The following is a 56,049-nucleotide window of genomic DNA, read 5'->3' as shown; positions in this document are numbered from 1 at the left end:
GATTATTCCTTCCGTACTGACGATCGCGCTTCTGCACTATCTGGAAAAATATAATATTCGCTATAACAAAATATCCAATATTGAGATTCGGAAAAATACTTTGCGGGATGTGATTTTCGGAGGAGCCAGCGGTCTGGTGCTTCTGGCGGTACTCTCTGTCTTCCTGGTCATCTTTGCGGTGCCGTTGGTGGAAAACTGGCCGTACCAGATGAACTTTACCTGGGAACATGTTCAGGCAGTCTTCGCAGACAGAAGCTTGATCAGTGTTTATGAAAACTCCCTTCTGGTAGCCGTTCTCACGGCGCTCCTCGGCTCCCTGCTCACTTATGGAGCAGCACTTACGACTGCGAGAAGTAAACTGCCGGGCAAAGTAAAACAGGTTATTGAAAATATTTCATTAATTACAAATACAATACCGGGTATGGTAATTGGTATCGCCTACATGCTTATTTTCTCCGGCACACCGCTGCAGAATACCCTGGCTATCATTATCATCTGTAACGTCATCCATTTCTTCTCGACGCCTTATCTGATGATAAAGAATTCCCTGGCAAAGATGAACGCTTCCTGGGAGACAACAGCCATGCTCATGGGTGATACCTGGCTTAAAACTATCGTGCGGGTGGTAACTCCGAACGCTATGGGAACCATACTTGAAGTGTTCAGCTATTATTTTGTAAATGCGATGGTAACTGTAAGTGCGGTTATTTTTATCGCAGGAGCAAGAACCATGGTTATTACCACAAAAATTAAAGAACTTCAATATTATACAAAGTTCAATGAGATTTTTGTTCTGTCCCTTCTGATCTTATTTACGAATCTGGCAGCTAAATTGATTTTTGGATACTTTGCGACAGACAGAAGTAAGGTAAAGGAAGAGAAGAGAAAGAAATTTTTAGCAGCAGCAGTAGCAATGACAATGGCTATTTCCGCCGTTCTGACCGGATGCGGCGGCTCCGCCAGCGATGAAGTGGTGCTTTACACCAACGCAGATGACGAGGCCATCGAGGCCATGAAGAGCACTTTAGATGAAAACGGATATTCCGGACAGTACATCATTCAGTCCTTCGGTACTTCCGAGCTGGGCGGAAAGCTTCTGGTGGAAGGAACCAACATCGAAGCTGACTTGGTGACCATGAGTTCCTTCTATCTGGACAGCGCCCAGGAACAGCAGAACATGTTTAAGGATCTGACTTTTGAGACAGGCGCTATGGATGAATATCCTTCCTTCTATACGCCGATCACTGCCCAGGAAGGCGCTATTTTACTCAATACGGAGATGATGCAGGAAAATAATCTTCCAACCCCAACCAGCATTAAAGATCTGGCTGACCCTGTATACAGTGGATTTATTTCCGTTACTGATATCGCAAGTTCTTCCACCGCATGGCTTCTGCTTCAGGCTCTGGTAGATAACTACGGTGAAGATGAGGCAACTCAGATTCTCGCGGATATTTACAAAAATGCCGGACCTCATGTGGAAAGTTCTGGATCCGCGCCGCTTAAAAAAGTTCGTGCCGGTGAAGTAGCTATTGGATTCGGCCTTCGTCATCAGGCAGTGGCAGATAAAGCAGACGGACTTCCGGTAGATTATGTTGACCCGACAGAAGGCAACTATTCTCTGACAGAATCCATCGCTGTTGTGGATAAAGGTGATGAAAGCAAGGATCTGGCCATGGAAATGGCTGAATGTATTATTACAAAAGGAAGAGCAAAATTACAGGAGTACTATCCTCTGCCAATCTATGAGGGAGAAACAGCAGACTCTGCGTATATGTCCGCAAATCCAAAGGTATTCCCGGAAAAACTGACAGTTGATTTATTGGAACAGCATCAGCAGATTTCTGAGAATGCCAAAGCGATGGCTGAAGAGTAAGAAAATAAATAAGAAAGAAGAGATACAATTATGAAAAATTATAAACTTTTAACACCAGGCCCGCTGACAACCACCGACACTGTAAAAGAGCAGATGTTATTTGATCACTGCACCTGGGATGACGATTATAAAAAAATTACGCTGGAGATCAGAGACAAGCTTCTGGAGCTGGCTCATGTCAGTGAGCCGGAATATACAGTTGTTCTCATGCAAGGCAGCGGTACTTTCGGTGTGGAATCTGTGATTACGAGCACGGTAGGCAGTGATGAAAAACTTCTCATCGCCGCCAACGGTTCTTACGGCCGCCGTATGGCAGATATCGCAGAACATGCCGGCATCAATTACAGATTATATGAGGTTAATTATAATGAGATTCCTGATGCAAAAAGAATCGCTGAAATACTGGAGGAAGATCCGGAAGTAACCCATGTTTCCATGGTTCACAGCGAGACTACATCCGGCATCTTAAATGATATCGCTTCTGTGAGCAAAGTTGTAAAGGCTGCCGGAAGAACTATGATCGTGGACGCTATGTCCAGTTTCGGCGGCGTAGACATTCCTGTGGGTGAACTGGGAATTGACTTTATCATCAGCAGCGCCAACAAATGTATTCAGGGAGTGCCGGGCTTTTCCTTCATCATTTGCAAAAAAGACTCTCTTATGGCCAGCAAGGGCAAAGCAAGAAGTCTTTCTCTGGATCTTTATGATCAGTGGGAGACCATGCAGGCTGACGGCAAATGGAGATTTACTTCCCCGACCCATGTCGTTCTGGCTTTTGCCCAGGCATTAAAAGAAATGGAAGAAGAAGGAGGAATTCCGGCAAGAAATAAACGCTATACAGAAAATAATAAGCTTCTTACCAGCAGACTTCGTGCTCTTGGTTTTGAAACTTACGTGGGAGATGAATATCAGGGACCGATTATCACCACATTTTTCTATCCGGCCAATAAGAATTACACCTTCCAGGAAATGTACCAGTACATCAAAGAGCGCGGCTACGCCATCTATCCGGGCAAGGTGACAGACGCGGAGACCTTCCGCATCGGCAACATCGGTGAAATCTATCCGGAAGATATCAACAGAGTCTGCGACATCATCGAAGAGTTCATTAAAGCAAAAAGAGCCGCAGCGTAAATGGACGGAGAACAATATCAGGAGAAAGAGAGACAATAACAATGAAATATGAAGCAGTGATATTCGACTGGGCAGGAACGACAGTAGATTACGGATGCTTTGCGCCGGTGCAGGCATTTATGGAAATATTCAAAGAATACGGTATCACACCGAGCATGGAAGAGACAAGAAAACCTATGGGAATGTTAAAATGGGACCACATCAAGACCATGCTGTCCATGGAGCGGATTCGTGAAGAATTTAAACGTATCCATGGCAGGGACTTTACTGACAAAGATGTGGATGAAATGCACGAAAAATTTGCCGCCAATCTCATGAAGATTCTCGATCAGTTCTCTGACCCGAAAGACTACGTGGTAGAAACTGTGGCAAAGCTCCGCGACGCCGGTCTGAAGATCGGTTCCACTACCGGCTACACCGACGCCATGATGGACATTGTCACAAAAGAAGCGGCAAAAGCCGGTTATGAACCTGACTGCTGGTTCAGCCCGGACTCCACCGGACACGCCGGCCGTCCGTATCCATACATGATCTTTAAAAACATGGAAGCGCTGCACATCACCAGCGTAGATAAAGTCATGAAGGTGGGAGATACCATCTCCGATATCCGTGAAGGTAAAAACGCAGGTGTCTTCACCGCAGGCATTATTGAAGGAAGTTCTGAGATGGGGCTTACCAAAGCAGAGTATGAAGCGCTCACTCCGGAAGAGAAGGAAGCGAAAGTGCAGGAGGTGACAAAACGTTACATGGACGCCGGCGCCGATGCTGTTGTGCAGGATATCCGGGGCGTGCTGGAGTTGATCTAGTGTATTTTGTCACTATACTGAAAAGAGATGAGGCAGTACACTAATATCAATGCAGCGCAGACATAATTAATCTATTTGAATATTGTATAATTTCGCGGGAAATACTATAAGATCAGGGACAGAGCCGGCATGGGCAGGCTTTGTCCCTGATTTATAGTGAGGAATAATTATAACGAATTTTTTCGTTTCTGCACATTCCATTCTACATATTCCATACCGGAAGATGATTGACCGGAATCAAAGAAAGGAGTAAGATAGAGCAGGTGCAAAAGAAATAAGAGGGGATGAGAATACATTGCAAAAGAGTAAATATGAAATTGACATGACAAATGGTTCTATAATGGATAAGCTGGTCTCTTTTTCGCTGCCTTTGATGGTCACCAGTATTCTGCAGCTGATGTTCAACGCGGTGGATATCATCGTGGTGGGACGGTTCAGCGGCAGCGATGCGCTGGCGGCGGTGGGGGCCACCACGGCGCTTATCAATATTTTTACCAACCTGTTTATCGGAATCTCCATGGGAGCAAATGTACTGTGCGCCAGGTATTATGCTGCGGGGCAGGATAAGGAAATGTCAGAATCGGTACATACGGCCATCGCGCTCGCTTTGATCAGCGGCGTCCTCATGGCAGTGGTGGGATTTGCGGCTGCCGGATGGGCGCTGGGGCTTATGGACACGCCGCCGGACGTCATCGGGCAGTCCACCCTCTACATGAAAATATATTTCCTTGGAATGCCGTTTTTTATGCTCTATAACTACGGGGCGGCAGTCCTTCGCGCGGTGGGAGATACCAAGCGGCCGCTGTTTTTTCTGCTCTTTGCGGGCATGGCAAATGTGGCGCTTGATCTGCTGTTAGTCATCGTTATCCCTCTGGGCGTGGCCGGCGTAGCCATCGGGACCGTGGCTTCCCAGATGGTATCGAGCATCCTTGTGCTTCACTGCCTTTATAAATCCGAAGGCAGCTATCAGGTGAGATTCTCCAGGCTTTCTGTCAAAGGATTCTATGTGAAGCGCATCTTTCAGGTGGGCATCCCGGCCGGCATTCAGAGTACGGTCATAAACTTCTCCAACGCGCTGCTGCAGTCATCGGTGAACTCCTTCGGCTCCATCGCCATGGCCGGCTACACGGCAGCCAACAACATCCTCGGCTTTCTGTATGTGTCTGTCAATGCGGTCACTCAGGCGTGCATGAGCTTCACCAGTCAGAACTACAGCGTGAAGAAACCGAAGCGGATGGACCGGGTGCTTTTAGACTGTATCCTTTTATCCGCAGGAATTTCATTGATTCTGGGCGTTGGTGCCTGGGCCTTTGGGTCCCAGGTTCTGAGAATCTACACAACTGAAGCGGACGTGATCCAGTGCGGACTGGAGATACTCTCCATCACCACCGTCCCATACTTCCTCTGCGGCATCATGGATTTGTTTCCTGGCGCCATGAGGGGGATGGGATATTCGGCAGTTCCCATGGTGCTGTCCATCATCGGCACAGTGGGCACAAGAATTCTCTGGATATATGGTTTCTTTCCTTATCATCGGTCTTTACATTTTCTGTTCATTTCCTATCCGGGTTCCTGGATCGCCACCATCGTCATGCAGGCGGTGTGCTTTTTCTTCGTCCGGAAGCGGTGCCGGAAGGTACTGGGGGAGACGGTGTGAGAAAAAGCTTCTTCCATATAATAATCATTTTCAATTGTTTCTTTATAATTAGAAAATCGGATTGGAAGCGGCATCCGATTCTGAAGTAAAAACTGTCTGAAAAATCAACGAAACAGAATTGTATTATATCCGCATCATCTCAGACATGATGCATCCGCCGGCAGCTCCGCAGGAAAGCACTTCTGTGAGCTGCCCGGTGCCCAGATGGATGCCGCCGATGGCATAAACTGGCACCGGGGACATCCGGCAGATTTTTTCTAAAAAGGAAAGTCCCCGGGGCGGCACGCCTTTTTTGCAGTCGGTGCTGTATATGTGCCCCGCCGTCAGATAGGTGGCGCCCAGCCGCAGCGCCTCCTCGGCTTCTGCCATGGAATGGACGGAAGTGCCGACGGCAGTGAAAAAGGAGAGGGGTGTTCCCGCCCCGCCGGGAACGTCTGGCCGGCGGGGATCCGCCGGTTGCAAATCCGCCTCGCCGGCATACTGCCGCAAAACCGGGAGAGGCAGATGAATTTCTTTGACACCGGCGGCCCGGGAGGCTTCCGGATAGGTGTGGTAAATGCAGCGCACGCTGTATTGACGGCAGATGGCCAGCACTTTTTCAGCCAGGCGGGCGTATTCTTCTTCTGGCAGATCTTTTTCCCGTACGATCACCGCCGCCGGGTGAAAACGGCAGATGCGGGCAATTTGTTCTTCATAGGGACGGACGGAGAGGGAGCGGTTAGTGACGGCGATGACGGAGAGGTTTTCCGGCTGCCGGGTATGAGGGGCGCTCATACGTAAATGTACTCCGCCATGACCGGCTGCAGATGTTCGGCCACCAGGGCATCATAGACTTCCCGGACGGATCGGCCGTCGGAGATTTCAAATTGTTCGTCGCCTTTATCCTGCACTTCCTCGCCGTGTTCACCGATGCCGGTGCTGACGCCGGCAGAGATTTTGGTGGCGGCAATGTTCACCAGATTGTCCCGCACCCTGGCACATTCCCGGCTGGAGATGGTGATGCTGGCGAAAGGCATAAACAGCCGGTAGGCGCAGACAATCTGTAAAAGCTGCGCTTCGTGCACATCCATAGGGTTGATCTTGTCGTTGTTGATGATGGGCCGCAGCCGTGGGCAGGAAAAGGCAATCTCTGCATGGGGATACTTTTTTTGGAGAAGCCAGGCGTGCATGCCGGTGGCGAAAGCATCTTTCCGGAAATCATCAAGACCCAGGAGAGCGGCGAAGCCCACACCTCGCATGCCGCCCATCAAAGCCCGCTCCTGGGCGTTAAACCGGTACGGAAAGATTCGTTTGTGGCCGGCTAAGTGGAGGGTTTCGTATTTGTCAGAGTTGTATGTTTCCTGAAAAACAGTGACGTAGTCTGCCCCGCACTGATGTAGATGGGCGTACTCGTCGGAGTTCATCGGATAAACTTCCAGACCGACCACCCGGAAATATTTCCGGGCGATTTCACAGGCCCGGCCGATATATTCCACAGTGGAACGTTTCCGGCTTTCACCGGTCAGAATGAGGATTTCCTGCAGACCAGTTTTGGCGATGGCGGCAAACTCCTTCTCGATTTCCTCTTCGTTGAGCTGGGCCCGTTTGATGTGATTGTGGCAGTTAAACCCGCAGTAAATGCAGTAATTTTCGCAATAATTGGCGATGTAGGCCGGAGTGAACATGCAGACAGAATTGCCGAAATGTTTCCGGGTCTCCGCCTGGGCCGCCTGGGCGATGTCTTCCAGCAAAGGCAGCGCCGCCGGGGACAGCAGCGCCTTGAAATCCTCCAGGGAACGGTTGTCGTGGGAGAGGGCGCGGCGCACGTCGTTTTCGGTGTAAATGTCATAATTGTAGGCGTTCATGGCGGAAATCACCTGATCCATCACATCGGAACCGATGTCTTCCATATCCGGCAGATAGGTCATGTGATCGATGCGGTTTTCTTTCTGATGTTCGCGGATTTCGTCGCTTAAAATACTTTCGTTGATATGAGTTTCTGTGTTCATTCTTATCCTCCTCGCTGTTAATCTCTCAGATAGCCGGTGAGGGGGGAGGAAGCGCTGGCTCCTTTGGCCCGTACATTTCCCATACCGGCAAGGTAAGCGGCTCTGCCGGCCTCCACGGCTTTTTTCATGGCACCGGCCATCTGTTTCACATCACCGGCGGTGGCGATGGCAGTGTTTGCCATGACCGCCGCGGCACCCATTTCCATGGCCTCGCAGGCCTGGGACGGACGGCCGATACCTGCGTCCACGATAATCGGCAGATCAATTTCATCAATGAGGATCTGGATGAATTCCTTTGTGCACAGCCCTTTGTTGGAACCGATTGGCGCGCCCAGCGGCATGATGCAGGCGGCACCGGCCTCGGTCATATCCCTGGCCATATTTAAGTCCGGGTACATATAAGGCATGACGATGAAACCCTCTTTTGCGAGAATTTCCGTTGCCTTAACTGTCTCGTAATTATCCGGCAGGAGATATTTGGTATCCCGCATGATCTCGATTTTGATGAAATCACTGCCGCAGACCTCTCTGGCAAGCCGGGCGATGCGGACGGCCTCATCGGCATTTCTGGCGCCGGAGGTGTTTGGAAGAAGAGTGACATCTTCCGGAATGTAGTCAAGAATGTTGGCGAGGCCGCCCTCGTTGGCCCGGCGCAGAGCCATGGTCACAATCTGCGCCCCAGCCTCCTCCACAGCCGCTTTGATGAGCTCCAGGGAATATTTGCCGGAGCCCAGAATAAATCTGGATGTAAATTCGTGGTTCCCTAATTTCCATGTATCCTTTGTCATTGTTTCGTCCTTTCTTTTAGTGTTTTTTATGGTTTTCCGGCGGAGTGGAGATGGTGTCATGATCCCTGTCCCCGGGTTCCTGCCTGTTTCAGGATCAGTTCCACCACCAGGTTTGCCTGGTGGGCCGCACAGAGCGCCACCCGGGGTGCCATCAGACTGTGGCCCTCGGAGACTTCCGCCGTTTCATCTCCGCAAAGATAGAAATGCGAGGAGATTTTTCTTGTGCGGATTGAGTTGCTGTCTCCGTAGCCCGCCATACCGCTGGCGGCGATGAGATATTTTTCCGGGAAATGCTCCAGCACCGCTTCAGCCAGCATTGCCTTATTCTCCGGCACGTCAAAGGCCTCGCAAATATAGGTGTCATCCCGGAACAACTCCGGCACATTTTCCCTTGTGACCCGGACACAATCCTTCCGGATGGTCAGGTAAGGATTGATGGCCAGAAGGATGTCCGTCAGAGCCTCGGTCTTTGCCATGCCTATCTGATGAATAAAATATTGCTGCCGGTTCAGGTTTGTGATATCCACCCGGTCAAAGTCAATGAGATGCAGATGCCCCACGCCGATGCGGGCAAGGAAGATGGCAATATTGGAGCCAAGGCCGCCCAGTCCCGCCATGGCAACCCACGCCTTTGAAAGATGGCGCTGCACCGCCCCGGTATGGCGGCAGACCAGAGCCTGATGAAGCTCTTCCCGGGTGGGAATCGGCGCCGGACTGCCCGGATGCCGCCCTGAAATCGTCATTTCTCGTTCATATTTGTCAAAATACTCAGCCATTTGCTATCATCCTCCTCCCACAAAACTTACGACTTCAATCTGGTCGCCGTCTGCGATCACGGTATCCGCGTATTCCCGTTTTGGCACGATGTTCCCGTTCTTTTCCACGGCAATACGGTTTGTTCGGTAGCCGTGGCGGGAAATGTAGTCCTGAATGGTCAGGTTTTCTTCCCAGACTTCTTCCTGTCCGTTGACCCGTATCATAAAGAATCCTCCTTTCTGAGGTAGTGCGATTGGATCCGAAGGGGTTGGTTCAAACAAAAAATCAGTAGAATAACGTATGCACCTGCGCCGTAGCTTTCTTTAGGAATTGTAGTAAAAATCCTATAAAAAAAGGTTCACGAAAGAATACACCCGCGGTGGTGCACCCCTTCATGAACCAGAAATTGTCTCCGTTCAATCACATGTTCTACCTTATGTTATTGTGTAAATATCCTGATAATAAGCAAAAATCGGGAGGTGGCATCTGCCATCTCCCGCAATTGTCATCTTATTCCTACGTTGGCATTATCCAAATCAGGTTTCCGGGTCGAAATTCACAACTTCCTCTCAGCCTGTTTACAAGCTCCCCGTATTTATTTACGTTTTCTAATATAAAAGTATTTTAAAGAAATGTCAAGAAAAAAATGTGCGTTTCATCAAAAGACTGCCTTTTGTCAGGAGAAAGAGAGGATTGTAGCGTGGGTCTTGTATTTTCCCCCAAAACACGATATGATAGGCGCAAACACTGCGATTTTTGGGCGGCCGGAAGGTCCGGTGCGGCGAAAAGAGAGCAGTGTGATCACGATACATTTATTTCAGGGAGGATACTATGATTCAGGCAGTTGTTTTTGACATGGACGGCGTCATTTTTGACTCCGAGACTCTGTTAACACAGTGCTGGGTGGATGTCACAAAGAAAGACGGGATTCCGGATGTGGAACATACCAATTACCTTTGTCTGGGCGTCAATGATGCGGAGACCAAAGAGATATTTCTTGATGTGTACGGACAGGATTTCCCGTACGATGCTTATGAAAAAGAAGTGATTCGCCTGTTCCGTGAGCGGGCCAGCGGCGGCAAGCTTCCGAAGAAAGCAGGCGTGGAGGAGCTTCTGTCGTTCCTGAAGGAGCAGGGGATTAAGATTGCCCTCGCCACCTCTTCCAGGGAGGCCATCGTCCATGACGAGATCAGGGAGGCAGGGCTGCTGCCGTATTTTGATGTGATGGTCTGCGGCGATACCATCACAAAAAGCAAGCCGGACCCGGAGATCTATCTGAAAGCCTGCGGGCGTCTGGGCGTGGAGCCGGAAAACGCTTACGCCGTGGAAGATTCCTTTAACGGCGTCCGTTCTGCCACGAGGGCCGGGCTTTCCTGCATCATGGTGCCGGATATCAAACAGCCGGATGAGGAGATGCGTGAGCTTGCCTGCTGTATTCTGCCGTCTTTGATCGAAGTAAAAGAATATCTGCGGGAGCGGCTGAGAGAAGGGCAGGTATAACAGAAGCCGGTCTGTCGAATAAAGATGAATAGTTAAGAAATAGCCGGGAAACCCTAAAGCTTAACTGCAAAGTTCATTTATAAAAAAGAGTGAATGTCTATATGCATTCAAAGAAGCAGAGAACTCCTTTGGGAGTCAATTTTCTTTGATGCACGGAAACATTCACTCTTTTTATTATGCTCTTGATTATGTCTTTTTATTGCCCATTATTTTGTAATGAGGGCTGCCTGTCAGTCTTCATTTATCTGCCAGGCTTAATACATCCGGTAGGATTAGATACACCCGGCAGGATTAGTCCTCCACCGGAATCTTTGAATTAAAGGCGTCCAGTGCCAGCGCAGCCACGATGCCGACCACAATGCAGATGATATTTGTGACGGCGGAGCCGACGGAAACGGTAAAGCTGTCAACCGGAATGATCATGATGGTAGCGGCGATGACGATACCGATGATGGCGTGGAACGCATATGGATAATAATGATCAAACAGCGCGTCCACAGCTCTTGCCAGGCAGATGACCGTTACCACAGCGCCGATGCCGGCCGGAACGATAATTCCCATCTCCAGATTGCCGAGGCCGTCAACGAACGGCGTGTACAGGCCAAGGGGCATCAGCAGTGTGGAGAAGCTCATACCCGGAGCGATCACGCTCAGCGCCAGGCAGAATCCGCAGAAAATGTACCATCCGAAGTTTGGTGTGATCGTCACGGAAAACAGGTTCAGGGAAATCAGCAACGCCAGAATGATGGCGAAAGCAACGACCAGTGCGATCCAGCAGCCTTTTGGCCGTCCCTGCTCGCCTGCCTCCCGGAATAAGGATGGCAGCATACCGGTAATAAGTCCGATAAACAGGCAGACGGACGGTTCCGGATATTTTTCCAGGAAAAATGCCAGAATCTTTGCCACGCCGAGAAAGCCGATGGCGCCGCCCACGATGACCGGAAGCAGCTTTGGAACGTGGGTTTTGAACCGTTTGAACGGGCTTCCCAGAAGCTCCATGACCGGCTTATAAATACCAAAAACAACACAGAGAACGCCGCCGGAGATACCGGGCAGCACAGCGCCCACACCGATCAGCATTCCCTGAAGGAGACGAAGAATCAGATGCAGCACACCGTTATTCTTGTTTTTCATAAAATCTGTCCTTTCTCATAGCATAATTTTACACAGTGAAGCAGGAAGCACACTGTGATTTGGAGAGCAAATGCGGCGCAGTGCCGTACATTTACTACTATATTACAATACGATACAATATATCACACCCCCGGCGACAAGGCAAGCGCGATTATTCGATTCGCGGGAAACATTTTTTGCATTTTTTGCAGAAAATGCAGAGGATGTGTTATAGTAGACGGGAGATATGCAGGCAGAACAGGAGGAGACAACATGCGGATTCAGATTGTGGAGGATGACAGAGCGCTGAGCGATGGTATCCGTCTGGCCCTTCGGGAAGATGGCATTACATTTATCCAGAGCAGCAGTATCCGGCAGGCGAAGGAAGACTTCGGAGCAAATGTGCCGGATATCGTGATTCTTGATATTAATCTGCCTGACGGCAGTGGCTACGACTATCTGCAGTGGGTGAAGGAGCGCTCGGACGTCCTTGTTCTTATTCTGACGGCCAACGATATGGAGACGGATGAGGTGATGGGACTGACGCTGGGAGCCGACGACTATATGACAAAGCCCTTCAGTCTGGCTGTCCTCAGGGCAAGGATTCAGCTTTTTATGAAACGTATCGCGGCCCGTAATGGCGCGCAGCAGGACGGAGGACATGAGCAGGGAATCCGGCAGAGACAGGCGGCGGATAGCGCCGTGTATGAGGAAGACACTTTTCGGTTTGACTTTGACCGGCTGGAATTTTTCCGGGACGAACGCGCTGTTTCCCTCAGTGTCAATGAACAGAAGCTTCTGAGACTTCTGGTGGAGAATTCCGGAAGGATTCTGACCCGCAATGTGCTGGTGGACCGCCTGTGGAGCGACGGCGGGGAGTATGTGGATGAGAATGCCCTGTCGGTGACGATTAATCGTCTGCGCAGGAAACTGGAGAATAAAAAGGATGGTGCATCCTATATCCAGACCGTTTACGGACAGGGCTATATATGGAAGAAAAAGAAGAAAGAGTCGGAAAATGACGGTAAGGCCGGAACGCGGGAAGAATAGGAACCGCCGGACTGATTCCGATGACAGGAGGATTACGCATGTTTGAAAACAGAACGATCAACCGGCTGGACCGGATGCTTGACGCGGCGCTGACCGGCGATTTTCGCGAAAGCGATTATGACGAGACAAAGCTTTCCCGGCTGGAAACGAAATGGAAGCGTTTCCTCACCGCATCGTCTCTGTCCAGAGATGCTCTGACCCGGGAAAAAGAAAATGTAAAAAGTCTTGTTTCAGACATTTCCCATCAGACCAAGACGCCCATGACCAACATCCGGCTATATGTGTCGCTGCTGGAAGAACTGCTCCTGACGGAGACGGGAATGACACGGCAGGAGGAAGCGCTTGGGATGTTAAAAGAACTCACGCGACAGACTGAGAAACTGGAATTTCTCATCCAGTCTCTCACAAAAATGTCCCGGCTGGAGAGTAATATCGTGGAGGTTCGCCCTGAAAAACAGCCGATTCTCCCTCTGCTGTCAGAAGTGATCGACGAGGCTGTCGCCAAAGCGGAGCAAAAACGTATCACCATTCATAATACCTACGAGGGAGAAGCCTGCGCCTCTTTTGATTTTAAATGGACCAAAGAGGCCGTAGGAAATGTACTGGACAACGCGGTGAAATATTCCCCGGCGGGAAGCACGGTCACCATTTCTGTCACTGAGTATGAGATGTATCTGGCGGTGAGCATCAAAGATGAGGGCATCGGAATCCGGGAGGAAGAAATCCCGAAGATTTTCGGCCGGTTCTACCGGGCGGAGGAAGTCAGACAGGAAGAAGGCGTGGGAATCGGCCTGTATCTCACCCGGGAGATCCTCAAAAAAGAGGACGGCTACGTCAAGGTGAAGTCGAAGCCGGGGGAAGGCGCAGAGTTTATGATTTATCTCCATAAAGGGAGATAGCATTGGAAGCGCCGGCAGCCTGTGAAATAGCATGTTTTATCGCAGAAAGAACAGCGAAAACAGTCTGTAAAAGGTTCTGTTTTATCATATATATGGTTTATCATATATATGGAGAGAATATATAAGGAGAAGCGAGACAATGCAGGAAATAGAAGAACAGAAAATAATTCTTGTAGAGGACGACCAGGGAATCTGCGGAATGGTACGCGATTATCTGAAAGGAGAATCTTTTCAGGTAGACGTATATCATAAAGGGGAAACTGCCCTCCGGGCCTTTGCCGACGGAGATTACGTTCTCGCTCTGGTTGATCTGATGCTGCCGGATATGAGCGGCATGGAAGTCATTCGTGCCATCCGGGAAAGCAGCAGTCTTCCCATTATCATCATTACGGCAAAAGACACGGATACAGATAAAGTGATGGGACTGAATGTGGGAGCGGACGATTATGTGGTAAAGCCCTTTTCTCTGATTGAGCTTACGGCGAGAATCCGAGCAAATATCCGCCGCAGGATGCAGTATGACAACACCGTCAGAAAAGACAGGATTCTCACATATAAGGATCTGGAGATAAATATCTCGAAACGCACAGTGACCCAGAGCGGGCGGCCATTGCAGCTGACCCGGACAGAATTTGATATTCTCTCACTTCTCGCCGCAAATCCGGGCCGGGCGTTTTCAAAAGAAGCTCTTTATGAGCTGGTTTGGAAGGAGCCGTATTATGGGGAAGAAAATGTACTGAATTCCCATATGAATCGGCTGCGGGCAAAGCTTAAGAATCCGGCAAATCCCGAGATTGTATATATTAAAACTCTGTGGGGTACCGGCTATAAAATGGAGGAAGAATAAATGAATATCTGGATGATGGCAGGATGGGCGTTTATATCCTTCTGCCTTTTTTCTTTGTATGTCTGGGAGAGAAATAAATATAAAGAATTGCACCGGGAAATCCTTTATCTGGATGAACGGCTGCGGGATCTTGCTGCAGGAGAGAAAGGCGGGTATATCCTGGTGCCGTCCGCACATCCGGGTATAAGGAACATGACGGCTGACCTGAATCGGATGCTGGATGTTTTTTACCGGCAGCAAATGGAGTACCAGCGCACCCGGCGCTCCATGGAACAGGTTCTCACAAACATTTCCCATGATTTAAGGACGCCATTGACCGTTCTCAAAGGATACAGTGAGATGCTGGAAAGGGAGATGGCAGAACATATTTCGGGAACACATGTTTCAAAAGGAGATACCGAGGACAAACCTGCTGTCAGAAGCAGTAGTTCAGAAGAAAGGCTCCGGGAGATGACAGGAAAGATTTCTGAGAAAGCGGACGAGCTTGCAGTGCTCATGCAGGACTTTTTCACTTTGTCCAAGCTGGAGTCCGGAGATATGGTTTTACATTTACAGCGAATCAATCTTTCCCGCATTTGCCACGAAGTACTCCTTGATTATTATAATCTGCTGGAGAAAAAACATTTTGAAGCGGATATTCGGATGACAGAGGAGCCCTGCCCTGTGCTGACGGATGCAGGAGCTGTGGAGCGGATTTTGAAAAACCTGCTGGATAATGCCATAAAATACGGAGAAGAAGGACAGTACCTCGCCTTCCGCCTCTGCCGGCAGGACGGAAAAGTTTATGTGGAAGTGGAGGATCATGGAGAAGGAATCGCTCCGGAAGAACAGGAAAAGATCTTTGCCAGAGCTTACACAAAGGGAAGAGGGAGCGGTCTCGGTTTTGCCATTGCCGGCAATCTTGCCGCTCAGATGCGGGCAGACCTGACAGTTCGCAGCGAGAAGGGAGAAGGAACCGTTTTCCGGCTGACATTCGCATCGGGAGGAGAAGGGAAATCAGTTCCGGCGCAGGAGACAGAAAAACAGTAAAAATTCGTTGCAATAAAATGAATAGAGTCATTTGACAAAATCCTATAAGAATAAAACCGTGGTGGACGGCGTCAGCCTCCATGTAAAACGCGGGGAGATATATGGATGTGTGGGGCCCAATGGAGCCGGAAAGAGCACGATAATGAAGATGCTCCTCAATCTGATTCCGGCGGACAGCGGCGAGATTTATCTTTTTGGAGAAAAGCTCACAGATCGCAGTTATGAGTGTCTGAAACGGATGGGATCGATCATCGAGAATCCATATTTTTACGACAGGATGACGGCACGGCAGAATCTGGAAATGTACTGTGATTATATGGGGTATCATAACCGGGAACGTATCGGGGAGGTTCTTGAGGAAGTGAGTCTTCATCATGCGGAAAATAAGCCGGTTTCCCAGTTTTCTCTGGGTATGAAGCAGCGTCTCGCCATTGCGCGGGCGATTCTGACAAAACCGGAACTGCTCATTCTGGATGAGCCCATCAATACGCTGGATCCGGAAGGAATCCGTGAGATGCGCCGGTTGTTTCAGCGGCTCAGCCGGGAACAGGGCGTTACCATTTTCATATCCAGTCATATTTTGTCGGAAGTTGAGCAGATAGCGGATAGCATCGGGCAAATTGCTGCGGCGGCACTCATCACGGCCATTGCCATGTATGTCGTCTTTCAGAAGAAAGTTACATCCATCGACTGATTGCATAAACTGAAAAATGCGCTGCCCTGATCTGAAAGAACTTCTTCATTCAGGGACAGCGCATTCCTGCTGTTAATTAAGTACCTGTTCTCTGCCTACTGTGGCAGCATCTCCCTTTCACGCAAGACTTCAATCACGGTATCCATTTTGTCGTTCAGTGAATGGAACTCTCTTTTTACACTGGCTTTAAAAATATCAAAATCCAGCCTCAAGTCGTCTATTTTCTGATTGGTCAGCGTGATTTTATAATTGAGCCTTCGCATCTCTTCTCTGGCCTCTCTGGAGAAAGTGTTTAGATCAGAGACATCGTGTGTTAAAACATCGGACGTATCCTTGAGTTCTGAAACATCAGTTTGAAGAACAGCGACATTGGTTTTCAGCTCAGCAACGTCAGTTTTCAGAATTTCGGTAGTATCCTTGAGCTCAGCAACATCAGTTTTCAGAATTTCGGTAGTATCCTTGAGTTCAGCGACATCAGTTTTGAGAACCATGACGTCGGTTTTCAATTCCGCCACGTCAGCTTTTAGAATCTCGGTAGTTTCCTTAAGTTCCTCCACATCAGCTTTTAGAACCGCGACATCAGTCTTAAGTTCTGCAACATCAGATTTCAGAACCGCGACATCAGTCTTAAGTTCTGCAACATCAGATTTCAGAACTGCGACGTCAGTCTTGAGTTCCGCGACATCGGATTTCAGAACCGCAACGTCAGTCTTGAGCTCCGTGACGTCGGTTTTCAGAACGGCGACATCAGTTTTGAGCTCTGCGACGTCGGTTTTAAGCTCTGTCACGTCCTCTTTCAGCGACCGGATGTCTTCTTTCATTGGTGTCAGTTCCCGATGGAGCAGTGTTTCCATCATTGTCTGGAGTGTGTTTAAGTCATCATTCGTCAGTGACATAGTATTCACCTCCTTTTATTTGTGATATTATTTACAACATATTATAAGTATAAAGTCTATATCTATTTATATTATAATTTGATTTAATTGGAAAAGAAAGGGATTTCTGTGGGAAGGTTCCGATAAAGAATGTCTCATTCTTTCACATCTGTTAGATTCCGGAAAGATTGTGGTAAGAATGAAATGTTAGAATTAGTACAGAGTAAAGAAAGCAAGGAAGGGAAGGCGAAGGTTATGAAAGTTTTGCGTACAGAGAATCTGAAAAAGTATTACGGCAGCGGGGAGAGTCTGGTGAAGGCGCTGGACGGTGTGAATCTGACTGTTGACAGGGGAGAGTTTGTGGCTATCGTGGGTACCAGCGGCAGCGGAAAGTCCACGCTGCTCCATATGCTGGGAGGCCTCGATTATCCTACGGAGGGCAGTGTGTTTGTGGATGGGAAGGATATTTCCGGGCTGAAGGAGGACGCGCTGTGCATTTTCCGGCGCAGGAAGATCGGGTTTGTGTTCCAGAGTTATAATCTGGTGCCGGTGCTGAATGTCTATGAAAATATCGTGCTGCCCATTGAGCTTGACGGAAATGAGGTGGACACGGAGTATGTGGAGCAGGTGGCGGAAGTGCTGGGGCTGAAAGAGAGGCTGCACAGTATGCCGAACCAGCTCTCCGGCGGACAGCAGCAGAGAGTAGCCATCGCCCGGGCGCTGGCTACAAAGCCTGCGATACTCTTATGTGATGAGCCGACTGGGAATTTGGACACGAAAACGAGTCAGGATGTGCTGAGTCTTTTGAAGGTTACGGGAGAGAAATTCAGCCAGACCATCGTGATGATCACTCATAATGAGGAGATCGCGCAGCTTGCCGACCGGATCGTGCGTATTGAGGACGGAAAGATTAAAGGTGGTGAGCAGGATGCGTAAAGTGAAAAACAAGAAAGTTATCCGGCGGCTGTCGGACAGAAGCTTCCGGGAGGCCAGGACGAGAAATATTATCGCGGTCATAGCCATTGCCCTCACAGCCATGCTGTTTACCACGTTGTTTACACTGGGAATCGGTACGGTGGAGAACTTTCAGAGGGAAACCATGCGACAGTCCGGCGGCGATAATCACGGAGTAATCAAAAATATCACGAGAGAGCAGTATGAGAAACTGAGCCAGGATCCTTCCATCGTGGAGGCGGCAGACTGTATACTGGTGGCCGACGGTGTGGAGAACGAAGAATTTCTGAAGCGGCACATGGAGGCCTGGTATTATCCGGAGTATCATTATGAACACTGTTTTGTCGATATCATAGACGGACGGGCGCCGGAGGCGGCCGATGAGATTTTGATGGATGACATGTCCATGGAGCTTCTGGGGATGGAGCCGAAGGCAGGGCAGCAGGTGACGCTGAAGCTCCGGGTCAAAACGACGGACCAGGAGGTGACCGAGCGTACATTTACGATTGCCGGTGTGACAAAAGCGGACCCGGCCCTGGATGTCGGTTTTGCCATCGTGTCCGAAGCGTATCTTGACGCCCACGCCGATGAACTGGTCTACACGTACGATCAGGATTATTCCCTCACAGGAACCATCCGCATGGACATTACATTTGCCAACTCATTTTCCATTCAGGAGAAGCTTGACAAAGTCATCGAGAATGCCGGCTATTCCACGGACGAATCCAGTCCCGATTATGTGGCGAGCAATGCAAACTGGGCGTACGTATCGGGAAGCGCCGAGTCGGACCCGATGACCATCGGAGCTGTCGTGGGAGGACTTCTGCTCATTATTCTGACTGGCTACCTGATCATTTATAACATTTTTCAGATTTCCGTCATCCGGGATATTCACTATTACGGTCTGCTGAAGACCATCGGCGCCACGGGACGGCAGATCAAGAAGATCATCCGCCGTCAGGCGCTGCGGCTTGGCATCATGGGGATTCCGTTCGGACTGATTTTCGGTTATCTGATCGGAAAGGGAATCCTGCCGCAGATGATGGCCATGACCTCTTTTACGGGAAATGATGTGTCGGTATCCATTCATCCGCTGATTTTCATCGGCTCGGCGGTATTTACGCTCTTTACGGTCTGGATATCCACCGGAAAGCCGGCTCGCATTGCGGCGAAGGTTTCTCCGGTGGAGGCGGTCCGATATACCGACAGTGCCGGAGGCAGGAAGAAGAGCAAGAATTCCACCAACGGCGGGAAGCTTCCGAAGATGGCGCTGTCCAACCTGGGCCGGAACAAGAAGCGGACGGTGCTGGTGGTCTGCTCTCTGTCGCTGGCGATCATTCTGCTGAACAGCGTGTTCACGCTCACCCATTCCTTTGATCTGGACACGTATCTTAAGAGATTTGTCTCGACGGACTTTCAGGTGGCCAATGCGGCGTATTTCAATGTGATGAGCGGATACTCAGGGGCGGATGAGGAGACGATCAGTGAAGAAAATGTAACAGAAACGTTTGTGGATTACTGCAAGTCCCTGGATGGCTACCAGACCGGAGGCCGGCTGTATATGACGCAGATGATCGGGCTCCGCAAGGATTCCTGGACGCCGCCGGACTATTTCCCGAGAACGGCAGATGGACAGCCAGGCCAGAATTTTGGCGGAGAAATCGTGGAGCTCAATCATTTAGATGAGGAGAACTGGCTGACGTCTTTTTATGGCATGGAAGATTTCTTCTATTCTATTATAGAGGTGTACAAAGGAGAGTCCGATCTGGAGACCCTGAAAGAAAAGATGGCGACCGGAAAGTATATGCTGGTCAGTGTGGGGACTGACGATTATGGAAATGTAGAGGAAGAAACCATCGTCCATCAGCCGGGCGACAAAGTGACGCTCACCTATGGCGACGGAAAGACCAGGGAGTTTGAGGTGCTGGCGCTCATCAAAGACAATAGTTATGCGCTGAGCAACCGCAGCTTTATGACGCCGTTTTGTTATTACGTTCCTGCCGATGTGTTTAAGGAGATGGCGTCTGACCAGTTCCTCATGTGTTTTTCTTTTAATGCCGATGATGATAAAGAAGCTGCGATCGCATCTGCTCTGGAAGACTACACCTCTCAGGCAGAGCCGACCATGGACTTTGAGTCCAAAGGCTACTGGCTGGATCAGTTTGATGGCGTGATCGGTCTGTTCACTCTGATCGGCGGCGCATTGTCCTTTGTCATAGGAATCATCGGCGCGCTGAACTTTGTGAATTCCATCCTCACTGGAATCGTCACCAGACAGGGTGAGTTTGCCATGCTGGAAGCCATCGGCATGACGAAACGGCAGCTGCGGCGGATGCTCATACTGGAAGGTCTGTACTACGCCATTGCCACCATTGCATTTTCTCTGGTGTTTGGATGCCTGTTTTCGTTTACTGCGCTGCGGGTACTGTCCGGAGGTCTGTGGTTTATGAAATACCATTTCACCATCGTGCCGATGCTTTGTGTATTCCCGATTCTGCTGATCCTCGGCGCTTTCGTGCCGGCGATTTCCTTCCGGTTCTTTAAGAAGGAGAGCGTGGTGGAACGGCTGCGGAGGTTTAATGGATAAGCGGCGGTTTAACGTATTTTTCTATCCGGCGCAGTAGGAGCAGCTCTCCCGGACGATGAGCCGGCAGGGAAGTTCCAGCCGCACAGCGTCTTTGTGGCCGCCTCCGATATGGTCAAGGAGCAGCAGGACGGCGTGATGCGCCATCTCTTTTTTGGGAATATCGATGGTGGTGAGCATAGGCTTCGTCTCCTCAGATTCCTGAATGTTGTCGATGGAGATCACCGAAGGAATGTATCCCCGTTTGCGGTGCTTTTTCAGGCAGTCAAAGACGCCCAGGGCAGTGCTGTCATTGGCGCAGAAGATGGCGGAGGGCAGTTCCTTTTTCTGTAAGATCACCTGCATCATCTGCATCCCCTCCTGTCTGGTCTGGCTGGTGGGATAAATGTTCGAATAATCCAGCGGCAGATTGTGATTGATCAATGATTGATAATAACCGATATATCTCGCCTCATAGGAGCAGTCTCCTATGTAGGCGATTTTTTTATGTCCCAGGGAGATCAGGTAATTCATGGCGGTCACGGCGGCTGCGGTACCGCTGCACACCACCTCGTCGTAGTCAAAGTCCGTCGGATTCCGGTCGATGCCCACCAGATGATGATAGTAATTTTTCAGTGGAGAGATCAGCTCCGAAGGACATTTTCCAAGAAGAATCAGTCCGTCCGCGTGAGGAGTGTTGCCGGCGAAGGGCGTGGAAGCGTTCATCATGGTGGTGATGTCCGGCACGGTCAGAAGCCTGCCCAGCAGACAGCGCTGCTTCAAGAGCTCCTTCTTCAGCGCGTCATAAAGCTCGCGGAAGAACAGATCCTGGTCAAGAGAAGGAAAACGGGTGAGAAAAATATCAAAACAATAGGTATGTTCTTTGGACGCGGCCTGCTGATCGCCGCCCTTTTGCAGCGCCCTTGCCGCCGCGTTGGGAAGATATCGAAGCTCCTGCGCCGCCTGCCAGATGCGTTTCTCCAGCTCGGCGTCGGAACATTTATAATTTTCATTATTTAATACGCGGGAGACCGTGGAGACGGATGTTCCCGCACGTTTTGCGATTTCTTTTAATGACATAGAAACCTCCTGTTGGATGTGAAAACGTTATCACAAAAATGCGATATAAAAGATGGAATACATTTTATTTTGTTTAAGTATACAGGAAAAACCTTATAAAATCAACAAAAATGAATAGAAAACGTTTTCAAAAATGCCAGTTGTGAGAAAAACTGTTTTTGCATAAGATATAGGTAAGTTAAAAACATTGCAAAAAAAGTGGAGGTTATCATGAGAATAAAAGGATTAAAAAAGATAGTAGCAGCAGCGGCAATCATCGCAGCCATGGCCGGACTGGCAGGATGCGGCGGCGGAGGAAACAGTGATGGAAGCACGGATGTGAACATCGGATATTTCAATAACGTAACCCATGCGCAGGCATTATATATGAAGGCCAACGGAACATTGGAAGAGAATCTGGGCGATGACGTTAACGTGAGCTGGACCGCTTTTAATGCGGGACCTGCCGAGGTGGAAGCATTGTTTTCCGGTGATATTGACATCGGATACATTGGTCCGGTGCCGGCCATTAGCGCCAATGTAAATTCAAAGGGCGATGTGTCGGTTATCTCGGGTGCGACGCAGGCCGGTGCGGTTCTTGTGAAAGCAGCCGGTTCGGATATCCACTCTGTGGCTGATCTGGACGGAAAGACGGTTGCCATTCCGCAGATTGGAAACACGCAGCATCTTTGCTTATTAAAACTTCTGTCTGACAATGGCCTGTCCACCGTGGAAGAAGGCGGCACTGTCACAGTCACCGCCGTGGAAAACGCCGATGTGCAGAATATGATGGACCAGGGCAACATTGACGCGGCCGTTGTGCCGGAGCCGTGGGGCTCAGAGCTTGTAAAGGGCGGCGCGGAAATCGTGCTCGATTATAATGAGCTTTACATGAACGGCGACTATCCGGTGGCAGTTGTGGTAGTAAGAAATGAATTTATGGAAGAGCATCCGGACATTGTCAATGAGTTTCTCGCGCAGCACGAAGCGGCAACAGAAGCTATCAACGCCGATATGACAACGGCAGCCCAGACCATCAACGATGAGATCAACGCGGCCACGGGCAAATCCCTGGAGCTTGATGTGCTGACCAGCGCCTTCCAGAAAATCATCGTCTCCACAGACATTAATCAGGACGCCATGAATGATTTCGCGCAGATTTCTCTTGATGAAGAATTTATCGACGAACTGCCGGGAGATAATCTGATCGTCACCGTGGAGCAGTCGGCGGAATAACAGACAGTGATATTCTCAGGATTGCATAATGCGGTCCTGAGATTTTAATGAAAAAAGATAGAAAGGACGATCCCATGTCATTAGTTTTAAAAAATGTGAGCAAAACCTTTGACGACACCAATCAGGCGACGTTAAAAAATGTGGATTTGGAGATAAAACAGGGCGAATTTCTCTGCGTGGTCGGACGAAGCGGATGCGGCAAGAGTACTTTGCTGAATCTTATCGCCGGCCTGGAAAAACCTACCTCCGGTGAGATTCTTCTCAATGGAAAGCCGGTCACCGGACCGGGAGCGGACCGCACGGTCATGTTTCAGGAACATGCGCTGTTCCCTTGGCTCAACGTCATCCAGAATGTGAAGTTCGGTATGGAGATGACCGGCGTTCCGAAAGAAGAGCAGGAGAGAAGAGCAGACAAGTATCTGGAGATGATGCAGCTGAATGATTATCGCGAATACGCTATTCATCAGCTTTCCGGTGGTATGCGCCAGCGGGTGGCTCTGGCAAGAGCGTTTACTATGGATTCGGAGATCCTTCTGATGGATGAACCGTTTTCCGCCCTTGACAAGCAGACCTCCAACCGTCTGCGCAAGGAGCTGCAGGAGATTTGGATGCAGACCCAGAAGACCATTTTCTTTATTACCCACAGTGTGGAGGAGGCCGTTTTCCTGGGCGACCGCATCGCGGTGATGTCCGCCACGAAAGGCTGCATCCGCAACATTGTAAATGTGGAGCTGGAACGGCCAAGACATGTCTATGACGAGAAGTTCATTGAGTATCGTCATAAGATCTTAGATGAGATACAGGGGGAGGATGAGAACGCATGAAAAAAAGAAGTCTGAAAGCAACAGTCATACAGGAACTTTTATTTCTGGCGGCCATCGTCGTCCTCTGGCAGCTGATATATATGGTCGGCGTGGACGGTCTGTCCATCTGGAAAGCCTACGCCATGCCGTCGCCGGCCGGCGTCTGGGAAAGCTTCGTTGATCTGATGAGCGACGGCAGCCTGCTGTCCGCCATCGGTTACAGCCTCCTGAGAGGCGCCATCGGTTACGCAATCTCGCTGGTACTTGGCGGAATCCTCGGTATCTTAATGAACCATTTTGGATTCCTTCACCGGAATCTCCGTCCGCTGGTCATGGGTGTACAGACGCTGCCGAGCGTCTGCTGGGTGCCGTTTTCTATTCTCTGGTTCGGCCTGACCCAGACAGCCATCGTCTTCGTTGTTGTGATGGGATCTGCCTTCAGCATCTCCATCGCCGTGGACAATGCCATCAACAACGTGCCTCCGATCTATAAGAAAGCGGCGCTGACCATGGGAGCCAACCAGAAACAGATCTACCGTAAGGTTGTATTCCCGGCCTGTCTGCCGGAGCTCATCGCCGGTATGAAGCAGGGATGGTCCTTTGCATGGAGAGCACTGATGAGCGGCGAGGTCATGACCACTTCCATCGGACTGGGCCAGACACTGATCACCGGACGAAACCTTGCGGACATCAACCAGGTTATGCTTGTTATGGTAGTGATCGTTCTGGTGGGTATCTTCATCGACCAGGCAATCTTCCGCACGGTAGAAAAGAGAGTGCTCCGTAAGAGAGGGCTGGAAAACTGACGGCTATCTTCATTTAGCAAGTAAAGCTAATATATGTGGGTGGACGCCTTTCCCGGGCTACGGCCTGCAAACAGATTTGTCAATATAGGAATTCCACCGGAACTTCATATGAAATCAAGAACTCCTGCCAGAGACTGCAAATGGTCTTTGGCAGGAGTTTTTGTCGTTAGTCTGTTATTTTAAATTCATCTATAAAAGTATTTTCATAATCTTGCAGCTGGTGATATATTGCATCCACATAAACGGTAGAAACTTCTATACGATACAGCATCACATAATTATGTTTTGTGAAATTAATAGCGCGATATCCATACTGTTTTAACTGTGGATGTCTGCAATATTTCAGACTTGCTGCTACAAGAGAAAGCCGTTTTCTTGTTTCCAGGGCATCCTGCCAGACGTTGCTGGCAGCAGATACATTCAATAGAGTATATTGAATATAATCAATGTAACGATTTAATTGGGACAAAGCGTTTGGAGAGATGATTACATCAAAGGAATCCATGTTCCTGTCCCAGTTTCATCAGCGCTTCTTCCATATTCAGACCTTCTCCGCGAGATATCTGCTCCCGGGATATTTCAAGGTCCGAAAGTACCTGCCTCGAATCAACAGGTAAAAAAGGATTCGCTGATTTGTTGGAAACAAAAAGCTGTTGTGTATATTTAAAAACTTTTAATCTTTCGTCTTCTGGCATCGCTTCCAGCATGGATACCGTGGCATCTAAAGTATTCATAAGAAACCCTCCTTTTATTGTAACACTGGAATACTATGCTTCGACTAATATTATACATGAATCAAATACACAATTCAATGGCAGGCCATTTTATTTCTCCTGCTCCCGGCAGTAAGCAAGAAATTCTTCGCGGGTTACCCGGACAGCGCCCTCTTTCTGGATATCGGTGCGGATATCAATAGGAACGCCGTATTCCCGTTCCATGATGGCTTTGATCCGCGGGCGGCAGAAATCGCCCTGGCAGTAGCCCATGGAGGCGCGGGTCCGTCTCTTGACGCCGTCCACTGAGAGAACAGGGATGCCCCGGTGGAGACAGTCCACGATGGTCTTTTCTTCCACCTGCTCGCAGCGGCAGATGATTTTTTCCGGGCAGGACGGGATGTCGAGGAGCGGCGCAATCTCGGAATATGGACGCATTTCCTCCTTGCGCTCGATGATCGGCGCCCGGTAAGGATCGTAGGACGGATCTTCTTCCAAAGTAAGTCCCTGAGCGGCCAGCTCCTCCGTAATCATGTCGGCGATGGCCGGAGATGAGGTGAGACCCGGCGACTGGATGCCGGCGGCATTGAGGAATCCCGGCGTCGCGGTGGCGCCCACGATGAAATCATCGGTGCTTGCCACGGCACGGAGACCGGTAAAGCTGCGGATAAATGTCTCGATGTCCATTTTGTCGGTGGTGAGAAGCCCTTCTTTATAAATCTTATAAAGCCGTTCCACATGGGTGCTTCTGTCTACACCGCCGTCCTCGTCGATGGCGTCCGGGCCCAGCAGAAGATTGCCGTGATAGGTGCTGGTGACCAGAATACCTTTGCCCATCTTGGACGGCATCTGGAATACGACAGTATTCAATGCCTTGCCGGTTCCCGGCGCAAATAAAATGTACTCGCCGGAGCGCGGGCGGATCTCAAAAGTTTTTTCATTGACCATCTGATCAATCTTGTCAGAATAAAGTCCGGCCGCGTTGATGACGTAACGGGTTTTGAAATCCCGGTTTGTCATATGAACCACAAAATGATCTTCTTCTTTATCAATTCCCACAACCTCGGAGAACAGGAACAGCTCTACGCCGTTATGAACAGCATTTTCCGCCATGGCGATAGCCATCTCATACGGGGAACAGACTCCGGCGCCCTCGCAGTACAGGGCGTAACGCACGTCCGGATTAATGTTCGGTTCCATGGCCATGATCTCATCGTGACTGAGGATCTTCAGATCGGTAAGGCCGTTTTTCTGACCGTTTTCCAGCATGGCCTCAAGCTTCAGCAGATCATTTTCATCGGTGGTGATGACAAGGCTGCCGGTCTTGCGGAATCCGAAATTCAGCTCCTTGTTGAGCTGCTCATACTGTACCCGCCCCTTGTAGCAGAGCCGGCCTTTCAGCTTGGCGTTGGCTTCGGCGTAGCCGCCGTGCACGATGGCGCTGTTGGCTTTGGTGGAACCCATGGCCACGTCGTTGGACTTCTCCACGAGACAGACAGAAAGCTTATAGCGGGACAGTCTTCTGGCGATGGTCGTGCCGACGATACCGCCGCCGATGATCAATACGTCATACATAATAGTCTCCTCCTTTTTTCGTTTCTTATGGGAAACGCACATTTTTGATAACAGTAATCGTTATTAATTTTGATTATACTACGGAAATCTCCATGTCACAAGGGAAAAAATTGCGAATCATATCTCCCGGGTTGTCTCATATATATAAAGCATAAGAAATCCGCGTGCCGGCAGAAGACAGATTATGAGGCGCAGTACGGGCAGAAAACCGACGGTTGCCAGATATAAAAAAGACGGCATGCCAGGCAGGAAGGAGGAGAACCAGTGGAGAAAACAGAGCTTTCCAGAGAAATCCTGCACATTTTTTCTGACAGTATCCGGAAACGCATAGAGGGAATCCTGTGCCGGCCGGACCTGACGGAGATCCGCCTGCGGGTGAATCTCCCCCTGATGATCCGGACGCTCCGGCGGGAATATTATCTGACGGAAGAGGGGGAGCTGTCCTGCGGGACGGGAAATGCATACATAGTCACCCCGGAGGATATCCGTATCATTTTTCAGAAAATCAGCCAGTATTCTCTTTTTGCTTATAAAGAAGAGGTGCGGGAGGGGTTCATCACTTTGAAGGGCGGCCACCGGATCGGCCTTTGCGGCAAAGTATATTATGACGGGGAGGGGAAGCGGCAGCTGCAGCAGATCTCTTCCATGAATATACGAATCGCCAGACAGATCACCGGATGCTGCCGGACCTTTTTCCCTTATCTCACGGAGGACGGCTGCTTTTTTAACACCCTGCTGATTTCGCCGCCGGGTGGAGGAAAAACCACTTTTTTGCGGGACATTATCCGCATGCTGTCCGACGGAACCGACTATTTTGCGGGGCAAAATGTATCGGTGGTGGATGAAAGAAGCGAGATCGGAAACCGGACAAGGCTCTCGGAGGGATTTTATCTGGGGCGACGTACCGACCTTCTGGATCACTGTCCAAAAGCCGACGGCATGCTCATGATGCTTCGTACCATGGCACCCCAGATTATCGCCGCCGATGAGATTGGAGACGCGGGCGATATTGAAGCGCTCCGGTACATACGAAACTGCGGCTGCCGTCTGCTGATGACGGTGCACGGCAAAGATGTGGGAGACATTCTGGAGCGCCCCTTTCTGGGGGAATACCTCAGAAAATACCCTTTTGAGCGTTATGTGCAGATTCAGGCGGAGAAAACCGGCCGCCGCCGCGTTGACATTTTTGACGCCAGGCAGAACCGGGTGTGGAGGGGGATAACATGAAGTGGTTCGGCGCATTTCTTCTTCTTGTTTCAGGGTATCTGTTAAGCCGCCGCCTGGCGGAGCCCGGCATAAGGCATGTGGAGCTTCTGGAAGAGGGGGAATATTTGTTTCGCCTGCTGGAATCGGAGATCAGAAACGCAAAGATTCCCCTGCCGGAGCTGTTTGCTGACATCAGCCGCCGCACCGGATCTCTCTGGAAAGGATTCTTTGCCGACCTGTCGGAGGAGATGAAAGAAGAAAGGGATTTTGCTTTCGGGGACGAATTTGAATGCCTGCTCACATTTCATTTATCAGGAATCCTCACGGAAGAGGAGCTGCTCCTTTTTCTGCGGGCGGGGCGAAACCTCCTGTCCGACGATTTGACATTTCACAAAAATACATCGGAGCAGCTTTCCCGGGAAATCCGCGAACACGTCTCCGGCATGAAAAAACGGCTGGACAGCCAGAAAAAGGTATACCAGGCTCTGTGTCTGTCCATGAGCGCACTGATTGTTATTATTCTGATATAGGAGAGACGTATGACCATTCAGCTTATTTTTAAAATTGCAGCCGTGGGCATTCTCGTGACCATTTTAAATCAGGTGCTAAAGCACGCCGGACGGGAGGAGCAGGCTTTCCTTATCAGTCTTTCCGGGCTGTTTATCGTGCTGTCATGGATCATTCCGTGCATCAACGATCTGTTTTCTCAGATATACAGCCTGTTTCAACTGTAAATGTACGGGCAGCGCGCCTGTTCCTGCAAAGCTTACGTTACGGGGGAATCCATATGGTCATTTTAAAAATCGCGCTGATTGGCATCGGAGGAGCCGTCCTCGCCCTGGTGGTCCGGCAGTTTCAGAAAGAATACAGTGTATTTGTCCTTCTGGCCGTCTGCCTGTTCCTTATCGCCTACCTCACCTCAAATGTATCGGTCATCGTGGACTTTGCGGAAAATCTGGGGGAAAAGATTCACATCAGCGACACCTATATCAAAATACTGTTCAAGCTGCTGGCCATCGCCTTCATTTGCCAGGTGGCCTCCAACATCTGCCAGGATCTGGGCTACCAGTCCATCTCCTTTCAGGTGGAGATCATCGGGAAAATATCTATTTTTATCCTGAGCATACCAATCATCAACTCATTGCTGGAGACCATCGAATCGGTCATGTGACGGAACTGTTCCGGCCGCCGGGAGAAAGGAGGACCGCCGTGAAAATAAAAAGAACTTTGCTGCCGGTCGCCCTTCTTCTTTCGATTTTTTTGTTTATGACCTGCGGCTGCCTGCCGGTGCGGGCGGCTGTGTTGCCGGTGAGCGGGAAAATCGGACAGGATGTACGAGAAAACGTTGCCTTACTGGAATCTGGTCGGGAGGCAGAAGCAGAGACGGACAGCCCGGTGAGCCAGGGAAATGGAGCGGCGACGGACAACCTGCCCAATCAAGAAGATGGAGAGGCGACGAGCAACTCGTCTGGTCAGGAATCCGAAGAGACCGCTGAGAGCCAGCTGGACATCGATGCTCTGGAAAGAGAGCTGGAAAGTCTTGAGGAGGAGTATGAATATCCGGATTTTTCCGCTATTTTTGACGCGTTGCTGGACTTTCGGTTTGTGGACGCGCTGGAGGAAGCCGGTGTGTGGCTGGTGGAAACGCTGACCTATGAGATTTCGACTTCCTGGGTGCTGATGGGGGAGCTGATCGGCGTCATATTATTTGCCGCCGCCTTTAACAACATTTCCTCCTCGTTCCGGCAGTTTGCCATCGGGGACAGCGGGTTCCTCATCTCGTACTTTATAACCTTTACGATTATCTTCGCCAACTTCACCATCATGGCAAATCTCTTTGAACATACGGTGGAGACTCTCTCAAAACTCCTGAAGATGGTGATTCCCGTGTATACCCTGGCGGTCACCCTGAGCGGCAACCTGTCAGTGGGCGTGGTGTTTTACGAATACTTTATGATCGTGGTGTTGGTGGTGAACTGGATCTGCCTGACGGTGATCCTCCCCATGATTCAGTATTATCTGCTCTTGGAGCTACTCAACAATTTCTCCGCCAGACAAAACATTTCCAGATTGTGTGAGAGCCTCTACCTGCTGTTATCCAAGAGCATGAAATTCCTTTTCGTGCTGTTTTTCGGCTTTCATCTGCTGGAAACCATGGTGGTTCCCTCCTTTGACGCCACAAAAAATGCGGTGTTCAACCGGATTGTGGGGATGATTCCCGGCGCAGGCTCTGTGGTGCAATCTGTGGCAGGAACGGTGGTGGGTTCTTCCATCATGATAAAAAATACCATGGGAGCCACGGCGATTATTTTTATCCTTCTGTTGCTGGCAATCCCCATCATCAAGCTGCTGCTGTACTGCCTGTTCTACCTGCTCCTGTCCATCCTGCTGGAGCCGGTGGCGGACGAGCGTTTCATCCGCTGCATCAGCGCGGCACAAAAAAGCGGCATCCTTCTCGTATATACCTTAGGGATTACCGCGGCGCTGTTTATTCTCACCATCGCGGTCACGTCTCTGGCGACCAACAAAGTGTGAGCCGGCGGCCGACAAGAATGGCGGCGCAAAGCTGGCGCAGGAGAACGCCGGCTGTGCTTGATCACCAAAAAGGAGGTGCATCCCACGGAATACTTTAAAGAATGGCTGAAAACCATTCTCTACATGAATGTGCTCCTGCTCGTTTGCGACAGTTTTATTCAGAAAACAAAATATGAAAGCTACCTCCGGTTCTTCTCCGGCTTTCTCATGATGCTCTGTCTGATGAAGCCCCTCATCGACCTGGCGGGAGCCGGACAGTATATGGACGCCTCCTACATTATCAACCAGCTGAAAAACGAATGGCAGGTCATCGAGCAGTCGGAGGATCTGCGGGGCATGAAAAAGGACATTCAGGAGGAATATGACGACACGATACAGAAGCAGGTGACAGAGCTCGCCGCTTCTTTTTTCATTGAGGTGACCGAAGTCCGTGTCCGCTGGGAAACCGACGGAAGCGCCATAAAGGAACTTGACGTCGAAGGGAAGGAGACGGGAGAGGAGGGGGAGACGCCGCAGATTCATGACCTTCGGGAAGCGCTGATGGAATCCTATAATCTGGAATCCTCGAATATAGATATAACGATACGTGACTGAAACAAAGAGGGGCTGGTATTCACACGCCTGCGGGCGCATGCACAGGAAAGACGGGAGTCGGTATGGAAAAGAAAAAACGCAGAAAAATAACGCTGAAGGATTTTGGTGTGGAAAAGATTCTCCTCATTGCCATTGCCGGAGTCATCCTCCTGGTGACCAATGTTTCGGAATGGCGGGCGAGAGCTGCGCCGGATGAGACCACAGAGACACAAAATACTGCGGCAGTCAGCGAAAATGAAGCATATATTGAGAGTCTCGAAAATAAATTAGTACATATCCTGGAAAATGTTGACGGGGTGGGACAGGTGGAGGTGATGATCACTTTACAAGCTTCCAGAGAATCAGTTCTGAATAAAGATGACACGGAGGAACTGGAAACGGAGACAGAAACCTCCGATGGGACACAAAACGAGCGGCAGAGCAGCAGAAGTGAAAATGAAACGGTTCTCTCCGATGAGAACGGGGAGTCAGCGCCGTACGTGATCAAGGAGCTTGAACCGGAGATCGCCGGCGTAGTCATCGCCTGCGAGGGGGCAGACAACAACACGGTGGCCGCGTCGGTTACCGAGGCCGCACAGGTTCTATTTGGAATATCTGTTAATCGCATCAAGGTTTTAAAAATGGAGGTCCATCAATGAAAAAAATATTTAAGAGCAATCAGATCGCGATCACATCCCTGGCCATTATGATTGCCGTAGCCGGGTATCTGAACTTCACAAAATCAGAGGCGCCGTCCACCGCCAGTTACGAAAATGCGGAGGAATCCCTGGATACCATCGACACCATGGACATATCCGACGGCGATTCCCTCATCAGTGAAAAAGTGGACGATGAGATTCCCACAGAAGAAACCGAGACCATCGGCGACGCTGTGCTGACCCAGGCGCAGGTGGGAGAATACGTGGCCGGAGCCAAGATGGAACGGGAGCAGACCCGCTCCAAGACCCGGGACTCTCTGAACGAGATCATAGAAAATGAATCTTTAAGCGACAGCGAAAAAGAAGACGCCGTGGCAAAACTCACCAAGCTGGCCGAAGTTATCGAGAAAGAAGCGGCAGCCGAACAGCTTCTGGACACCAAAGGGTACGGAGACTCCGTAGTCTCCATCGGCGAAGACAGCGTGGACGTGGTGTTAAACTACAACGAACTCAGCCAGGCAGACCGGGCGCAGATTGAAGACATCGTCACCCGGAAAACAGGCTGCACTGTCAGCCAGATTGTCATCAGCCGGATGAACGTGTCAGGAAGTTGATGCGATAGTCTCTGACATAAAACGGGAAGCTGACGCGACGCGATAGTCTCTGACATAAAACGGGAAGCACATACAATAACGGAGCCCCTGTTCCACAGAATTCAATCTGTGAAGCGGGGGCTCTGCTTTTGCCAGCTCCTTTTACCGTGCTCTTTTCACAGGACAAAATGCAATGGGATTATCTTGTATTATCCATGATATCTTGCTATATTTAATTCACTAAAGAAAGATAAGGAGGCCGCCTATGCCTTTTGAGATAGTACGAAATGACATTGTAAATATGCAGGTGGACGCAATAGTAAATACTGCGAATCCGGACCCGGTCATCGGCTCCGGCGTTGACAGCGGGATACATAAGGCAGCCGGAGCGAAGCTGCTGGCAGCCCGGCAGAAAATCGGGTGTATTGCTCCCGGCGATGCCGTTGTCACACCGGGATATGGGCTGGATGCCAAATATGTGATCCACACCGTCGGCCCTGTCTGGAAGGGCGGCAATTGCCATGAGGAACAGATTCTGTCCTCATGCTATCGGAAGTCTTTGGAGCTGGCTAAGAAGTACCAGTGTGAGTCCATTGCATTTCCTATGATATCCACCGGCAACTATGAATTTCCAAAACCGCTTGCTCTGCAGATCGCCGTCCGGGAAATCAGTACATTTCTTATGGAAAATGAGATGCAGATCTATCTGGTTGTGTTTGGCAGAGAAGCATTTGCGCTGTCGGAAAAGCTGTTCAAATCTGTCAGCAGCTACATTGATGAAAACTATATCCGCAGTAAAACTCTCGATGAGTACGGCGGGGAAGGGGAGAATGGCTCTCTTTTCAGCACAAGAGGGATAAGAGGCCGGCAAAGATGGAGCGACCGGCTCCGTGAATCTATCCGCACTTCACAGACATTGGCGGGACGTCTCGACGGGGCCGTCGGCCCGGGGACTTCGATGGATGCCGATGATTGGGGAAAGTTGCTGGAAGATCTGGACGCAGGCTTTTCCGAAACTCTCCTGAAGCTGATCGACCGCACAGGTAAAAAAGATTCTGAGATATACAAGAAGGCCAATGTGGACAGGAAGCTGTTTTCAAAAATCCGGAATAATATGGATTATAAGCCATCGAAGACAACGGCGCTGGCATTTGCATTTGCGCTGGAACTGGATATTGATGAGACAAAAGATTTTATCGGCCGGGCAGGACTTGCCCTCTCCCACAGCAATAAATTTGACGTAATCGTGGAATATTTCCTTGTGAACAGAAATTACAACGTGTTTGAATTGAATGAAGTTCTGTTTGCCTTTGACCAGCCGTTGATCGGCGCATAAAAATGTCGCCTGCCATGCGACCGATTTTTTGCTTGTTTTATGTATAATGAAGCCAACAATAAAGAAACAGCAAAAAATGGGAGGAGTATAAAATGACAGAACTTGTATTTATCTTAGACCGAAGCGGTTCCATGTCGGGACTGGAAAAAGACACCATCGGAGGATTCAACTCCATGCTGGAAAAACAGCGTAGAGAACCGGGAGATGCCCTGGTATCCACCGTGCTGTTTAACAGCAGAACACAGATTGTCCACAACCGCACAGCCATTAGAAATGTACCGAATCTTACGGAAGAAGAATATGTTGTTTGCGGCAGCACTGCACTTCTCGATGCGGTGGGAAGCGCTATCCATCGCATTGGCAACATCCACAAATATAACCGCAGGAAATATGTTCCGGAGAAAACACTTTTCATCATCATTACTGATGGTATGGAGAATGCCAGCCGCCGTTACACCTACGATATGGTTCGGCATATGATCGAACGACAAAAACGACGCTATGGATGGGAATTTCTTTTCCTCGGCGCCAACATTGACGCGGCGGCGGAAGCAGGCAGATTCGGCATTGACGAATCAATGGCCGCAAATTATCACTGTGACAAGGCTGGAACTGCCCTCAACTATGAAGTGATCAGCGAAGCAATCACCAATGTAAGGACACATGGCGCGCCACTGTCGGCTGATTGGAAAAAAAGGATTGATAGGGATTACAGAGAACGAGGAGGAAAGAGATGACCGGAGCGATTTTGTTCCATGGTTTTCCAGACACTCACAAAAGGGGTCTGCTGCTTCATAGACGATATCTGTGAAGCAGGGGCTTCTTTTTATTTGGGCTTATTTACTGTGCCTTCCTCTAGACAGAAAATGTAATGAAAATTACTTGCATTATTCATTACATATTGGTATATTATAGTAAAAAAAGAAAAAGTTCAGAAGGAGAGTCAGAAAGAAAGGAGCATGGAAGATGGCACAGACAGTAAATGTAAATTTTCGTTTAGATGAAGATGTTAAAAAGAAAATGGAAGAGGCCTGCGCAGATATGGGACTTTCTATGACAGCGGCTTTCACTATCTTTGCAAAAAAAGTCGGCAGAGAAAGACGCATCCCGTTTGAGGTGTCTGCTGATCCATTTTATTCTGAAAGCAACATGAGGCGTCTGGAAAAAATAGCTGCTGAAATCAATGCGGGAACCGCAAAACTTATCGAACATGATCTGATAGAGGAGGAATAATGCGGCTTTTATGGGAAGAAAGTGCATGGGAGGATTATCTTTATTGACGTATCAACGAAACAAACCGGATTGTATATAAAGAACAGGAAGGAGCAATTATTATAGTCGCCTGCAGGGGGCATTATGAATGATTTGCTGAATATTATCGGGGCTTCTGCTTCACAGATTGAATCTGCGGCGCAGAAGCCCTGTTTTTTCTATGAGAGCATGTAATTATCTCGCGACTATTATTCAGAAAGATATAAATGGAATTATCATTTTTCATTATACTCAGAAATAAGTTCTTCTGTCAGATATTCATCACTCATACAGTGAAGGTCAGATACTCCTTCACAGATTAAGCGGTAAATCTTTGAGTGATAAAAAAAGCTCAGGGCATCGTTCAAAGAAAGTTTTTCTTTCTTCGCAAAACACTCGATAATCCGAGTATATTTTTTTGCAGCAAAACAGGATTAGCCGTCAAATTTGTTCACTCCCTTCATAATGCAAATAAGTTTCCAGCGCTTTCTGTGTCCGGAAACAAAGCTGTAAGTTAGGATGAAATCTGACTCGCACTACTTGAATTTTTTGCGCCATTTTGTCATACTTCAATACCTCTTTCCCGCATTAAGCTGATAATGTCATCAATAATGTAGTCTTTGCTTTGCGTATGCAGCATTTCATATTCAGGTATGATGTAGCCGGACAATATATTGCTTTCTTCTGTTAGCATTTTATAGATCTCTTCAGCATTTTTTTCAAGCCTGATTGCAATGTTTTCGATACAAAAAACAGCAAATTCCAGCTGGTTGGTGTTCTCAATTTTAGCATCTTCTAACATGGCGCTGATTCCTCCGCTATTCATACTCATAATAGGAATTATCATAATTGTATATCAGAAGTTACAGGAAGTCAAAAAGTTCTGATAAAAACTTCGGATTATACACTCTGCATCATAAACAGCGTAGGTGATAAAAGGTTATTTTATATTTATTAAAGGATATAAAATAGAGTGTTGCTATCAAAAAAATTTATTGAAAAAAATTCAATTTTTTTGTCACAAAATCCCTTCCTCATCCGTTTATATTATAGAGGGGAAAATATATCAGGGAGCTCTTATGATACATTATTTACAATTATTAAATACACAACAGGACAAAGATAAATTTGTCATACTTTATCAAAGGTACTTCCAGCCACTTTACAGTACAGCCTTTGAGATACTGAAAGACCATGCCGCATCCGAGGACGTTGTGCATGAAACATTTTTGATATTGATCGACCATATAGACAACGTAGATGAACAGGCATCCATGAAGACATGGAATTATCTTGCGACCATTGTTCGCCGCCTTTGTATTGATTCACTGCGAAAGCAAAAGAAAACGATACTTCGCGATATGGAGTCGGAAAATGTCTGGGTTGCTTCCGACGACGATATCGAATCAGATTTCATCGGAAAGGAAATGACCGAACAGGTCAAGAATCTGATCCAGCAGATGGACTACCCTTACAAGCAGGTTCTCTTGCTACAATACTATAACAAAATGAAAGGCGGGGACATTGCAGAAACCCTGGATCTGAAACCGGAAAATGTACGGCAGATCGCAAAGCGTGGCAGGGAACAGCTGAAAAAGCAATTAAAGGAAAGGGGGTATATCTGAACATGAGGAAAGCAAGATTGACGGACGCCATTCTGGAAGAAGCAGCCCGAATGGTGGTCGAAGAAGACTTTCAGGAACAAAACGAAAAAGCAACGAAAGCCCCTCACATTTTCAGCCCGGAATTCCACGAGAAAATGAACCGGGTGTTTGCATCGGCCGATGCATTTACTATACATAATCAATCGGACGCCGAAAGTGAAGACGAACCTTTTCTGCAACAGCTGGATCATAAACGGAAAAATCACTCCCCCTGGTCATACCGCAGATATATCGCGATCGTGGCTCTGCTCATGCTGGGAGTATCCGGGGCTGCACTTGCCAGCGATGATATCCGGGAGGGCCTGCGCCAGTTAAGCCTTCAGTTTTTCTCTGACAATGTCACCATTGAATCCGCTCCGGAAAGTACTACAGAACAGGAAGGCGCAGACACTGCCAGTGAAGAATTTCATGCTTACAAATGGAAAGAGGTGCCGGAAGGGTATCAGGTAGTGTATGAGGAGGAGAATGCAGAATTTGGTTATTATATCATGGATTTTGAAAATGATGATGGTAACTTTATTAATTATATGCAAAATGATGCATCCTTATATACAACTTCCATTACTTACGATGAAGTAGACGGTTACAAACGAACTATTAACTTATATGATGAAGTGGAGGCATATTCCATATCAGATGGCAAAAACAATACTATTTTTTATGAAAAAGATGGATATTTATTTAGATTCATGTCCGACCAACCGGAGGAGGTGATCTTAGATTACATAGATATATCTGGAATATTAGACTATTAGACTATGAATACTGAATTGCCGAGCTTTTCCTGCCTGACTTACGAAGAAAAGTCTGATTATTACAAAAACATGGTCTGATTTTTACAACAAGCGGCACAGGAGATTTATTATGGTATAATGAAGACAACAGAATAACGGTTCGAGTTGTATGTAGAATTATATCATGGGAAGGAGGAACATGAAAAAACATCTGAAACTATTTATTTTCACCGCTCTGGCCTGTACATTTCTGCTGGGAGCGGGCGTGTCCGCGCAGGCAGCATCAAAAGTAGCCATCAATGACACCAATTTTTCCTCAGCAGTAAAAACATATGCAGAGGAGGCTGATACCAATAGAGACGGATATCTTTCCAGGAAAGAAGCTTCAAATGTAAAGGAAATCCATTTTGACAGTTCCGATTATGTTGATTCTATCAAAGGAATAGAGAATTTCACCAACCTGGAAAATTTTGACTATGATGAAATGTTCTTTGATGAGAGTGAGGGTATTTATCAGAAGGCTACTGCATCGGTGATTGATCTCAGTAATTTTAAGAAGTTAAAAAGAGTGCAGATTTACACCATCACCGACTATCTGAGAACAATCAATCTTCAGGATTGTACTAATCTGAGAGAAGTATATATCACAGGCGGGTGTGATAGTTGTATTGACGCTCTGAATCTGAAGGGGTGTACCAATCTGCGTGCCATCGAACTTAGCGGCCTTAATATAACGAAATTAAATCTTGCCGGTTTTCAACATTTGAAAGAAATTTCTATATCGGATAGCACCCGCAGCTTACAGACTCTTAATTTGAAAAAATGTTCCAGCCTGAAAACAGTTTCTGTGTGGAGCGACAGTCTGACAAAATTAAAATTAAAGAAAGCAAAAAATCTGGACAGTCTGAGTGTGACTGGCAGAGATCTCATTTCTGTAGACCTCAGTACTAATGTGCAGTTAAAGACACTGCACATTGGGTGGGGAGGAAGGACTGGAATCACTTCGATGGATTTAAGCAAAAATAAGAAACTGGAGACCTTGAGCTGCTACTGGACTGAACTGGTTTCTTTAGATTTAAGTAATAATCCAAATCTCATAAAAGTAGACTGTCACAAAAATCCGAATCTGACGAAAGTAAATGTGAAAGGATGCAGAAAGTTAAGGACTCTTCGTCTCGATAATACCAATTTAGAAAAGTTAAATGTAAAGACAAACACCAATTTGCAGGTACTGCGCTGCAAAAATACGAATCTTGAGAAATTAAATTTAAAGAGAAATGTAAATTTGCGGAAATTACTTTGTGAAAATACCCGTTTAACGGAGCTGGATCTTTCCAATACCCGCATCCGCGAATCGTCAGCACTGGAATGCGACCCGGATGTCACAGTCACCTACGCAAAATAACCATCCGCCAAGGACACGGATGACCGGGCGCGGCAGCGTGCCAGGTGTCTCATTCTGTCCGGCCGGCACCCTGCTTTTTCCCGTCGGAAAAAGAAGTTGCAAAACATGGGATGTCTGTTATAATATAGGAAATAAATCTATGTCATTTGTTTATACTATAAGAAGAAATATATAGAAAACAGATGGGTATGGCAGGTATCACAAGAAGGAGGTTTCCATGGATAAAGAGAATAAAGTGAATCATTCCGGTTATGAAATAGAGGATGTGGGACAGGTGCAGATTGCAGACGAAGTCATCGCGGTGATCGCGGGTCTGGCGGCCACCGAGGTGGACGGCGTGCAGCAGATGTCCGGCAATATTACCAATGAGATCGTCAGCAAGCTTGGCATGAAGAACCTTTCCAAGGGCGTGAAGGTGAGCATCGACGGCGAGCAGGTGGATGTGGATCTGAATCTGATCCTCCAGTATGGCGTCAGCATTCCGAAGACTTCCAAGGAAGTACAGGAGAAGGTGAAGGGTGCCATTGAGACCATGACCGGACTTACGGTAAATGAAGTAAATATCCGCATCGCGGGTATCCAGACAGAAAGCGAATAACAAAAGGTCCGCCGTCCCGGCAAAACGGGGCAGGCGGACTGTATATTGACCCGCGGTAACAGCGGGCGGCATAAAATAGACACGAAGGAAGATAGATGGAGGTTCCTACATGAAAATGAGCAGAAGAGAGCTGAGGGAGAGTATCTTCCTCTTGCTTTTCCGCATAGAATTTAATACCAGAGAAGAACTGCAGGAACAGACGGAGATGTTTTTGGAAGAGAAGCCGGATATCAGCGAGGCAGACAGCGCGTACATCCGGAACAAGGTAGATGCGATTCTGGATATCCAGGACGAGATTGACCGCACGATCATGAAGATATGTACCGGCTGGCGTCTGGAGAGACTTGGAAAGACGGAGCTTGCGATTCTCCGGCTGGCAGTGTATGAGATGGAAAAGGATGAGGACATTCCGAAGGGAGTGGCCATCAATGAGGCTCTGGAGCTGGCGAAGATATATTGCAGCGAGGATGCGCCGCGTTTTATCAACGGGGTTCTTGCCAAGCTGGCGTAGATCTGCGCATATGCTTTGCAGTGACCGGTCAGGGAGCGGAGTCTGTCAGATCTTGAACGACGGACTGTTCGCCCGGGTGATGCGGTCACGGTAAATGGTACTTTGAATTTAGTAAGATAGAATCTTTCAGGCGGCGTGAAAACGGAATATGGAGTTTGCGCCGCCTGTTTTTGTACAGGACAGAACATGAAGCAGATATTTACCGTCTCACAGATAAATTCATACATTCGCCGGATTTTTGACAGCGATTACGCATTACGAAAGATATTTTTAAAAGGAGAGGTGTCCAACTGCAAATACCATTCCTCAGGACACATTTATTTTACTTTAAAGGACGCGCACAGCACCATCCGCTGTGTGATGTTTGCCAACGACCGGGCGAAGGGACTTCATTTTCGCCTGGAAAATGGACAGATGGTCATCGTGCAGGGCAATATTTCCGTGTTTGAGAGGGACGGCTCTTATCAGCTTTACGCAAAGGAGCTGGAGCTGTCGGGCGCCGGAGAGCTCCACGTCCGCTATGAACAGCTGAAACGGGAGCTTTCAGAGCTTGGATACTTTGATTTTGAACGGAAGAAGCCGCTGCCTTCGTATCCGGAGCGTATCGGCATCGTCACGGCGCTCACGGGAGCGGCCATCGAGGATATCAAGAGCATCGCTGCCAGGAGAAATCCGTTCGTGCAGCTCTATCTCTTCCCGGCAAAGGTGCAGGGAGAGGGCGCGGCCGAGAGCATCGCCCGCGGCATCCGGTATTTTGACGACAGCGGCGTAGACATTATTATTATCGGGCGGGGCGGCGGCTCCATTGAGGATTTGTGGGCGTTCAATGAAAGGATCGTGGCGGACAGCATCTATGAGGCCAGGACGCCGATCATATCAGGCACGGGCCATGAAATTGATATGACCATCGCGGACTACTGCGCCGATGTGCGGGCGGCCACACCGTCGGCGGCCTGCGAGCTGGCGATCCCCGATGTGTATTCCATCATCCAGCAGTTTGACCGGTACAGGGACGAACTGGCCGGCCGGATGCTGTACCGGGTGCAGGAATACCGGCAGCGATTGCTGGGAGCGCAGCGCCTGCTGGAGGCCCGCCATCCCGGCACGAAGCTTCTAAGACAGAAGATGCTCTGTCAGACACTAAGCGAGCGTCTGCATCAGACCATGGACGCGCGGCTCAGGGAGGCAAGGCATGAGCTGATGCTCCGGACGGAGCGGCTTCACGGACTGTCGCCGACGGCCAGGCTGACCGGAGGGTATGTGTTTGCACAGGATAAGGCCGGGAGACCGGTGGCGTCGGTGGAACAGCTTACGCTGCACGAGCCGTTTTCGCTGATTTTTTCCGACGGTGAGGCGGAGGTAACGCCGGTATCCGTCACGAAAAGAAGGGGAATCTCTTCCGGGGCGAAGACGAGGCAGCGCAGAGAAGACATTTCCACAGAGCAGAAAGAGGAATAAACGATGGCAAAGACAAAGTTTTCCATAGAGAAGGCATTTGAGGAACTGGATGAGATCCTGAACCGGCTGGAAGACCCGGAGCTGAGTCTCTCCGATTCCATGGATTATTATAAAAAGGGTGTGAAGCTTTTGGATAAATGCGGTCAGACCCTGGATAAAACGGAGAAAGAGATTATTGTATTACAGGAGGGAAAAGATGGAAGCATCCCTGAAGGAGAAGATTGAAAAAAGAACAAAAGAGGTGGAAGAGATTCTGTATTCTTATCTGCCAGAGGAAGAGGGATATCAGAAGACGGTGATAAGCGCCATGAATTATACCATGCGGGCGGGCGGCAAACGGCTCCGTCCCATGCTGATGGACGAGACGTACCGGATGTTCGGCGGCACCGACCGTGCACTGATCGAGCCGTTTATGGCGGCCATCGAGATGATTCATACGTATTCGCTGATTCACGATGATCTGCCGGCTCTCGACAACGACGATTACCGGAGAGGAAGAAAGACCGCCCATGTGGTGTATGGGGAGGCCATGGCGATCCTTGCGGGAGACGCCCTTTTAAACTATGCCTTTGAGACGGCGTCGAAGGCGTTTCGCGGCACGGAGGAGGACATCCGCACGGCCAGAGCATTTGCCATCCTCACAAGAAAACCGGGCATATACGGCATGATCGGCGGACAGACGGCCGATGTGGAGTCCGAGCAGCGGGAGATTCCGTTTAAGGAGCTTTTGTTTATTCACGAGAATAAAACGGCGGCGCTCATCGAGTGCGCCATGATGATCGGGGCAGTGCTCGCGGGAGCGTCGCAGGAAGAGGTGGCGACTGTGGAGCAGATTGCCAGAAAAACGGGCGTCGCTTTCCAGATTCAGGATGATATCCTTGATCTGACCAGCACCCAGGAAGAGCTGGGTAAACCGGTGGGAAGCGACGAGAAAAATGAAAAAAACACCTACGTGTCCATGAAAGGACTGGAGCAGTCCGGCAAAGATGTGATACAATACACCAAAGAGGCAATCGACGCCTTTGATTCTCTGCACCGGGAATATCCATTTCTTCGTGACCTCCTGCTGTATCTGAGCGGAAGAAAAAAATAAACGAGCCCGGAGGATAAAACGTATGGGTCAGATTTTAAACAGAATACAAAAAGCGAATGATATAAAGAAAATACCGGCAAAATACTACCCGGTTCTGGCGCAGGAGATCCGTGATTTCCTCATTGAAAATGTCAGTAAGACCGGCGGGCATCTTGCCTCCAATCTGGGGGTGGTGGAGCTTACGATGGCACTGCATCTGTGTCTTCATCTGCCGGAAGATAAGATTATCTATGATGTGGGGCATCAGTCCTATGTGCATAAGCTTCTGACCGGACGCCGGGACGGCTTTGCCACTCTGAGGAAAAGCGGCGGCATGTGCGGCTTCCCGAAACGGAAAGAGAGCGAGTACGACTGTTTCGGCACGGGACACAGTTCCACGTCCATCGCGGCGGCCATGGGATTTGCGGCGGCCAGAGATCTAAATAATACGAAAGAGACCATTGTGGCTGTCATTGGAGACGGCGCGCTCTCCGGCGGCATGGCGTACGAGGCGCTGAATAATCTGGCGCTGTTTCGGAAGAAAAAGAAGAACATCATCGTCATTTTAAATGACAATAAGATGTCCATTTCAGAAAATGTGGGAGGCATGAGCCGGTATCTCAACGACATCCGTTACCGGAAAAGCTACGGTGAGTTCAAGGATAACGTGGAGAATGCCATCAAAAATATCCCCGGCGTGGGAGACAGCATGGTAAGGACCATCAGGCGTTCCAAGGACTCCATAAAACAGCTCCTGATTCCGGGAATGTTGTTTGAAAATATGGGCATCACCTACTACGGCCCGGTGGACGGCCATGACATTTTTGCCATGACCCAGGCCATCAACCGTGCCAAACATATGGAGGGACCGATTCTCATCCACGTGATGACCAAAAAGGGAAAAGGATATCCCATCGCGGAGAAGAATCCGGAGAAGTTCCACGGTATTGATCCGTTTGATATAAAGACAGGACGGCCGCTTAAAAAGAAGACGGCGGACAGTTACACGGATGTATTTTCCCGGACACTTGTGGAGATTGCCGGGGAGAAAGAAAATGTGGTGGCCATCACGGCGGCCATGCCGTCCGGCACCGGACTCAACGCATTTAAGGAAGTCTGTTCGGAGAGGTTTTTTGACGTGGGCATCGCAGAAGAGTACGCCGTCACATTTGCGGCGGGCATGGCGGCGTCCGGCATGAAGCCGGTGGTGGCTGTGTATTCTTCCTTTTTGCAGAGAGCTTATGACCAGATTCTTCACGATGTTTGTATCCAGAAGCTTCCGGTCTTTTTCTGCGTGGACCGTTCCGGGCTGGTGGGCGCCGACGGGGAGACCCATCAGGGGATTTTTGATATTTCCTATCTGTCTCACATCCCGAATCTGGTGCTGATGGCTCCGAAAAACAAGGATGAGATGGAGGACATGATGCGCTTTGCCGTGGATTACGACGGGCCTGTGGCCATGCGGTATCCGCGGGGAGAGGCCTTCGATGGACTGAAGGATCACCGCCCTCCGGTGGAGCTTGGCAGAAGCGAGAGTATCCGGGAGGGAGAAGGCGTGGTCATTCTCTCCGTGGGCAACATGATGGATGAAGCGCTGAAAGCGGTTGCATTATTAGAAGAACAGGGCGTGGAGCCGGGACTGGTCAACGTGCGGTTCATTCGTCCAATGGATGAGGAAATGCTTCACGAGCTGGCGGAGCGTTATCCGCTCCTTGTCACCGTGGAAGAAAATGTACTCTCCGGCGGATTCGGAGAGGCAGTCTCTGCATTTCTTCATGAGAACAGCTACGAAAATCATCTGCTGTCCTTCGGGATTCCGGACTGCTTTGTGGAGCATGGCAGTGTGGAATGGCAGAGAAAACAAATGGGAATCGACGCGGCTTCCATTGCCGGCCGCATTTTGGAAAAGGTGAAAGAATTATGAAGCAGCGTTTGGATATGATAATAGTACAAAAAGGTCTGGCTCCTTCCAGAGAGAAGGCGAAGGCCATGATTATGTCCGGCATCGTTTACGTGAACGGACAGAAAGAAGATAAGGCAGGCAGTACATTTGATGAGAAGGCGGCGGAGACCGTGGAGGTCCGGGGAACGACGCTTCGATACGTGAGCCGCGGCGGACTCAAGCTGGAAAAGGCCATGCAGTGTTTTGACCTGGATCTTGACGGAAAGGTGTGCATGGACGTGGGGGCTTCCACGGGAGGTTTCACGGACTGCATGCTTCAGAACGGAGCGGCGAAGGTCTTCTCCATCGACGTGGGCCGGGGGCAGCTTGACTGGAAGCTGCGCAATGACCCCCGGGTGGTCTGCATGGAAAAGACAAATATGCGTTATGTGAAGTCGGAGGATATCGGGGAACCGGCGGACTTCACCTCCATCGACGTTTCGTTTATATCCCTCACAAAGATTCTGCTTCCGGTGAAGCAGTGTCTGAGAGAGGGCGGCGAGGTGGTCTGCCTTATCAAACCGCAGTTTGAGGCCGGCCGGGATAAGGTCGGAAAAAAGGGCGTGGTTCGTGATACGAAGGTACACGAGGAAGTGATCGCCATGGTGATGGACTACGCGGCGTCTATCGGATTTTCTCTGCTGCATCTGGATTATTCTCCGATCAAAGGGCCGGAGGGCAACATCGAATATCTGCTGCATCTTAAAAATGTGGAAGGCGAGAGCAGTGTGGACGCGCAGGCGATACCGGCGGTGGTACAGGCTTCCCACGGCGCGCTGGATCACTGATGTCATGCGATTTCACAAAGACAGGATGAGTGAGACATTATGAAGAATTTTTTGATTATCCCAAACAGACAAAAGGATACGGGGCTTGCCCTGACCAGCCACATCAAAGACACGTTGATCGGCATGGGGGCCGAGTGTCACATTTATGACGGATATTATAATGATGTAAGTCCCATACAGGTGCCGAAGGGAACGGAGTGTATTCTTGTCATTGGCGGAGACGGCACGATTCTCGCGGCAGCGGGACGGCTGGTGGGACAGAATATCCCGCTGCTTGGCATCAATCTCGGAACCCTTGGTTTTCTGGCGGACGTGGATCTCAAGGAACTGCCGGAGACGCTTAGAGATCTGGTGGATGATAAATATGAACTGGAAAAACGTATGATGCTCCGGGGAGAAGTCTACCGGAACGGCGAGCGTTCCGGCGCTTTTACGGCGCTCAATGATTTCGTTATCAGCCGCCGCTCTTTTTCCCGTATGATTGGCCTGTCCATTGAGATCAACGATGTGCTCATTGAACAGTATCACGCCGACGGCGTCATCGTATGTACGCCGACCGGTTCTACCAGCTATAACCTTTCCGCCGGAGGGCCGATCATTAATCCTACCTGCAAGAATTTTGTGGTGACGCCGATCTGTCCGCATTCGCTGGCTATCCGCAGCGTGGTGCTTGCCAAGAGCGACGTGGTGACCATCACTCTGGAGAATATCCGCCACGGGCAGAGAGAGGAAGCGGTGATCTCACCGGACGGCCGCGAGGGCGTGGTGCTTCGCCCCGGCGATCAGGTGCGCATTTACAAGGCGGAGGAAAGTACACCGTTCATTAAGATGAAGGAAGTTAGTTTCGTTAAAATATTAAAAGAAAAACTGTTGTGATTGTATAGAGAGGTTGATATGAAAGGAAAAAGGCAGAAAAAAATACTGGAACTCATTGAGGCGTATGACATTGAAACCCAGGAGGAGCTGACCAGACGTCTGCAGGAGGAGGGATTTCCTTCCACGCAGGGCACGATTTCCAGGGATATCCGGGAGCTGAAGCTGACCAAGGTGGCAGGAGAGGGCGGCAAGCAGAAGTACGCCCCGATTCTGACAAAGGATCTTCACGTTTCTGACAAATACCGCCGCGTGCTTTCCGAGGCTATCGTACATATGGAAGGCGCGGGAAATCTTCTGGTCATCAAGACGGTTTCCGGCATGGCCATGGCCTGCGGAGCCGCCATCGACTCTATCTCCATGAAGGGCGTCATCGGCTGCATCGCCGGGGACGACACGCTGCTTTGCGTGGTGAAGGATGCGTCCATGGTCACAGACGTCATCAATGAGATTCATTTGATCATAAAAGGATTGGAATAGTTTCGCGGAGGAAAACATGCTGATTAATTTACATGTAAAGAATCTTGCACTGATTGAGGAAACGGATATTGACTTTACCAGTCATCTGAATATCCTGACCGGGGAGACCGGCGCCGGTAAGTCGATCCTGATCGGCTCCATCCAGTCGGCCCTCGGCAGCAAAATACCGAAGGATATGATTCGAAACGGCTGTGACAGCGCGCTCATCGAGCTGGTGTTCCACACCGAGAGCGATGTGGTCAAACAAAAAATGGATGAATTTGACATTCCGTTTGAGGACGGAGAAATCATTATTTCCAGAAGAATTACAAATAATAGAGTCATAAACAAGGTCAACGACTGCAGCATCACGGCGGCGCGCTTAAAAGAACTGTCGCCGTTTCTTCTGGATTTGAGCGGACAGCACGAAAATCAGCTTCTGCTGCGGCCGCAGAATCATCTGCGTATCCTTGACAATTACGATAAAACGAAGATCACTCCGGTGAAAGACGCCGTCGCCGCCCTGTATCATCAGTATCAGGATACTGAGCGGCAGCTCACGGAGGAAAATATCGGAGAGGAAGAGCGGATCCGTGAAATCGAATTTTTAAAATATGAGATTCAGGAGATTGAAAGCGCAGCCCTGCGTGACGGCGAGGACGAGGAAATGGAGGAGCTGTTCCGGAAGATCTCCCATTCCAGAGACATTCTTGCCGCCTGCTCTGCTGTCTACGACATGACCAGCGGCAGCGCCGCCAGCGCGGAGAGTATTCTCGGAAAGGCCATCCGCTCCCTGTCTGATGTGACAAACTACGACGAGGGCGTCGGCGGTCTCATGGAAGAGCTGTCCACCGTGGACGGCCTGCTCAATGACTTCAACCGGGATCTGTCCGAGTACATGTCCTCCATGGAGTTTGACGAGGAAACGTTTGTCAACACGGAGGAACGGCTGGACCTGATTCACCGGCTGAAAGCCAAGTACGGTGATTCCATCCCGGCGGTGAAGGAATATAAGTCAAAGGCAGAGAGCCGGCTGGAGGCGCTGATGCATTTTGACGAGAGGATGGAGGAGCTTAAGGCAAAGCGGGACGATCTTCTTAAAAAGCTGGACAGTGAATGTGCCCGGCTCAGCGGGATTCGCAAAAAAGCGGCCGGCCCGCTGGCGGAGTCCATCAAACAGGCGCTACTTGATTTGAACTTTAATCAGGTTCGTTTTGAGATTGCCTTTACGGAGGCAGCCTCCTACCGGGCAGACGGCAGAGACAATGTCTGCTTTATGATATCCACCAACCCGGGCATGGACGTCCGGCCGCTGCAGGAAACCGCCTCCGGCGGTGAGCTTTCCCGTATCATGCTGGCCATCAAATCCGTTCTTGCCGACGAGGAACAGGTAGAGACGCTGATCTTCGATGAGATCGACGCGGGAATCAGCGGAAGAACCGCCCAGAAAGTCTCGGAGCGGCTGTCGCAGATTGCCGGCAAACGGCAGGTCATCGCCATCACCCATCTGCCGCAGATCGCCGCCATGGCAGATTCCCATTATTTAATTGAAAAAACCAGCGACGACCATTCCACCATCAGCCGGATTTACCGGCTTTCCGAAGAAGAATCGGTGGAAGAACTGGCAAGAATGCTCGGAGGCGCAGAAATTACCAGCACCGTCCTGGACAACGCCAGAGAAATGAAAAAGTTCGCTGCGCGGCTTACCCACGCCGTGTCAGAACCGTAAGAACTTTGTCGAATAAAAAAATGTAGAATAATCTGTCTGTGTGAATTCAGAAAATGCCCGCCATACTAAGGTCAGAACTTTAGCATGGGGGTATTTTTTTATGGCAGAGAATTCATGTAAGGCACAAAAGACGAGAATAACAGAAAAGCAGCAGAGAAGCAGACTGCGAAGAATCTATTTTTTACTGCTGACCGCAGTTTTATTTGCCGCCGGCGCACAGGCAGGCCGCCTGTTTCATGTGGAGGAACGGCTTGCAGGTATGGCAAATGCCGCGGCAGCAAACAACAATGCATCGGCGGGGGAAGAGGACATAAGGGAGACGCTGGCGTCGGGCGGGGATAAAAAGGAGACAAAAACCATGGTGTATGCCTCCGGAGAGCCGGTGGGCATATACATTAAAACAGAGGGCGTTCTCGTTCTGGGAACCCAGGAAGTGAAAACGGAGAACAACCGCAGCTGCTCACCGGCAGAACATAAACTGGAGTCGGGCGATTATATCCTCGCAGTGAACGGAGAGGCTGTCACATCTAAACCGCAGCTCATCTCTTATCTGCAAAAAAACGAGGATAAGGAAGCAGTTCTCACGATAGAAAGAAACGGGGAAAAGCAGAAAATAAAAATCCAGCCGACATACTCGGAGGAAGACGACTGTTATCAGATCGGCGCCTGGATCCGCAACGACACCCAGGGCATCGGAACCGTCACCTATATCACAGAAGACGGAAGCTTCGCCGCCCTCGGCCACGGCATCAGCGACTGCGATCTGGGCGTCCAGATGGACATCTCCGGCGGGAGCGTCTACCAGACAGATATTACGTCCATCACCAAAGGAAAGGCCAAAGATCCGGGCGAGGTTATCGGAACCATCGACTACGTTCCAGAAAAATATCTGGGTAACATCCGCATCAACACCGCCTGCGGCATCTTCGGCGTCATGGAAAACCAGCAGCAGACTTTCCAAAACGGTCATCTGATGGAAGTGGCCGACGCCTCATCCATCAAAACAGGAAAAGCTTTCATCAGAAGCAGTATCAGCGGAGAAAGCAGGGATTATACCATCGAGATAGAAAAAATTTCCCTGGGCAGAAAAGACGCCCAGAAGGCGCTCCGCATCAAAATCACAGACCCGGACCTCATCGCCCTGACCGGCGGCATCATCCAGGGGTTAAGCGGCAGCCCCATTATCCAGAACGGGAAGCTCATTGGCGCCGTGACCCACGTATTCGTGGACGACCCTACCAGAGGGTACGGCATCTGCGCGGAGACGATGGTGGAGGAAGCCGGGGAGAGGTAAGGAGATAAACCTGTCGGAGGGGAAAGTCATAGGAATTCATAGAATATGAAGTATTTAATTGACAGAAAAAACAGCAGATAATCGCCGGGATTATCTGCTGACTTTTTGTAACGTAATATTTGACTTGTAACATAAAATGATTTACAATTAAAATAGTAAAAAGGTAGGTGATAACGTGAAAGAATTTATTGAGAATACATTACATCAAAAAATAGAAATTACTCCATACAGAAAGATAAAAATATTTCCATTGGTGTTGCGGGTAAATTATGAGTTTTATCAGATGGAGATTATGAATCAATACTGCATGTTAGCCAAACCAAAAGATAATACTGGCTTGTCGGTATTACGTAAGCAGTATAGGCAGATAGAGCATCTCACAGGAGAGAATTGTGTGCTTTATCTGAGTCATCTGAATTATTATTCCAGAGATAAAATGTTGAAGGAAGGCATCTCTTTTGTCTGGGAAAATCGTCAGGTATATATACCATTTTTAGGACTGCTTCTTAAGCAAAACGAGGCAAGGAAGATAAAGCCCTGTTTCAAAATATCTTTTCTTACTCAAAAATTCCTGTTATCAGCTCTGTATGAAGAATGGGATGATGCTGCGGTGACTGAAATTGCAGAGAAAATGGGTGTTTCCAAAATGTCAATAACAAGGGTTTTTGATGAGATAGAGAGCCTAGGAATTCCCGTTTTAAAAAAGAAAGGCAGAAGTCGCAGATATACAAAAACGGGGACTAAAAAAGAAATCTGGAATACAATCAAGCCTTTCTTGCGGACGCCGTTGGTGAGAGAATATCATCTGGAACGGGACGTATCAAATATTTTTGTAAAAAGTGGTGTTTCAGGATTGGCAGAAATGTCAATGCTGTCGGATAATCTATATCCGACTTATGCGGTTACAAAATATGAAATAAGAAAAAAAGGAATCGATCAGGAAAAACAGGTTCCCTTTGGTGAAATACCTGGGTGTGTAGTCCAGGAAATAGGTTATTATATTCCTTTTAACCAGGGAAATGTAATAGATCCGCTTTCTGTTTATTTGCTGCTGGAAGATATGGATGATCCAAGAGTGGAAACTGCGCTGGAAAAAATGTTGGAGGATTATGTATGGTAAAGGGATTAGATATATTTTACGATTATTTTTCTGAATACACGGACCAATATGTTTTAATTGGTGGTGCTGCTTGCGATTTATCATTTCATAATAATAATATAGATTTTAGAGCTACAAAAGATTTGGATATGGTACTGGTCGTTGAGGCGCAGACAAAAGAATTTGCGCAAAGGTTCTGGGAGTTTATACAAAAAGGAGAATATCGAAATCGTGCCAGAAGCAACGGAAAACCTCAGGTGAATATTCACTTTTTCACTTGACTGGAGTGAATTTTCGCATCATACTGTAAATAAAAATCATAAGGAGGACCCTATGAAGCTTGCATTTATTGGTACAGGAAAAATCATCGGAGATGCGCTGTTCGCGGCGGCGCCGGTGGAAAGTATTGAGATTACCGCGATTTTTGCGAGGCCGCACAGCCGTGGGAAGGCGGAAGCCTTTGCCGGAGAATATAAGATTCCGGAGATTTACACGGATTATGAGGAGCTGCTGGAGAAGACGGAGGCTGACACGGTCTATATCGGTCTGGTCAATAAAGCGCATTATCCGTATGCGAAGGAAGCGCTGCTTCACGGGAAAAATGTGATTCTTGAGAAGCCGTTTACAGGCTTTTATGAGGAGGCAAAGGAGCTGCAGAAGATCGCAGAGGAGAAGAAGCTTTTCCTTTTTGAGGCGATCACCGTTCTTCACAATGAAGTTTTTGATGAGATAAAGAAAAATCTCGGGAAGCTCGGTACGCTTCGGATGGCTCTCTGTAATTATTCCCAGTATTCCAGCCGGTATGACGCCTATCTGGAAGGCGATATCACTCATTCCTTTGATCCGGAGTATTACGGCGGAGCTTTGTATGATATCAATGTCTACAACGTGCATTATTGCGTCGGACTGTTCGGCGAGCCGAAAGATGTGGAGTATTATCCGAATATCGGGCCAAACGGCGTGGATACGTCCGGCACGCTGATCATGAAATACGACGGTTTCAGCGCGGTCTGCACGGGAACCAAAGATTCCGACAGCCCGGGATACATTTCCATTCAGGGTGAAAAAGGCTGGATGAAGATTGACAGCAAGCCGAACATCGCGGATGCGCTGCTGACAACCTATGTGGATGAAAATGTAAAGGAAAAGGTAAGAGACGCGGCGGGCGCCATGGTGAGGGCAACGAAGGCGGAACACTTTAAGGCGCCTGAAAAGCATCATCGCATGACACAGGAATTCGCTGATTTTGCCAGAATGATCGACGAAAAGGATTACGAGACGGCCCGGAAGTTTTTGGAAGAGTCTGTGACTGTGGTGGGAATTTTGGAGAAAGCGCGCACAAAAGCAGGCATTGTATTCTGATTTATGACCTAAAAATCAGCAAATGTTACAAATATGTTAAAAACACTTAACAAATAGAAATATTTATGATATAATCTCCTCAGACACATGAAAATGAGTAACAAGTATGTAACATTTTATGCAGGAGGTTGTATTATGAATTGTGTGAAAAAGAGACTTGGCCTGCTGTCAGTGATGACGCTCATGGGCCTTGCCTGTCTCGCACCGCAGAGAGTATCCGCGGCAGAGACTCCATACAATCCACAGGAAACAGCGCAGACACAGGCACCACAGAATCCGACACCACAGGCAGCAGAAGCGCCGGCACCGACACCAACGATAAAATTAAATAAAACGAAAAAATCTCTGGAAAGAGATGACAAGCTGAAGCTTCGCGCGAAGGTGAGAAATTCTTCTACGAAGAAAATTATCTGGAAGTCCAGCAGGAAGCGGGTAGCCACTGTCGATAAGCGCGGCGTGGTTACCGCAAAGGACAAAGGAAAGACAACGATCACTGCTACTATCGCCGGAACAGATATCAAGGCAGAGTGTGTGGTGACTGTTAAGAATTATGTGACCATGTGGGTGAAAACCACTGGTTACTGCAACTGCTCAAGCTGTGCAGGACAGTGGGCGGGCGCGGCTACGGCCAGCGGCACAAGACCGCGGGAAAATCATACAATTGCTGTAGATAAGAGAATTATCCCGTTGGGAACAAAGGTAAGAATCGGCGACGAAACCTATGTGGCTGAGGATACCGGCGGAGCCATCAAAGGAAATAAGATTGATGTATACTATGCCAGTCATGGGAAAGCTATGGCTCATGGCGTAAAATATCAGAAAATCAGAGTATACATATAGTAGCCAAAGAAAAAAGCAAAGCATGCAAAAGTGCAGCATGCTTTGCTTTTTATTTTTGTGAAAACTGATGAATATGCTTTTTGATGGCTTCAAAACTCTCCCGGCTGATGACGTGCTCAATACGGCAAGCGTCATTATTTGCAATATCTTTCGGAACGCCCAGTGCCTCCAGAACCTTTGCGATAACTTTGTGACGTTCATAAATCATCTCGGCGATACTCCTGCCTTCTTCTGTCAGATAAATATAACCGGCGTCAGTCATGGTGATCTGGTTCTTCTCCCGGAGATTCTTCATGGCGATACTGACGCTGGACTTCTTAAAATCCAGTTCATTGGCTACATCTACGGAACGGACAACCGGAAGCTTTTCGCTTAAAATTAAAATCGTCTCCAGATACATTTCTGCAGATTCATTGCTTTTTTCTCTCAATATTATTCACCTCAATACATGTTTTCATCATCCGATGCGTGTCATTCATTAAAAGAGAATGCCTCAGTACACGGGTTCGGACATTTTGTTTACTATATCATAAATGAGGGAAGAATTCAATTCTTTCAGACGAAACAAAAAGGCCTGAAAACAAAAAAAGTTGTTGACATCTAATATATGTTAGTGTATACTAACATCAGAACAAGGAAACAACAACACATGAAAATGAAGCGGGCAGCAAGAAAGGAGATTGTCATGGGAACAGTAATTACAGGTATTGTAGTTCTGGGCATCGCAGGACTGGCAGTCAGAAGCATGGTTCGCGATAAGAAAAATGGGAAGTCCATTCAGTGCGGCGGAGACTGCAAGCATTGCGGTGGACATTGCCATTAACGTAACTTCAGATACTCATCATTAATTTTTGGCGATTGCAGTTCAGAAATTAAGAGTGTTCATATTTTATCCTTTTTTAGTTTAGAGATTATGTGGTTGCAAGGGGCTGCTGCAGGGGATACTTCTCGTTGGGAAACTGGCAGATTCTTATAAGAATCTGCAGTGTCTGGGCGGACAGTATGTTTTTGCATCAGCCCTTTGTCCTTTTGTTCATTAAAATCCTGTCATTGTTTTTTTTCGTTGATAAGTTATACTTAAACTGACAGAAACAAAGAATCAGGATAGGGGTTTTTATGAACATTTATGATATAGCAAAAGAAGCGGGAGTATCGATTTCTACAGTCTCCCGTGTGATGAATAAGAAAGAAAATGTGAATCCGGCCACACGAAAGAAAGTGGAGGAAATATTAGAGAAAAATAATTATACTCCAAGCGCCATTGCCCGGGGAATGGTGAGTAAAACCATGAAAACGGTCGCGATTCTGACAGTAGATATCCGGGTTCCCCATTATTCAAGAACCGCTTATACCATTGAGAGGGAATTCAGCCGCCGGGGTTACGAAGTTCTGCTCTGCAATACGGGAGGAGAGCTTTCGGAGACGGTGAAGTATCTTCGTACTGTACAGGAAAAAAAGGTAGACGGCATCGTCCTGGTGGGCTCAGTGTTTAATACATTATGTAAAAAAGAGGAGATTGGGAAGTTATTAAAAAATACGCCGGTGGTACTTGCGAACGGTAAGCTGGAGCTGCCGAATTCTTATTCCGTGCTGGTTGATGATCGATATGGAGTCGCCATGGCCGTGAATCATCTGATGCAGAGAGGATATGATAAGCTGTTTTATTTAAAAGATATGGATACTGTCAGTGCCCGTTTTAAATGTGAGGGCTTTATACAGGCGCTGCAGAGTTATGGCATTCATAATGGAAAAGGATATGTTATTGAGACGGAACGAAGTATAGAGGGGGGCATGAGGGCCGTGAATCAGCTGCTTCTTGATAAGAAGGAGTTTACGGGTATCGTGTGTGGGGAAGATCTCACTGCGGTAGGAGCGGTAAAGGCTCTGCTGCACGCCGGGCTGCGGGTGCCGGAGGACGTGGCTGTGACCGGCTACAATAATTCTGATTACGCGGCGATCTGTGAGCCGGAGCTTACGACTGTTGATAATAAGCCGGAAATGGTGGCGATGATGAGCGTGCAGCTTTTGACCAGCCTGATAGAGAAGACAGAAGCGTATTCTTCCTGTACAATACAGCCGGAGCTGGTAAAAGGACGTACTACATAAGAATCATATAAAAGACTATTTTGGAAAATGAAAGAAATAGTCTTTTTTTTGCGTCATTTATGAAAGCGCTTTTATAAATTTTCAAAATATTTTCATAAACGAAAGGAGAACATGATGAGAGTTCCGTATGAAGAAATGGTAAAGGAGTTTGCACGAGTTTTGGAGAAAAAAGGATTCCAGAAAGGGGATGCGGAAAATGCGGCAGTTATCTTTGCGCAGAACAGCCTGGCAGGGGTGTTTTCCCATGGCCTGAATCGTTTTCCGCGCGTGGTCAGCTATCTGGAAAAGGGAGAGATCGATCCGGACGCAAGAGCAACCTGCGAGATGCAGATGGGTGCCATTGAGCGCTGGGATGGTCATAGAGGATTTGGTCCTCTGAATGCGAAACGAGCTATGGACCGTGCCTGTGAGCTGGCTAAAGAACATGGAATCGGCTGTGTTGCATTGGGTAATAATAACCATTGGATGCGCGGAGGTACATATGGATGGCTTGCTGCGGACAATGGATGTATTGGTATCTGCTGGTCCAATACGATGCCGAATATGCCGGCGTGGGGAGGCGTGGACCGCAAGATTGGAAATAATCCGCTGATCATGGCAGTGCCTCGCTCCAACGTAGAACATGCGATGATCGACTGCGCGGTTTCCCAGTTCTCCTATGGAAAGATCGAAGACTGCCGGCTCAGAGGCGTGCAGCTTCCGGTTCCGGGAGGATACGATACCAAAGGAGAGCTGACCACAGACCCGGCAGAGATTGAGAAAACATGGCGTGTGCTTCCGATGGGATACTGGAAGGGAAGCGGTCTCTCCATCATCCTTGACCTGATTGCCACCGTACTGACCAATGGAAACTCCGTTCAGAAAATCGGAACCTTTGGTGATGAGATTGGTCTGACACAGATTATGATCGCCATTGATCCGACAAAGTTTAATACGGTGGAGGAGACGGACGCCATCGTCGATGCCATTCTGGCAGATGTGAAATCTTCTGAACCTGTTGCAGAAGGAGGAGAAGTTCTCTATCCGGGTGAGCTGGAACTGAAGAATATCAAAGAAAATAAAGAACAGGGAATTCCTGTCATCGAGGAAGTATGGGATTCTGTTTTGAAAATGTAATTATAATAGGAAGAGAATGAGGAGGAAAAGGAATTGGATTCTCCACGCCGTACCTTTTCGCGTTGATGGTCATTCCGTCCATCACGATGAATGTTTCCATCTGTATGACACAGAGCTGGATCGCC

At 48.8% G+C, this 56,049-nt stretch carries 62 protein-coding genes and 1 riboswitch (2 of these 63 running past the window's edge); of the genes, 48 read left to right on the top strand and 14 right to left on the bottom strand.

Annotated elements, in window-relative coordinates:
- From B5F87_RS08085 to B5F87_RS08070, 4 genes are all read left to right on the top strand, one after another.
- Window positions 1-1,876 carry the 3' portion of an extracellular solute-binding protein gene (locus B5F87_RS08085; protein WP_087279443.1) on the top strand. The gene continues 758 nt to the left of window position 1, outside the view, so the window shows 1,876 of its 2,634 coding nt (coding positions 759-2,634); the start codon falls outside the window, past its left edge; it ends in the stop codon at window positions 1,874-1,876.
- A 30-nt stretch (window positions 1,877-1,906) separates the two neighbouring features.
- A complete protein-coding gene (gene phnW / locus B5F87_RS08080; protein ID WP_087279440.1) occupies window positions 1,907-3,010 on the top strand; it encodes a 2-aminoethylphosphonate--pyruvate transaminase in 1,104 nt (367 codons plus the stop codon).
- A gap of 41 nt (window positions 3,011-3,051) precedes the next feature.
- Entirely contained in the window at window positions 3,052-3,816 is a 765-nt protein-coding gene (gene phnX / locus B5F87_RS08075) for a phosphonoacetaldehyde hydrolase (protein WP_087279437.1), read from the top strand.
- Window positions 3,817-4,111: 295 nt separating this feature from the next.
- Window positions 4,112-5,473, top strand: a complete 1,362-nt coding sequence (locus B5F87_RS08070) for an MATE family efflux transporter (protein ID WP_343215746.1) — start codon at window positions 4,112-4,114, stop codon at window positions 5,471-5,473.
- A 123-nt stretch (window positions 5,474-5,596) separates the two neighbouring features.
- Here the strand turns inward: B5F87_RS08070 and B5F87_RS08065 are convergent, their stop codons facing one another.
- The 5 genes from B5F87_RS08065 to thiS form a co-directional block, all read right to left on the bottom strand.
- A complete protein-coding gene (locus tag B5F87_RS08065; protein WP_087279435.1) occupies window positions 5,597-6,247 on the bottom strand; it encodes a thiamine phosphate synthase in 651 nt (216 codons plus the stop codon).
- Complete coding sequence (gene thiH / locus B5F87_RS08060; RefSeq protein ID WP_343215747.1) at window positions 6,244-7,380, bottom strand: 2-iminoacetate synthase ThiH; 1,137 nt, start codon at window positions 7,378-7,380, stop codon at window positions 6,244-6,246. The genes B5F87_RS08065 and thiH overlap by 4 nt, the downstream gene beginning before the upstream one ends.
- Before the next feature lie 98 nt (window positions 7,381-7,478).
- Complete coding sequence (locus B5F87_RS08055) at window positions 7,479-8,249, bottom strand: thiazole synthase (RefSeq protein ID WP_087279530.1); 771 nt, start codon at window positions 8,247-8,249, stop codon at window positions 7,479-7,481.
- Between the two features lie 56 nt (window positions 8,250-8,305).
- Window positions 8,306-9,025, bottom strand: coding sequence for a sulfur carrier protein ThiS adenylyltransferase ThiF (gene thiF / locus B5F87_RS08050; protein WP_343215745.1), 720 nt, complete (start codon window positions 9,023-9,025; stop codon window positions 8,306-8,308).
- 6 nt (window positions 9,026-9,031) lie between these two features.
- Window positions 9,032-9,229, bottom strand: coding sequence for a sulfur carrier protein ThiS (gene thiS / locus B5F87_RS08045; RefSeq protein WP_087279429.1), 198 nt, complete (start codon window positions 9,227-9,229; stop codon window positions 9,032-9,034).
- Window positions 9,230-9,501: 272 nt separating this feature from the next.
- Window positions 9,502-9,607, bottom strand: a riboswitch (TPP riboswitch).
- Between the two features lie 229 nt (window positions 9,608-9,836).
- Here thiS and B5F87_RS08040 point away from each other — a divergent pair.
- On the top strand, window positions 9,837-10,505 hold the full coding sequence (locus B5F87_RS08040) for an HAD family phosphatase (protein ID WP_087279426.1): 669 nt from the start codon (window positions 9,837-9,839) through the stop codon (window positions 10,503-10,505).
- 291 nt (window positions 10,506-10,796) lie between these two features.
- Here the strand turns inward: B5F87_RS08040 and B5F87_RS08035 are convergent, their stop codons facing one another.
- Complete coding sequence (locus B5F87_RS08035) at window positions 10,797-11,639, bottom strand: DUF368 domain-containing protein (RefSeq protein ID WP_087279423.1); 843 nt, start codon at window positions 11,637-11,639, stop codon at window positions 10,797-10,799.
- A 252-nt stretch (window positions 11,640-11,891) separates the two neighbouring features.
- On the opposite strand from B5F87_RS08035, the gene B5F87_RS08030 reads away from it, so the two are divergent.
- The 5 genes from B5F87_RS08030 to B5F87_RS08010 all read left to right on the top strand — a co-directional run bounded on the left by B5F87_RS08030 (window position 11,892) and on the right by B5F87_RS08010 (window position 16,137).
- The gene (locus B5F87_RS08030) at window positions 11,892-12,668 is read left to right on the top strand and encodes a response regulator transcription factor (RefSeq protein ID WP_087279420.1); all 777 of its coding nucleotides are present in this window, start codon (window positions 11,892-11,894) and stop codon (window positions 12,666-12,668) included.
- Window positions 12,669-12,706: 38 nt separating this feature from the next.
- A complete protein-coding gene (locus tag B5F87_RS08025; protein WP_087279416.1) occupies window positions 12,707-13,567 on the top strand; it encodes a HAMP domain-containing sensor histidine kinase in 861 nt (286 codons plus the stop codon).
- 139 nt (window positions 13,568-13,706) lie between these two features.
- On the top strand, window positions 13,707-14,414 hold the full coding sequence (locus B5F87_RS08020; protein WP_087279413.1) for a response regulator transcription factor: 708 nt from the start codon (window positions 13,707-13,709) through the stop codon (window positions 14,412-14,414).
- Window positions 14,415-15,443, top strand: coding sequence for a HAMP domain-containing sensor histidine kinase (locus tag B5F87_RS08015; RefSeq protein ID WP_087279410.1), 1,029 nt, complete (start codon window positions 14,415-14,417; stop codon window positions 15,441-15,443).
- Between the two features lie 31 nt (window positions 15,444-15,474).
- The gene (locus tag B5F87_RS08010) at window positions 15,475-16,137 is read left to right on the top strand and encodes an ABC transporter ATP-binding protein (RefSeq protein WP_087279408.1); all 663 of its coding nucleotides are present in this window, start codon (window positions 15,475-15,477) and stop codon (window positions 16,135-16,137) included.
- A 95-nt stretch (window positions 16,138-16,232) separates the two neighbouring features.
- On the opposite strand, the gene B5F87_RS08005 is transcribed toward B5F87_RS08010, so the two are convergent.
- The gene (locus B5F87_RS08005; protein WP_087279405.1) at window positions 16,233-17,033 is read right to left on the bottom strand and encodes a hypothetical protein; all 801 of its coding nucleotides are present in this window, start codon (window positions 17,031-17,033) and stop codon (window positions 16,233-16,235) included.
- A gap of 234 nt (window positions 17,034-17,267) precedes the next feature.
- Between B5F87_RS08005 and B5F87_RS08000 the strand changes: the two genes are divergently transcribed.
- Together B5F87_RS08000 and B5F87_RS07995 are read left to right on the top strand one after the other, a co-directional pair.
- Window positions 17,268-17,948 carry an ABC transporter ATP-binding protein gene (locus B5F87_RS08000; protein ID WP_087279402.1) on the top strand — a complete coding sequence of 227 codons (681 nt, stop codon included), beginning with the start codon at window positions 17,268-17,270 and terminating at the stop codon, window positions 17,946-17,948.
- Window positions 17,941-20,553 (top strand): ABC transporter permease, encoded by a 2,613-nt coding sequence (locus B5F87_RS07995; RefSeq protein WP_087279399.1) that lies wholly within the window; start codon window positions 17,941-17,943, stop codon window positions 20,551-20,553. Before B5F87_RS08000 ends, B5F87_RS07995 begins: the two co-directional genes overlap by 8 nt.
- 21 nt (window positions 20,554-20,574) lie before the next feature.
- On the opposite strand, the gene B5F87_RS07990 is transcribed toward B5F87_RS07995, so the two are convergent.
- Window positions 20,575-21,609 carry a LacI family DNA-binding transcriptional regulator gene (locus tag B5F87_RS07990; protein ID WP_087279396.1) on the bottom strand — a complete coding sequence of 345 codons (1,035 nt, stop codon included), beginning with the start codon at window positions 21,607-21,609 and terminating at the stop codon, window positions 20,575-20,577.
- A gap of 210 nt (window positions 21,610-21,819) precedes the next feature.
- Between B5F87_RS07990 and B5F87_RS07985 the strand changes: the two genes are divergently transcribed.
- The 3 genes from B5F87_RS07985 (at window position 21,820) to B5F87_RS07975 (ending at window position 24,433) form a co-directional block, all read left to right on the top strand.
- The gene (locus tag B5F87_RS07985; protein ID WP_087279393.1) at window positions 21,820-22,824 is read left to right on the top strand and encodes an aliphatic sulfonate ABC transporter substrate-binding protein; all 1,005 of its coding nucleotides are present in this window, start codon (window positions 21,820-21,822) and stop codon (window positions 22,822-22,824) included.
- Window positions 22,825-22,898: 74 nt separating this feature from the next.
- On the top strand, window positions 22,899-23,648 hold the full coding sequence (locus B5F87_RS07980; protein ID WP_087279524.1) for an ABC transporter ATP-binding protein: 750 nt from the start codon (window positions 22,899-22,901) through the stop codon (window positions 23,646-23,648).
- A complete protein-coding gene (locus tag B5F87_RS07975; protein WP_087279389.1) occupies window positions 23,645-24,433 on the top strand; it encodes an ABC transporter permease in 789 nt (262 codons plus the stop codon). Before B5F87_RS07980 ends, B5F87_RS07975 begins: the two co-directional genes overlap by 4 nt.
- Window positions 24,434-24,599: 166 nt before the next feature.
- Here B5F87_RS07975 and B5F87_RS07970 read toward each other — a convergent pair whose 3' ends face one another.
- From B5F87_RS07970 to B5F87_RS07960, 3 genes are all read right to left on the bottom strand, one after another.
- Window positions 24,600-24,938: a type II toxin-antitoxin system RelE/ParE family toxin gene (locus tag B5F87_RS07970; protein ID WP_087279386.1), complete on the bottom strand. Its 339-nt coding sequence runs from the start codon at window positions 24,936-24,938 to the stop codon at window positions 24,600-24,602.
- Complete coding sequence (locus B5F87_RS07965; RefSeq protein WP_087279383.1) at window positions 24,925-25,167, bottom strand: hypothetical protein; 243 nt, start codon at window positions 25,165-25,167, stop codon at window positions 24,925-24,927. The genes B5F87_RS07970 and B5F87_RS07965 overlap by 14 nt, the downstream gene beginning before the upstream one ends.
- Window positions 25,168-25,257: 90 nt before the next feature.
- Window positions 25,258-26,721, bottom strand: a complete 1,464-nt coding sequence (locus B5F87_RS07960) for an NAD(P)/FAD-dependent oxidoreductase (RefSeq protein WP_087279379.1) — start codon at window positions 26,719-26,721, stop codon at window positions 25,258-25,260.
- Between the two features lie 264 nt (window positions 26,722-26,985).
- Between B5F87_RS07960 and spoIIIAA the strand changes: the two genes are divergently transcribed.
- From spoIIIAA to B5F87_RS07905, 11 genes are all read left to right on the top strand, one after another.
- On the top strand, window positions 26,986-27,948 hold the full coding sequence (gene spoIIIAA, locus B5F87_RS07955) for a stage III sporulation protein AA (RefSeq protein ID WP_087279376.1): 963 nt from the start codon (window positions 26,986-26,988) through the stop codon (window positions 27,946-27,948).
- A complete protein-coding gene (locus B5F87_RS07950; protein WP_087279373.1) occupies window positions 27,945-28,457 on the top strand; it encodes a stage III sporulation protein AB in 513 nt (170 codons plus the stop codon). The genes spoIIIAA and B5F87_RS07950 overlap by 4 nt, the downstream gene beginning before the upstream one ends.
- Before the next feature lie 9 nt (window positions 28,458-28,466).
- Complete coding sequence (gene spoIIIAC, locus B5F87_RS07945; RefSeq protein ID WP_087279370.1) at window positions 28,467-28,661, top strand: stage III sporulation protein AC; 195 nt, start codon at window positions 28,467-28,469, stop codon at window positions 28,659-28,661.
- 53 nt (window positions 28,662-28,714) lie between these two features.
- Window positions 28,715-29,098: a SpoIIIAC/SpoIIIAD family protein gene (locus tag B5F87_RS07940; protein ID WP_158096995.1), complete on the top strand. Its 384-nt coding sequence runs from the start codon at window positions 28,715-28,717 to the stop codon at window positions 29,096-29,098.
- 38 nt (window positions 29,099-29,136) lie between these two features.
- On the top strand, window positions 29,137-30,462 hold the full coding sequence (locus tag B5F87_RS07935; protein ID WP_143405236.1) for a stage III sporulation protein AE: 1,326 nt from the start codon (window positions 29,137-29,139) through the stop codon (window positions 30,460-30,462).
- Between the two features lie 57 nt (window positions 30,463-30,519).
- Entirely contained in the window at window positions 30,520-31,056 is a 537-nt protein-coding gene (locus B5F87_RS07930) for a stage III sporulation protein AF (RefSeq protein WP_087279362.1), read from the top strand.
- Between the two features lie 62 nt (window positions 31,057-31,118).
- Window positions 31,119-31,694 carry a hypothetical protein gene (locus B5F87_RS07925; protein ID WP_087279360.1) on the top strand — a complete coding sequence of 192 codons (576 nt, stop codon included), beginning with the start codon at window positions 31,119-31,121 and terminating at the stop codon, window positions 31,692-31,694.
- The gene (locus B5F87_RS07920) at window positions 31,691-32,308 is read left to right on the top strand and encodes a SpoIIIAH-like family protein (RefSeq protein WP_087279358.1); all 618 of its coding nucleotides are present in this window, start codon (window positions 31,691-31,693) and stop codon (window positions 32,306-32,308) included. The genes B5F87_RS07925 and B5F87_RS07920 overlap by 4 nt, the downstream gene beginning before the upstream one ends.
- A gap of 244 nt (window positions 32,309-32,552) precedes the next feature.
- Window positions 32,553-33,623 (top strand): macro domain-containing protein, encoded by a 1,071-nt coding sequence (locus tag B5F87_RS07915; RefSeq protein WP_087279355.1) that lies wholly within the window; start codon window positions 32,553-32,555, stop codon window positions 33,621-33,623.
- A gap of 92 nt (window positions 33,624-33,715) precedes the next feature.
- The gene (locus B5F87_RS07910) at window positions 33,716-34,360 is read left to right on the top strand and encodes a vWA domain-containing protein (protein WP_087279352.1); all 645 of its coding nucleotides are present in this window, start codon (window positions 33,716-33,718) and stop codon (window positions 34,358-34,360) included.
- Between the two features lie 229 nt (window positions 34,361-34,589).
- Window positions 34,590-34,856 carry a type II toxin-antitoxin system RelB/DinJ family antitoxin gene (locus tag B5F87_RS07905; RefSeq protein ID WP_087279349.1) on the top strand — a complete coding sequence of 89 codons (267 nt, stop codon included), beginning with the start codon at window positions 34,590-34,592 and terminating at the stop codon, window positions 34,854-34,856.
- 254 nt (window positions 34,857-35,110) lie between these two features.
- Here B5F87_RS07905 and B5F87_RS21705 read toward each other — a convergent pair whose 3' ends face one another.
- On the bottom strand, window positions 35,111-35,242 hold the full coding sequence (locus tag B5F87_RS21705) for a hypothetical protein (RefSeq protein ID WP_343215744.1): 132 nt from the start codon (window positions 35,240-35,242) through the stop codon (window positions 35,111-35,113).
- A 194-nt stretch (window positions 35,243-35,436) separates the two neighbouring features.
- A complete protein-coding gene (locus B5F87_RS07895; RefSeq protein WP_087279343.1) occupies window positions 35,437-35,676 on the bottom strand; it encodes a DUF3791 domain-containing protein in 240 nt (79 codons plus the stop codon).
- A 277-nt stretch (window positions 35,677-35,953) separates the two neighbouring features.
- Between B5F87_RS07895 and B5F87_RS07890 the strand changes: the two genes are divergently transcribed.
- From B5F87_RS07890 to B5F87_RS07805, 18 genes are all read left to right on the top strand, one after another.
- Window positions 35,954-36,499 carry a sigma-70 family RNA polymerase sigma factor gene (locus tag B5F87_RS07890; RefSeq protein WP_087279340.1) on the top strand — a complete coding sequence of 182 codons (546 nt, stop codon included), beginning with the start codon at window positions 35,954-35,956 and terminating at the stop codon, window positions 36,497-36,499.
- Window positions 36,500-36,501: 2 nt separating this feature from the next.
- Window positions 36,502-37,293 carry a DUF4367 domain-containing protein gene (locus B5F87_RS07885; protein WP_087279337.1) on the top strand — a complete coding sequence of 264 codons (792 nt, stop codon included), beginning with the start codon at window positions 36,502-36,504 and terminating at the stop codon, window positions 37,291-37,293.
- A gap of 178 nt (window positions 37,294-37,471) precedes the next feature.
- Window positions 37,472-38,677, top strand: coding sequence for a leucine-rich repeat protein (locus tag B5F87_RS07880; RefSeq protein WP_087279334.1), 1,206 nt, complete (start codon window positions 37,472-37,474; stop codon window positions 38,675-38,677).
- A 217-nt stretch (window positions 38,678-38,894) separates the two neighbouring features.
- On the top strand, window positions 38,895-39,275 hold the full coding sequence (locus B5F87_RS07875; protein ID WP_087279332.1) for an Asp23/Gls24 family envelope stress response protein: 381 nt from the start codon (window positions 38,895-38,897) through the stop codon (window positions 39,273-39,275).
- Between the two features lie 109 nt (window positions 39,276-39,384).
- Window positions 39,385-39,786 carry a transcription antitermination protein NusB gene (gene nusB / locus B5F87_RS07870; RefSeq protein ID WP_343215743.1) on the top strand — a complete coding sequence of 134 codons (402 nt, stop codon included), beginning with the start codon at window positions 39,385-39,387 and terminating at the stop codon, window positions 39,784-39,786.
- Window positions 39,787-39,972: 186 nt separating this feature from the next.
- Entirely contained in the window at window positions 39,973-41,244 is a 1,272-nt protein-coding gene (gene xseA / locus B5F87_RS07865) for an exodeoxyribonuclease VII large subunit (protein ID WP_087279518.1), read from the top strand.
- A 3-nt stretch (window positions 41,245-41,247) separates the two neighbouring features.
- Entirely contained in the window at window positions 41,248-41,469 is a 222-nt protein-coding gene (xseB, locus tag B5F87_RS07860) for an exodeoxyribonuclease VII small subunit (protein WP_087279329.1), read from the top strand.
- A complete protein-coding gene (locus B5F87_RS07855) occupies window positions 41,441-42,337 on the top strand; it encodes a polyprenyl synthetase family protein (protein WP_087279326.1) in 897 nt (298 codons plus the stop codon). Before xseB ends, B5F87_RS07855 begins: the two co-directional genes overlap by 29 nt.
- A 22-nt stretch (window positions 42,338-42,359) precedes the next feature.
- Entirely contained in the window at window positions 42,360-44,240 is a 1,881-nt protein-coding gene (gene dxs, locus B5F87_RS07850) for a 1-deoxy-D-xylulose-5-phosphate synthase (protein ID WP_087279323.1), read from the top strand.
- Entirely contained in the window at window positions 44,237-45,046 is an 810-nt protein-coding gene (locus B5F87_RS07845; RefSeq protein ID WP_087279320.1) for a TlyA family RNA methyltransferase, read from the top strand. The genes dxs and B5F87_RS07845 overlap by 4 nt, the downstream gene beginning before the upstream one ends.
- 39 nt (window positions 45,047-45,085) lie before the next feature.
- Complete coding sequence (locus B5F87_RS07840) at window positions 45,086-45,922, top strand: NAD(+)/NADH kinase (protein WP_087279317.1); 837 nt, start codon at window positions 45,086-45,088, stop codon at window positions 45,920-45,922.
- Window positions 45,923-45,940: 18 nt separating this feature from the next.
- Window positions 45,941-46,399: an arginine repressor gene (locus tag B5F87_RS07835; protein ID WP_087279314.1), complete on the top strand. Its 459-nt coding sequence runs from the start codon at window positions 45,941-45,943 to the stop codon at window positions 46,397-46,399.
- A gap of 16 nt (window positions 46,400-46,415) precedes the next feature.
- Entirely contained in the window at window positions 46,416-48,107 is a 1,692-nt protein-coding gene (gene recN, locus B5F87_RS07830) for a DNA repair protein RecN (RefSeq protein WP_087279311.1), read from the top strand.
- Between the two features lie 100 nt (window positions 48,108-48,207).
- The gene (gene spoIVB, locus B5F87_RS07825) at window positions 48,208-49,401 is read left to right on the top strand and encodes a SpoIVB peptidase (protein ID WP_087279308.1); all 1,194 of its coding nucleotides are present in this window, start codon (window positions 48,208-48,210) and stop codon (window positions 49,399-49,401) included.
- 175 nt (window positions 49,402-49,576) lie between these two features.
- Window positions 49,577-50,521: an HTH domain-containing protein gene (locus B5F87_RS07820; protein ID WP_143405235.1), complete on the top strand. Its 945-nt coding sequence runs from the start codon at window positions 49,577-49,579 to the stop codon at window positions 50,519-50,521.
- Window positions 50,515-50,781 (top strand): hypothetical protein, encoded by a 267-nt coding sequence (locus tag B5F87_RS07815; protein WP_087279301.1) that lies wholly within the window; start codon window positions 50,515-50,517, stop codon window positions 50,779-50,781. The genes B5F87_RS07820 and B5F87_RS07815 overlap by 7 nt, the downstream gene beginning before the upstream one ends.
- Window positions 50,782-50,833: 52 nt before the next feature.
- Window positions 50,834-51,862 carry a Gfo/Idh/MocA family oxidoreductase gene (locus B5F87_RS07810; RefSeq protein WP_087279298.1) on the top strand — a complete coding sequence of 343 codons (1,029 nt, stop codon included), beginning with the start codon at window positions 50,834-50,836 and terminating at the stop codon, window positions 51,860-51,862.
- 135 nt (window positions 51,863-51,997) lie between these two features.
- Window positions 51,998-52,702 (top strand): 3D domain-containing protein, encoded by a 705-nt coding sequence (locus B5F87_RS07805; RefSeq protein ID WP_158096994.1) that lies wholly within the window; start codon window positions 51,998-52,000, stop codon window positions 52,700-52,702.
- Between the two features lie 49 nt (window positions 52,703-52,751).
- Here B5F87_RS07805 and B5F87_RS07800 read toward each other — a convergent pair whose 3' ends face one another.
- A complete protein-coding gene (locus B5F87_RS07800; protein ID WP_087279515.1) occupies window positions 52,752-53,102 on the bottom strand; it encodes a metal-dependent transcriptional regulator in 351 nt (116 codons plus the stop codon).
- A 249-nt stretch (window positions 53,103-53,351) separates the two neighbouring features.
- Here B5F87_RS07800 and B5F87_RS07795 point away from each other — a divergent pair, with 249 nt between their 5' ends.
- From B5F87_RS07795 to B5F87_RS21585, 4 genes are all read left to right on the top strand, one after another.
- Window positions 53,352-53,525, top strand: a complete 174-nt coding sequence (locus B5F87_RS07795) for a FeoB-associated Cys-rich membrane protein (RefSeq protein WP_343215742.1) — start codon at window positions 53,352-53,354, stop codon at window positions 53,523-53,525.
- A gap of 293 nt (window positions 53,526-53,818) precedes the next feature.
- Window positions 53,819-54,808 carry a LacI family DNA-binding transcriptional regulator gene (locus B5F87_RS07790; RefSeq protein WP_087279292.1) on the top strand — a complete coding sequence of 330 codons (990 nt, stop codon included), beginning with the start codon at window positions 53,819-53,821 and terminating at the stop codon, window positions 54,806-54,808.
- A 114-nt stretch (window positions 54,809-54,922) separates the two neighbouring features.
- A complete protein-coding gene (gene yiaK / locus B5F87_RS07785; RefSeq protein WP_087279289.1) occupies window positions 54,923-55,924 on the top strand; it encodes a 3-dehydro-L-gulonate 2-dehydrogenase in 1,002 nt (333 codons plus the stop codon).
- 104 nt (window positions 55,925-56,028) lie between these two features.
- Window positions 56,029-56,049, top strand: the beginning of a protein-coding gene (locus tag B5F87_RS21585) for a hypothetical protein (RefSeq protein WP_275532334.1). The gene runs 114 nt beyond the window's last position; 21 of the gene's 135 nt are visible here — the first part of the coding sequence; its start codon is at window positions 56,029-56,031; its stop codon lies beyond the right edge, outside the window.

The sequence above is a fragment of the Eubacterium sp. An3 genome, from assembly GCF_002159465.1.
Taxonomy (GTDB): domain Bacteria; phylum Bacillota; class Clostridia; order Lachnospirales; family Lachnospiraceae; genus Anaerobutyricum; species Anaerobutyricum stercoris.
This window is presented reverse-complemented; position numbering and strand designations above follow the sequence as displayed.

Excerpts from the sequence above, each read along its gene's own strand:
- B5F87_RS07965 (WP_087279383.1), bottom strand. The coding sequence starts at position 25,167 with ATGAATACTTTAGATGCCACGGTATCCATGCTGGAAGCGATGCCAGAA.
- B5F87_RS07915 (WP_087279355.1), top strand. The coding sequence starts at position 32,553 with ATGCCTTTTGAGATAGTACGAAATGACATTGTAAATATGCAGGTGGAC.
- B5F87_RS07855 (WP_087279326.1), top strand. The coding sequence starts at position 41,441 with ATGGAAGCATCCCTGAAGGAGAAGATTGAAAAAAGAACAAAAGAGGTG.
- recN (WP_087279311.1), top strand. The coding sequence starts at position 46,416 with ATGCTGATTAATTTACATGTAAAGAATCTTGCACTGATTGAGGAAACG.
- B5F87_RS07835 (WP_087279314.1), top strand. The coding sequence starts at position 45,941 with ATGAAAGGAAAAAGGCAGAAAAAAATACTGGAACTCATTGAGGCGTAT.
- B5F87_RS08040 (WP_087279426.1), top strand. The coding sequence starts at position 9,837 with ATGATTCAGGCAGTTGTTTTTGACATGGACGGCGTCATTTTTGACTCC.
- B5F87_RS07790 (WP_087279292.1), top strand. The coding sequence starts at position 53,819 with ATGAACATTTATGATATAGCAAAAGAAGCGGGAGTATCGATTTCTACA.
- B5F87_RS08055 (WP_087279530.1), bottom strand. The coding sequence starts at position 8,249 with ATGACAAAGGATACATGGAAATTAGGGAACCACGAATTTACATCCAGA.
- thiF (WP_343215745.1), bottom strand. The coding sequence starts at position 9,025 with ATGGCTGAGTATTTTGACAAATATGAACGAGAAATGACGATTTCAGGG.
- B5F87_RS07985 (WP_087279393.1), top strand. The coding sequence starts at position 21,820 with ATGAGAATAAAAGGATTAAAAAAGATAGTAGCAGCAGCGGCAATCATC.
- B5F87_RS08000 (WP_087279402.1), top strand. The coding sequence starts at position 17,268 with ATGAAAGTTTTGCGTACAGAGAATCTGAAAAAGTATTACGGCAGCGGG.
- B5F87_RS07950 (WP_087279373.1), top strand. The coding sequence starts at position 27,945 with ATGAAGTGGTTCGGCGCATTTCTTCTTCTTGTTTCAGGGTATCTGTTA.
- B5F87_RS07885 (WP_087279337.1), top strand. The coding sequence starts at position 36,502 with ATGAGGAAAGCAAGATTGACGGACGCCATTCTGGAAGAAGCAGCCCGA.
- spoIVB (WP_087279308.1), top strand. The coding sequence starts at position 48,208 with ATGGCAGAGAATTCATGTAAGGCACAAAAGACGAGAATAACAGAAAAG.
- B5F87_RS07975 (WP_087279389.1), top strand. The coding sequence starts at position 23,645 with ATGAAAAAAAGAAGTCTGAAAGCAACAGTCATACAGGAACTTTTATTT.
- B5F87_RS07925 (WP_087279360.1), top strand. The coding sequence starts at position 31,119 with ATGGAAAAGAAAAAACGCAGAAAAATAACGCTGAAGGATTTTGGTGTG.
- B5F87_RS07880 (WP_087279334.1), top strand. The coding sequence starts at position 37,472 with ATGAAAAAACATCTGAAACTATTTATTTTCACCGCTCTGGCCTGTACA.
- xseA (WP_087279518.1), top strand. The coding sequence starts at position 39,973 with ATGAAGCAGATATTTACCGTCTCACAGATAAATTCATACATTCGCCGG.
- B5F87_RS08020 (WP_087279413.1), top strand. The coding sequence starts at position 13,707 with ATGCAGGAAATAGAAGAACAGAAAATAATTCTTGTAGAGGACGACCAG.
- B5F87_RS07940 (WP_158096995.1), top strand. The coding sequence starts at position 28,715 with ATGGTCATTTTAAAAATCGCGCTGATTGGCATCGGAGGAGCCGTCCTC.
- B5F87_RS07960 (WP_087279379.1), bottom strand. The coding sequence starts at position 26,721 with ATGTATGACGTATTGATCATCGGCGGCGGTATCGTCGGCACGACCATC.
- B5F87_RS08035 (WP_087279423.1), bottom strand. The coding sequence starts at position 11,639 with ATGAAAAACAAGAATAACGGTGTGCTGCATCTGATTCTTCGTCTCCTT.
- B5F87_RS07895 (WP_087279343.1), bottom strand. The coding sequence starts at position 35,676 with ATGTTAGAAGATGCTAAAATTGAGAACACCAACCAGCTGGAATTTGCT.
- B5F87_RS08030 (WP_087279420.1), top strand. The coding sequence starts at position 11,892 with ATGCGGATTCAGATTGTGGAGGATGACAGAGCGCTGAGCGATGGTATC.
- B5F87_RS07875 (WP_087279332.1), top strand. The coding sequence starts at position 38,895 with ATGGATAAAGAGAATAAAGTGAATCATTCCGGTTATGAAATAGAGGAT.
- yiaK (WP_087279289.1), top strand. The coding sequence starts at position 54,923 with ATGAGAGTTCCGTATGAAGAAATGGTAAAGGAGTTTGCACGAGTTTTG.
- phnX (WP_087279437.1), top strand. The coding sequence starts at position 3,052 with ATGAAATATGAAGCAGTGATATTCGACTGGGCAGGAACGACAGTAGAT.
- B5F87_RS07815 (WP_087279301.1), top strand. The coding sequence starts at position 50,515 with ATGGTAAAGGGATTAGATATATTTTACGATTATTTTTCTGAATACACG.
- xseB (WP_087279329.1), top strand. The coding sequence starts at position 41,248 with ATGGCAAAGACAAAGTTTTCCATAGAGAAGGCATTTGAGGAACTGGAT.
- B5F87_RS07970 (WP_087279386.1), bottom strand. The coding sequence starts at position 24,938 with ATGGATTCCTTTGATGTAATCATCTCTCCAAACGCTTTGTCCCAATTA.
- B5F87_RS08025 (WP_087279416.1), top strand. The coding sequence starts at position 12,707 with ATGTTTGAAAACAGAACGATCAACCGGCTGGACCGGATGCTTGACGCG.
- B5F87_RS07910 (WP_087279352.1), top strand. The coding sequence starts at position 33,716 with ATGACAGAACTTGTATTTATCTTAGACCGAAGCGGTTCCATGTCGGGA.
- B5F87_RS07810 (WP_087279298.1), top strand. The coding sequence starts at position 50,834 with ATGAAGCTTGCATTTATTGGTACAGGAAAAATCATCGGAGATGCGCTG.
- B5F87_RS07920 (WP_087279358.1), top strand. The coding sequence starts at position 31,691 with ATGAAAAAAATATTTAAGAGCAATCAGATCGCGATCACATCCCTGGCC.
- B5F87_RS07840 (WP_087279317.1), top strand. The coding sequence starts at position 45,086 with ATGAAGAATTTTTTGATTATCCCAAACAGACAAAAGGATACGGGGCTT.
- spoIIIAC (WP_087279370.1), top strand. The coding sequence starts at position 28,467 with ATGACCATTCAGCTTATTTTTAAAATTGCAGCCGTGGGCATTCTCGTG.
- B5F87_RS08015 (WP_087279410.1), top strand. The coding sequence starts at position 14,415 with ATGAATATCTGGATGATGGCAGGATGGGCGTTTATATCCTTCTGCCTT.
- B5F87_RS07990 (WP_087279396.1), bottom strand. The coding sequence starts at position 21,609 with ATGTCATTAAAAGAAATCGCAAAACGTGCGGGAACATCCGTCTCCACG.
- B5F87_RS07845 (WP_087279320.1), top strand. The coding sequence starts at position 44,237 with ATGAAGCAGCGTTTGGATATGATAATAGTACAAAAAGGTCTGGCTCCT.
- B5F87_RS08005 (WP_087279405.1), bottom strand. The coding sequence starts at position 17,033 with ATGTCACTGACGAATGATGACTTAAACACACTCCAGACAATGATGGAA.
- thiH (WP_343215747.1), bottom strand. The coding sequence starts at position 7,380 with ATGACCTATCTGCCGGATATGGAAGACATCGGTTCCGATGTGATGGAT.
- phnW (WP_087279440.1), top strand. The coding sequence starts at position 1,907 with ATGAAAAATTATAAACTTTTAACACCAGGCCCGCTGACAACCACCGAC.
- B5F87_RS07995 (WP_087279399.1), top strand. The coding sequence starts at position 17,941 with ATGCGTAAAGTGAAAAACAAGAAAGTTATCCGGCGGCTGTCGGACAGA.
- B5F87_RS07800 (WP_087279515.1), bottom strand. The coding sequence starts at position 53,102 with ATGTATCTGGAGACGATTTTAATTTTAAGCGAAAAGCTTCCGGTTGTC.
- B5F87_RS07805 (WP_158096994.1), top strand. The coding sequence starts at position 51,998 with ATGAATTGTGTGAAAAAGAGACTTGGCCTGCTGTCAGTGATGACGCTC.
- thiS (WP_087279429.1), bottom strand. The coding sequence starts at position 9,229 with ATGATACGGGTCAACGGACAGGAAGAAGTCTGGGAAGAAAACCTGACC.
- B5F87_RS07905 (WP_087279349.1), top strand. The coding sequence starts at position 34,590 with ATGGCACAGACAGTAAATGTAAATTTTCGTTTAGATGAAGATGTTAAA.
- B5F87_RS07980 (WP_087279524.1), top strand. The coding sequence starts at position 22,899 with ATGTCATTAGTTTTAAAAAATGTGAGCAAAACCTTTGACGACACCAAT.
- B5F87_RS07890 (WP_087279340.1), top strand. The coding sequence starts at position 35,954 with ATGATACATTATTTACAATTATTAAATACACAACAGGACAAAGATAAA.
- B5F87_RS08065 (WP_087279435.1), bottom strand. The coding sequence starts at position 6,247 with ATGAGCGCCCCTCATACCCGGCAGCCGGAAAACCTCTCCGTCATCGCC.
- dxs (WP_087279323.1), top strand. The coding sequence starts at position 42,360 with ATGGGTCAGATTTTAAACAGAATACAAAAAGCGAATGATATAAAGAAA.
- nusB (WP_343215743.1), top strand. The coding sequence starts at position 39,385 with ATGAAAATGAGCAGAAGAGAGCTGAGGGAGAGTATCTTCCTCTTGCTT.
- B5F87_RS07795 (WP_343215742.1), top strand. The coding sequence starts at position 53,352 with ATGAAAATGAAGCGGGCAGCAAGAAAGGAGATTGTCATGGGAACAGTA.